Consider the following 48,452-nt stretch of genomic DNA (forward strand, 5'->3'; position numbering starts at 1 on the left):
GGTAGAGATTTCCTTTCCTGTCTCCAAATCCCACAGTTTCAGGGTGTTGTCACTACAAGCAGAAACTGCTCTTTGTCCATCTGGGGTAATGGCTACTGCATTTACCCTGTTGTTATGACCAGTCAGAGTACGCACTAAGTTTCCCCCCGGAGCGGTTAAACTGGCTGCGATCGGGTGAAATCGAGGAATTTCACTTTTACTTTGTACTGCATCTGCTAATATTTTCTGAATTTCTGGCTCAGGAAAACTCTGCAACCTTCCCCATAATTGCCCTACTAATTGATTTGGGTCTTGATTCAAAACATGGGCTGATAATTGTAAGGTACGTTGAATTAATTTGAGGGGTTTGACTTGTTCGGGGTCTAGTTTCTCTTCTTCTTCTAAGTTATCTAATATCTCTGGATCGTCAATCAAATAATAATCTCTAATCAGAGTTTCTACTCCAAATTGAGGATAGTGAATTTTCAGAGAAATAAAATCAAAGTCTGTGAGAGTTTGATAATATTTTTCCGAGTTTCCCGCTTTTAATTGTTGTTCAGGAAATTGACTCAAAAATAAATTTTTAAATTCCGCCGATTTTGAGGCTAATTTCATGGTAATTTCTCCCATTTATGCCATCTCCTTTAGCATAAAATTAGCCATAATCTTATTAATTTCTTTAAATAGTTTTCGACCTTTACCTAGTTTGTCTTGACCTTTGAGAAATTCTAGAAAGCTCTGATGATAAATACTATAGTAAGTTTTTTGTTCATCTTCATTTACTTCCGATTTTACATACTCAACCCAATCATTTAACACTGATTTCACCTCGTATTCATCCTCGTCAAGAATTTCCGCAATCATGTTTATGGATATCGGCTCACCTCTTTCTACCAATATATATAGTATCTTTACCTTTTTTTCATTGGATTCTTTGTCCATCCCCATCCGATTCCAATGAGTCGTATAATAATCATGAAGACCTTGTGGCAATCCTTTTAAAGTTAAATCATTGTACTTACCTTCAGAGATTCCGGGTAATAAATAGCGCAAATATATGAAATTATTTTCACTCTTGAGAGCTATTTCCTGAATAAAATTATCTTCAGAAATATTGCGCTCATTAATCCAACTTCTTAGTTTGCGATCGTTATTCAAAAATAATTGAATATACTCTTTTACATCTTCCTGACTCAAAGCTGTGTAATCACGCTTTGTTAAATCTAATTCATCTACAGGAGTATCTGGAGACAAAGTTAAACGTTTTGTTTCTTGATTATAAAGTCTTCTAGTCAGTAAAAAATAGACTCCATCGGGAAGGTTTTGTGGTAAATCTAAAAGATTACCATTTCCTTCTTGTTCTACTTCATCTAGTGCATCAACAACAATGACAAGTTTTTGTCCTTTTAGTGATTCACTAGCTTTTTGCAGTAAAGTTCTTAAATCAGCGTTGTCTGAATTTTGAAGAGAATGACGCTTAATTAATTGTTGACGAATACTGGCTAAAAACTTTTCTGGTTTATTGCGTCCTTCTGCGAAAACATTAAAATAACAAGGAAATTTAGTAGCTAAAATGTATTTAGCAGCAATGGAACTTTTACCCATCCCTGCATCTCCAATCACACTAAAATAACCTTTATTTTGAGTTGTAAAGAATTTTTGAACAGCCTTAAAAACAAAATCACGACCGCAAAATAAGCGAGTTTTTTCAAAGATTAAGGCTTTAAAATCTTTGGGATAAACATCTAAATTCCAATCTGGGTAAGGCTGATATTTTGAGGCTTTCGTTTGTTTCGCAACCGCAATAAAGGCTTCGCCAAATTCTTCTAATTCAGCCAAAAAGCTAATTTTGGCATTTATTATCTGCGCTTTTAGTTCGCTATTTTGATTTAGAATTTTTGTTGTATTTTCTACGAACTTAAAGGCAATATTATTACTATAAGCATCCCAAAAATAATCTTTAATTACTTTCTCTTTAAACAGATTTAAAATTGCTTCAGGCTTAAATACACCATATCTTACCAGAGCATAAACATAAACAGTATCAACATCATCAGCAATTTGGGTAGGATTGAGTTTTAATTCTTGTAAAACTTTGATAACAGCTTCGTTTTTTTGAGCTTGTTTAATGATTAGTTGACTAGCTTGAGGAGCATATTTACTAATCACTGAAGTAATGGCGGCAAATTCTATCATGGCGTATTACCGAGAATTTTACTGGTTTTAACCAAAATTATTATACTAAGTACTGCTGGGCAATATTATAGTTGCATCATGTTGTTGTATTTAAACATCTGCCAAAACTACTGCTGCTGCTAGAGCGGTGCCTACGCCAGACAAAACCTATGCACGGTATTGCAACTACAATACTGCCTGCACAAAGTGTCTAATTCAACATGGTTTTCATGATGATAACACTGCTTTATTCAAGTAAATGGGATTAGTATTATTAGATGCGCTCGCCTCTGGCTGGACGTAGCCCATCGCTACACCTGATGTATAAGTTCATCAATTTATAGCCCGCCAAATTACTCACAATAAAACAACCCCTCCCCGCAGGCGGGATGGGGTTCTTAAGGTTTAGTAAGTAATCAGCCGGACATGATATAACTTCTAACTTCTCAAGTTAACGCCGAATTTTTCCACCAAAGCTTCGCGGACTTTATTGTGGACTGGTTCAACTTCAGCCTCAGTCAAAGTGCGATCGCTAGCCCGATAAATTAAGCGGAATGCTAAACTCCGCTGTCCTTCGGGGACATTTTCGCCGCGATATTCATCAAATAATTCCACCGATTCAAGCAAATCTTTACCAGCTTTGGTAATGACTTTTTGAATATCGGCAACTGAGATTTTCACGGGTGCGAAAAAGGCGATATCGCGATCGCTAGCTGGATAGGTAGAATATGGCTGGAATGTTGGCACAAGAATTTCGTCTTGTCCTAGAGATTCTAAAAGCACATCTAGATCCAACTGGAAAACATAAACGGAATCTGGTAAGCCTTTTTCTCGTCGCAGTTGGGGATGGAGTTGTCCAAAAATACCCAGTCTGTTACCCCGAATCCATAGGGAAGCAGTGCGTCCTGGATGTAAGCGCTCGTCGCGGCGATCGGGTTGAAATTCTACCTGCAAGGCAAGTTGCCGAAATACACTTTCTAAAATGCCTTTGGCTTCAAACCAGGTGATGGGTTGTTCGCGCCCACTGTTTGACCATTTGCCAACGGTGCGATCGCCTCCCATAATCCCCGCGAGGGCTTCTGTCTCTTGCAACCCGTCTTCTCCTTGCCAGAAAATTTGCCCGATTTCAAAGCCGTTAAGGGCACCATTACCCTGCTCTAAATTGTATTGAAAGGCATCAATTAAACCGGCAATCAAATCGTTTCGTAGCGCTGAATATTCGGCAAATAAGGGATTTGACAGTACTATCTCTCTGTCTTCTCCTGGTTTGACTAAAGAATAATGGATTAATTCTGTCAACCCTTCGGCCCGCAGGAAAGCTCGTAATTTGCGAATCAGTTCCTCGTCTAAAGGCAGATAGCCAGCTTCCGCTTTTTCTGGTAAGGTATCGCAGAATTTGTTGTAACCATAGAGACGGGCAATTTCTTCAATTAAATCAATTTCTCGCTCTAAGTCGCGGTAACGATAGGGGGGAACAGAGACAGACCATCTGGGTTGATGGGTGGTATCTTCTCCTGAAGGAGTCAATTTACAGCCCAATGCAGTCAGGATGCGCTCAACATCTTGTTCTTGGAGTTCACCTGTATCCTCTCCTAAATCGATTGGCCCCAGTATTTGATTAACTCGGTCTAAACGCAATGCAATGGAACGACTCCAAGTAGAGGGGTCGGGGCGGGTGTCGGCAGCTTCCTGCTGGGCAATAATTCCACTAGCTAATTCGCTAATTAAGGATAAGGCGCGGCGATTAGCTATTTCCAACTCAGCCCGGTTAACTCCCCGTTCATATCTGCCAGAAGCCTCACTTCTTAAACCAACACTCCGGGAAGAACGGCGAATTGCCACAGAATCAAATAAAGCTGCTTCTAAAACTAGGCTTTGAGTTCCTTCATGGACTTCCGTTTCTTCTCCACCCATGACTCCCGCCAGTGCAACGGGTTTTTCGTTAGTGGTAATTAACAAATTTTGGGTTGATAGATTGCGAGTTTGTCCATCCAGGGTTTTGAGAGATTCTCCAGCATTGGCGAAGCGAACGCCGATAGTTAAATTTTCACTACTTGCAATTGATTTTAAGCGATCGCAGTCAAAGGCGTGCAGTGGTTGTCCCCATTCCAACAAAACGTAGTTAGTAATATCTACGACATTACTTATAGGACGTACCCCAGCAGCCCGTAAACGCTGTTGCAACCATTCGGGAGATGGAGCAATTTTGACCTGTTCAATTACCGTACCGATGTATGCAGGACAAGCTTGGGTATCGGCAATTTTTAAAGCTAAATTTCCGGTAGTTTTGGGAATAGAAACTTCACCAGGTTCAGGAATGCTCAACTTTCCACCAGTTAAAGCTGCTACTTCCCGTGCTACGCCTACCATACTCAAAGCATCAGCGCGATTAGCAGTTGCGGTGAGGTCTAAAATCACATCATCTAGACCCAACAACGGCCGCACATCACTACCCAATGGTAAATTTTCCTGAGCAAAAATATGAATTCCGTCTACATCGGTGGGCAAACCGAGTTCCTTTAAAGAACAAATCATGCCCTGAGATGGGACACCACGCAGTTTTGCAGGTTTAATTTTTAAATCGATGTTGGGTAAGTAAGTACCCGTAGTTGCCACAGGCACATATATATCTGCCTTCACATTGGCAGCGCCACAGACAATATTTAAAGTCTCACCTGCACCAATATCTACTTGGCAAACACTCAATTTATCGGCGTTGGGGTGGGGTTGACGCTCAAGCACTTTCCCTACAACCACGCCATTTGCCCAAGTGCGGCGGTCTTCAATATCTTCTACCTCAAACCCTGCCATTGTCAGGGTTTCGGCTAATTCTTCTGGACTAAGTTTTATCTCTACTAGTTCGCGCAGCCAATTTAGAGAAATACGCATGGAGTGTGCTTGTTTTAGGGATCGTCTTTTGTTCTAATTTTAGGGTGCCTACTAGCGATCGATGGCTACTCATCCCGCAAGGCGTACCCTTTCACTTGAACAATCCTACTACGTTAGACTGACAGAACAATCTCTTATGCCAAACAATATATCAAAATGCAATAATGACAAACCTATCAAATGAAAAACCAATTGTTCTTGTTTGTGCTGCTGATGAGAACTACTCTATGCCTATAGCATCGGCTACCCGCTCAGTTATTGCTAATTTCCAAAGTGAACACAAGTTGGTTCTATATATTATTGATGGTGGAATTAGTAAAGTTAACAAACAGAGAATTATCAAAAATCTAAAATCTGAGGAAGTCAAAATTAATTGGCTCAAGCCTAGAAAACAGCACTTCAAAAATGCACAAACTTCATCAAATATTACAATTGCTGCTTACTATCGGCTTTTAATTCCTCAACTTTTACCAAAACAATTTAATAAGGCAATTTACATTGATAGTGATGTGATTGTACAAGGAAATATAGAGAAATTATGGAATATTGATATTGGAGAATATTATCTCTTGGCAGCACAAGATATGGGAGCGCCTTATGTATCTTCGTCAAGAGGACTCATCAATTATCAAGAGCTTGGCATTTCCCCAGAATCTAAATACTTTAATTCTGGGGTTCTAGTAATGAATCTCAAAAAATGGCGGGAAGATAAGATTTTTGAAACAGTAATGGAGTATTTGAGAATAAATAAACAGTATGTACGGTGGCACGATCAAGATGCTTTGAATGCTATCCTTGCAGGAAAATGGGGCGAACTTGAACCCAGATGGAATCAAATGCCATATTTATTTCAATATGCATCTTGGCAAGATAGTCCGTTTACAGAGGATGTATTTAATCAGCTAATTAATAATCCTGACATTATTCATTTTTCAACTAGAGATAAGCCTTGGCACAGTAGTTGTAAGCATCCTTACAAAGATTTATTTTTTCAATACCTTGATAATTCAATTTGGTCTAATTGGTTTGCTGAACAAGCTGCAAAAAAAGAAAGGCAAAAGCGGATGACTTTTTTACGCAACAATTATTATATGGTTAAACAGCAAATTAAATCACTCTTGAAAGCATAAAGCGCTGTTGCTTGTAGTCATAATCATCATATTCAATCGTGCCAAATAGCTCCAGAATTTTCAGTTGCTTTCGACGTTCTACATACTCTCGTAATGCCTGTTCAACAACGGCATCCTTAGTTGGATGACCACTAAGTTCGAGAGCTTCCTTAATTAAGTTTTCGTCAATTTCTAGATTAGTAGTCATGTGTAGATTATCGCACAAAGTAATGTGTATAAAAAACTCATTGGAGTGTTTGATTCAAGTTAAATGCATAAAGATTATTTTCAGTAATTCGGCGCGAGTAAACGGTTTGGTGAGATATCCAGATGCGCCTACTAGTTTCGCTTTTACTTTATCTACAATTCCTTTACTTCCAGTGACAAAAATGATAGGAGTCTTTTGAAACATTGAATTATTTCGTATAATCCGGCACAACTCATAACCATCGATTCCTAGCATGTTTAAATCTAGCAAAATTAAGTCCGGTTTGTGCCTTATAATTGACAAAACAGCTTTTAGTGGATCGTTGATAGTCACTACAGAAAAATTTTCATTTTCTAAGAAACGGCTAATTTCTTTAAGAATTGTGGGGCTATCATCTACAGAAACAATTTTGTGGACTTTTTGTGCCGTTACAGTAGCAGGCGTTACTATTTGGGAAGCAGGATTTATGTTATTTGATATTGTTGGTTCCTGAAAGTTCTCTGTTGGAGGAAGAGAAACCTGTGGTAATCGCTGAACAGAAGCTATATTATCTTCAGACATATCTGGGAAAGAGTTGACGGTAGTACCTAGTTCTTCTTTGGTGTCAACTAACTCTGAAATGAATTTTGGCAAAAGCGACGGCTCTTCAAATATCTTTGGTAATTTATCAAATGGTGGATCAGCTTCATGCAAGATAATCGCACCCTTAAGGATGTAAGGGTATAAATTGCGAGCTAGTTCGATTTCATCTTGATTCAAAATTGTAGCCAGATGACACAGGCTAAAACCCTTCATCCAATGAGTTAAATCTGGATGAAGTTTTGGTAAATCTTTTTCCTCAATTTTGCTGTTAATCAACAGATATGGACGTTGATATGGAGAAGAAATTTGGGGGATAAAAGCTTGCCAATGTTGTAATCTTACTTGGCAACGTTCTAGAATTTTTCCTACATCTAGCCTACAAATTCTTGGCATTTTTTCAACTGGTTCTGCTAATTCATAAGTACCTTCTTTAATTAACAAAAATGATTCAATCACCTCTTTAACTAATTCTTGAATCAGCGCTGCTGCTTGTGTAGAATGTAAATATTGCTGACTAACAAGCCAGGATATAGCCTGATACTCAGGAGGGTGGTTGATAGAATTGTTGTCATTCTCAATTAACTGACTGTGTGAGTCAGGTTCAAACATGAGACGTACTTGAACCCGAACTTCGCTAGTAAGCAGTGGAATTTGATGACTGAGACGACGCAAATGACGTTCTAATCGATCAAACGGTTCCACGGAATGGGTAGCGTAGGTTATTTTCCCCTGTTCTAGGTAAATCGACCAAGAAACTGAGTTACTTAATGCTTGCAAACAAGTACTGTCGGAGCAATTGGATAACTGTCTTAACAAACTTAGAGGACGTAGTTTGGTGAATGTACCTGAATTATTCATATTTTTCAAGTTTTTTGCGGAATCAACAACCGAACATTTGTAGATTGAAAATATTAGCGATGAAGTATTCTCTTCTTTGTAATCTCTCTCTACGCACAAATTATTCCTTTTAAAATATGTATATATATTAAAAGTAATAAGTCTTAAGACTTATTTGTTACATTTGACACCTTCTACTTAATTTATCTATCTCAAAAGAAAAATAGCTGGGTATGAATAAACGTAAATGCTTATCATAGCTAAACTATCAGTAGATGTTGCTTACTTCTAGATTTTACTCACTATCGATAACTCTTAGCTGAAGACCTTAATAATGACGTTTATTTATGCCCACTCAATTGATCAGGCGAATTTGATTCCAAGTTTTTACAGTTACACTGGTATACTTCTAGAGCTAATGAACTTAATTATGGTTAATTACTTTTATGTAAAAGAACGATTTTTCTACATAAAATCTTTAAAAACTTATCTAGGAAAGTTTACGTATTTATTGTACTGTATGGTTAATGGATATAAATTTTGGGTAGATACATTACAACAGGGAATGCTGGGTTTTGATAAACTCTTTTTTGCTAAACTAAACTGTTCTCAAGTTCTTCTTAAATATATAGAGAACTTCATGAAAAAAATTTGTTTAATAAAAGTTAGAGCATCTACCACTAGATACTATATTCTGTAAGTCGCTTCAGCGACTGTAATTATATACTCTGAGAAAAGGGAAATAAAGCTTTGAACTTTAACATAACACAAAAAGTTATGGATGATACATTAAGACTTGATGAAGTAGTAGAATTTGCTGAGAACCCAGAACCACGTTGTCCTTGCGTACTCTTACTAGACACATCTGGTTCGATGCAAGGAGACCCGATTGAGGCTTTAAATCAGGGTTTACTGAGTTTAAAGGATGAATTAGTCAAAAATTCCTTAGCAGCCAGACGCGTGGAAGTGGCGATCGTAACTTTTGATAGTAACATCAATGTAGTACAAGACTTTGTAACTGCCGATCAATTCAATCCGCCGATTTTGACAGCTCAGGGATTGACTACGATGGGTGCAGGAATTCATAAAGCTTTAGATATAATTCAAGAGCGGAAATCTCAGTATCGTGCCAATGGGATTGCTTACTATCGTCCGTGGGTATTCATGATTACCGATGGAGAACCACAAGGGGAGTTAGAAAATGTGGTAGAGCAAGCATCACAGCGCCTACAGGGAGATGAGGCAAATAAGCGTGTAGCATTTTTTACAGTGGGTGTAGAAAATGCGAATATGACGCGTTTAAATCAAATAGCTGTGCGTACCCCCCTGAAGCTCAAAGGATTAAATTTTATCGAGATGTTTGTTTGGCTGTCAACTAGTATGTCGGCTGTTTCTCATTCACAGGTAGACGAACAGGTAGCACTACCGCCAATTGGTTGGGGGACTGTTTAATTAAAAATCGCAGCTTGATGTTTACACAGCTAGCTGCTGGAAAAAAAACCTATGAACATATCAAAACAGATTACTCAATGGCGGATTGTGGCTGCGTCTGTATGTGGTACAAGTCACTTAAAAAACAATCAATTATGTCAGGATGCTCATCACTGGCAGGTATTATCAGATGACGTTTTAGTGGCAGCCGCAGCAGATGGCGCGGGTTCTGCTAGCCTTGGGAAAGTGGGAGCGATGATTGCTGTGGAGACAGCAATAGAAAACATTTCCACAAAAGGACTCACCCAGAAAAGTTTGACTGATGATGCCTATGTGCGATCGCTCTTAAATGATGCCATACTAGCTGCAAAAAAAGCTGTGGAGGATGAGGCGGCTACTTGTGACAAACAGCCTCAAGATTTAGCGACTACCTTAATTATGATGGTCGCCACACCAGAAGTTGTCGCTGTGGTACAGATAGGTGATGGTTTGGCAGTGGCAAAAGATGGCATGGGCAACCTGTTGGCACTGACTATGCCTGACAGTGGCGAATACATCAACGAAACCACTTTTTTAACTTCTCCTACTGCCTTAGATACAGCGCAGATGCGAATCTGGCGCACAGACATAGTAAATGTTGGCATTATCACTGACGGACTACAAATGCTGGCTTTGAATATGGTTGTTGGCGAACCTCACAAACCCTTCTTTTTTCCGCTGTTTGAATTTGTAGCTAATACTAAGGATAAGACAGAAGCAAAAGACCAGCTGGTAAAATTTTTACGCTCAGAACGGATTACGCAACGCACTGATGATGATTTGACACTCATTATAGCTGCATTCAATAACTCATAAGCAAAAAATTTACAGGTTTCACATCTTACATAACTCCCGTTAGCGGTAATTTCATTATGCAGGTACTACGTTGTTCCCCTAGAAAAGAAATCCTCAGCCTCAATGTCAGTTTGGGGCGTGGTGGTGAGGCTTGTGTTTATGCAGTGCCATCCGATAACAGCTTGGTGGCAAAGATTTACCACAAGCCAACTACTGCCCATGCTGATAAACTCCAAGCGATGCTTGCCAACCCGCCAGAAAATCCGACGGCGAGTTTGGGGCATATCTCTATCGCTTGGCCAGAGGATTTATTACGGGCGGCAGATGGCAAAAATAGCATCCTGGGGTTTTTAATGCCACGCATTGAGGGGATGCGTCCAATTATCGACTTTTACAACCCTAGAACCCGTCGGCAACACTGCCCCTTATTTAACTATCAGTACCTGCTCCGCACGGCTCGTAACTTGGCGGCGTCTTTTGCAGCATTACACGCTAGTGGATATTGCATTGGTGATGTAAATGAGTCAAATATCCTCGTCAGTGACACAGCACTGGTGACTTTGATAGACACAGACTCTTTCCAAGTACTCGACCCAAGCAGCAATGTTGTTTATCGCTGCCCAGTAGGTAAACCAGAGTTTACTCCACCAGAACTACAGAATAAAACTTTTGCCCAACACGATCGCGAAATTTCTCATGACTTATTTGGGTTAGCGGTGCTGGTATTCCAACTCTTAATGGAAGGCACCCACCCATTTTCAGGGATTTTTCAAGGTGCTATTGAGCCACCACCCTATGAAGCCCGCATTGCATCGGGTCATTTCACTTACAGCCAAAAGCGCTACGTACCCTACCTTCCTACACCCATTGCACCCGCTTGGGAAATTCTGCATCCCAGCTTACAAGAACTATTTGTCCGTTGTTTTGAAGACGGTCACAACAACCCACTACTGCGCCCCAGTGCCCAAACTTGGCTCTCAGCAATTGCTGAAGCCGAAGATTCTTTGATTACCTGCACGACAAATCCCCAGCATCGCTACAACAACCACATGCGTAGCTGTCCCTGGTGTGAACGTACCGTGCGATTAGGCGGACGCGACCCCTTCCCATCACATCGGGCTATAGAAGCTAGAGAACATCTCCAACCGCGAATCAAAGCGAGAAAGCGCTACACCCAGACACCGCATTTTCCCCAGAGGGCAATGTCACCGCACTCAGCTAATTATTGGCAGCCAATAATTACCCCAAGCGGTACACGTTATAAACCTTCTAAGAAGTCAAAGTTGTACCCGATTATTTGTTGCTTGCTGGGTTTTGGTTTATTGGGATATGCGGATTTAATGATTAAATTTACTCAGCCGTTGGTTACCCAAAACGCTTACACTCAACAAACACTGAAGTCTCGCCAAACAAATAAGAAACTCAGCTTCGCTGATTACTATCAACAAGGTTATACTGCTTACAAAGACCGAGACTATGAAAAAGCAATTGCCAGCTTTACCGAAGCAATTGAACAAGAACCGACACATGCCAGAGCTATTGTAAATCGTGGCAATGCCCGCTATAACCTGAAAGACTACGAAGGAGCAGTTGGAGATTATAGCCAAGCTCTCAAAATCAATCCCAATCAAATCAAAGCTCTTGTGAATCGCGGTAATGCCCGCTATATGCTCGCCGAATATAGCAACGATCCTGATCTAGAATATAACCTAGCGATCGCAGACTATAATCGCGCCATTGGTCTTGATAATAATGAAATTGAAGCTTATATCAGACGGGGGATTGTCCGCACCCAAATGGCCAAATATAGCGGTGAATCTCAACAAGTTTACAAAAAAGCGATCGCAGATTTTACTCACGCGATAAAACTTAATGTATCCAAAGCAGAAGCTTACTTTCAGCGGGGTGTTGTCTATTATCAAATTGCTCAATATAGCAGCAATTATGAGCAAGAATATAATCAAGCGATCGCTGACTTTAACCAAGCATTAGCTATCAGCCCCAAACTAGCAAAAGTGTATCTCAAACGAGGTATGGTTCGCTATGAGCTAGCACAATATGGCGGTAGTGAATCTAACAAAAACCAGTCGAAAGCTGTCGAAGATATACAAGCTTCTGCCAAATTCTTCCTTGAGCAAGATGATATGGATAATTATCAACAAGCACTCAGTAACATGTGTGTAGTCATAGAAAACAAATGTGACCCTTTATTCCACAGTTCAAGTAATGTGGAAAAAACTAACTAAAAACAAGTAAGTTTTGTTACTGGTATATTATTGGTTTTGATTTCAGAAATCAAGCCTTGTTAGGGTTAGCTGACGCTAACCCTAATTATTTATTGGGTAACATTTTGATTTAGATAGAATAATTTATTTTTTCATTTTTATATATTCATAGAGCTTTTATATAGAAAAGATTTTAATTTATATTCCCTTCATAATTTTGCCGAAATTTATAGTTAGATTATTGACGGAGAAAAAGAAAACAGGAATCAGTTTTTCTCCATCTAAGTGCATCCTCTTCATCTCGAAAAATTCAAATAATTATATCCCTACAAATCTCCGAGGTAATTGCATGAAAGCGGTGATTTTGGCTGGAGGGCTTGGTACACGCCTCAGTGAAGAAACCAGTATCAGACCCAAGCCGATGGTTGAGATTGGTGGTAAGCCAATTCTTTGGCACATAATGAAAACTTACTCTGCTCACGGCATTAATGACTTCATTATTTGTTGCGGTTACAAAGGTTACATAATTAAGGAGTATTTTGCTAATTACTTCTTACACATGTCAGATGTTACCTTTGATATGCGATTTAACCAAATGAACGTGCATTCTGGTTATGCTGAACCTTGGCGTGTCACTCTCGTAAATACGGGTGATAATACAATGACAGGCGGACGCTTAAAGCGAATCAGCGAACATCTGGGTAATGAGACATTTTGCTTTACTTATGGTGATGGTGTAAGTAATATTAATATCACCGAGCTAGTTAAATTTCATAAAGAACAAAAGACCTTAGGAACCCTCACAGCCGTTCAACCAGCTGGGCGTTTTGGTGCCATTTCGTTAGGATATGAGCAAACTAAAATTACCAGCTTTCGGGAAAAACCCGAAGGTGATGGAGCTTGGATTAATGGCGGTTATTTTGTGTTAGAACCAGAAGTAATTAACTTAATTGCTGATGACTCTACCGTGTGGGAGCAAGAGCCATTAGAAAAGCTAGCTGATATGGAACAGCTATCTGCTTTTAAACATGATGGTTTTTGGCAACCGATGGATACTTTACGCGATAAAAACTATCTAGAGGGGCTATGGAAAAGCACTCAAGCCCCCTGGAAGGTATGGTAACCGCTAGGCGGAAGTCAAAAGTCAAAAGTCAAAAGTCGAAAGTTAAAATAACTTTATTTTGATATTTTATAATATGACATATTGGCTTCCGTCTTAATGTAGTAGATTGTAACTCCAAAAATCACTTATTTACTCTGGCTCTTAGCTACGATAATATTAATGTATGATTTTGCAATTATAGGTGGGGGAATAGTTGGACTCTCAACAGCGTTGGCTTTAGGAAAACGCTATCCCAATGCACGTATTTTAGTAGTAGAAAAAGAGAGTCAATGGGCATTTCACCAAACCGGCAATAATAGCGGTGTGATTCATTCTGGTATTTACTACAAGCCAGGGAGTTTCAAAGCGAAATTTTGTCGTGACGGTTCTCGCTCTATGGTCGAGTTTTGTCAAGAGCATAGAATTGAGCATGAAGTTTGTGGTAAGGTGATTGTTGCAACTGAAGAACAAGAGCTACCACGCTTAGAAAATCTCTACCAACGCGGCTTAGAAAATGGCATAGAAGTTAAGAGAATCAGCCCCGAAGAAGTCAGGGAAATTGAACCTCACGTAAAATGTGTAGGTGGAGTTCGGGTCTTCTCAACTGGTATTGTTAATTACAAGCAAGTTTGTTTGAAATATGCCGAGCTAATTCAACAGCAGGGTGGAGATTTACACCTCAATACAAAAGTTTTGAAAATCTCCTCAAGTGGTAAAAATCAGGTACTGCAAACAAACAAAGGTAGCTTTGAAACACGCTTTGTAATTAATTGTACTGGATTGCATAGCGATCGCACCGCTAAATTAGGTCAAGTTGAACCCCAAGCAAAAATTGTTCCATTCCGGGGAGAATATTACGAACTCACCCCAGAAAAACGTTATCTGGTCAAGACACTAATTTACCCAGTTCCCAATCCAGATTTCCCCTTCCTGGGTGTTCACTTTACCCGGATGATTGATGGTAGCGTCCATGCAGGGCCAAACGCAGTTTTGTCGCTCAAACGCGAAGGTTACAAAAAAACTGACTTTGACTTACGCGATTTTCTTGAAGTCATCACCTATCCTGGTTTCTGGAAATTAGCAGCCAAACACGCTGATGAAGGCATCCAAGAAATCATTCGTTCCTTTAGCAAAGCAGCCTTCACCAGAAGTTTGCAAAAACTAATTCCCGAAGTCCAAGCAGAAGATTTAGTTCCCACCCATGCAGGAGTCCGCGCTCAAGCCTTAATGAACGATGGCAAGCTTGTAGACGACTTTTTGATTGTTTCCGGTCAAAACTCCATTCATGTTTGCAATGCTCCCTCTCCTGCGGCCACATCTTCTCTAGAAATCGGTAAAGCACTTGTGGCACAGATTCCGCAACTTTCACATTTAGATAGTGCAGTAATTGCATAGATAGCATAGTTATTACTTCCGGGCTGCTGAATAAAAGGATGAATCTTGTATAGTGGGCATCTTTTCCAGCCTGGAAATATAAGAGACGGGTAAGATACCCATCCCACAAGAAAAAAGTGTAGTGCATCAATTAAGAACCGCTATAGAGTGCTTCTACCCAATGGGTTAGTTGGCAAACTGTGTAATGAATGTTAGCCGAGTTATATATAGCGCTTCTGGGTTGAGTCGAATACAGACCTAACCCCCAACCCCTTCCCTATAAGGGAATGGGAGCAAGATTCAAAGCCTCTCTCCTTTTAGGAGAGAGGTTTGGAGAGAGGTCAAGTTATTTGCATACAAACGAAAAATATAGCGGTTCCCTCTTGGATGCAATACCCTTTAGGGCGAATATTTGTGCGCCCCTACTAAACGAAAAATTTAACTCATCAATACAAAGGCATTAACCACAATGAAAATATTAGTAACTGGAACAGAAGGCTATCTTGGTTCATTATTACCGCCTCTGCTAATTGAACGGGGACATGAAGTTATCGGTCTAGACACTGGTTTCTATAAAGTTGGTTGGCTGTACAACGCTAATGGGGTGACACCCAAAACCCTCAACAAAGATATCCGTAATATCACCCCTGATGATTTGGAAGGTGTTGAAGCAATAGTTCACATGGCAGAACTCTCCAACGACCCAGCCGGACAATTAGCACCTAATATTACCTACGAAATTAATCATGTAGGTTCAGTTCGTCTAGCTAGCCTAGCTAAGGCTATGGGTGTGCGCCGTTTTGTATATATGTCTTCGTGCAGCGTCTACGGTGTTGCTACCGCAGGTGATGTTACAGAAGAATCCCCAGTTAATCCTCAAACAGCCTACGCAGAATGCAAAACTCTCGTAGAAAGAGACGTCAGACCACTCGCTGACGATGACTTCTCTCCCACCTTTATGCGGAATGCTACTGCTTTTGGTGCTTCTCCCAGGATGCGCTTTGATATTGTTTTAAACAACTTAGCAGGGCTGGCATGGACTAGCAAACAAATCAAAATGACCAGTGATGGTACACCCTGGCGGCCATTAGTTCACGCACTGGATATTTGCAAAGCAATAGTCTGCGCTTTGGAAGCACCACGGGACATTGTACATAACCAAATCTTCAATGTGGGAGATACAGCAAACAACTATCGTGTCAGAGAAATCGCGGAAATTATTGCTGATATTTTCCCAGATTGTAAATTGTCCTTTGGTGACAACGGCTCAGATAACCGCAGCTATCGGGTATCCTTCGAGAAAATCAACACAATCTTACCTGGATTTAAGTGTGATTGGAATGCCCGACTTGGTACCCAGCAACTATTTGATTTATTCAGTCAAATACACATGGCTGAAGATACGTTTTTGTTTAGAGGATTTACTCGCTTAAAACAGCTAGAGTATCTAATTCGTACTGAGCAAATTGACAAAGATTTTTTCTGGAATAAAAAATAGCCTAGCAGCAACGAACAAATAATCTAAGCTTCCGAATCAAATAGTCTTGATTCGGACTTACCTCATCTCTCAAATTATTTTCAATTAGTGAGTTGAAATTATTGCGATCGCAAACTTTTGTTTCAGTGGTCAACCTCTGCACCATATTCCGGATAGGGTTTTAATTGCGTCGTAATTACTAATTAGAAATAAAAAATTGCTTATTATTACTATTCTTATATTGTTACTGTGATAATGAGCAATATCTAAGTAATTTCCAAACAAAGAATACTCAATCATTTATTTGGAAATTGCTACAAAATACTTAAAAAATGTATTTACTATAAATTCTTGCCGCAAAACACAAAAATTTAGACTGGGAAGTAGCTTATTAATTACTAAGCTGCTGTTAGTAACTTCTTAACTACAGATTAGGGCTTAATATGAATAAACTGCTAACTATTGCTATCCCTACATTTAATCGTGCCCAACTTCTAGATAAACAACTTACTTGGTTAGCTCAAGCTATTAAAGGTTTTGAAGATGACTGTGAAATTTTAGTTTCTGATAATTGCTCAACAGACAATACTCAGGAAGTAATCCAAAAATGGCAAGAAACACTAAGCAATATCACATTTAAATCAAATAAAAATTTAAAGAATTTAGGCGTAGTCAAAAATATTATGTATTGCCTAAAATCTACAACAACAAAATATGTTTGGACAATTGGTGATGATGATCCAATTCAAGATAGAGCCATTGCTTATGTGATTAGCAAACTCAGACAACATGAAGATTTATCATTATTGTTCCTCAACTTTTCCGGTCGGAACCAAATTACTGGTGAGCCAGTTCATCCACCAAAAATTATTGGTAATCGCTGGTTTGATGTAGATAGTGAAGATGCTAATGGTGATGGTAAAGCCATATTTGAGCATTGTTTTTCAAAAAGTGTTGGTGCAGTTATTTTTCTGACTGCTACAATTTACCGCACTGACCTAGTAAAACGTGCTTTACAAAGTTGGCAAGATGCTGAAAATAACTGGATATCTTTAGCATATTTAGCCGGCTATTGTGCTGCTAATGGCAGTGTAATTGTCACGAAAGAGACTTATTTGGAATGTGTTGTTGGTGTGAGTTATTGGCAAAAAGAACCAAAATCTGCACTGTTAATGCAATACAAGCACATACCCGAAGTGATTTTGAAACTAGAAGAGAATGGATATTCTAAACAGTTTTGTAGACGGATGTTGTTGCAGAACGGTAAAGAAGTTAATTTGAAGGTTTTCTTGGGTGCTTTAAGAAGATGGCCTATGTCTGCTATTAAGATAGTAGTTCCATTTTTGGCTTTAGTTAGCTTGTGTGCTTTGGATGTAATGGTTTTTAAAGAATTTGAGTTAGCAGAAGCAAGCGAAATTTCTACTCCAGAAATACGAAGCCATAAGCCATAAAATAGTAAATTCTTAATAAAGATACTACAAAAATAGAAACAATTTACAACATGTTTAGTGCAATTAAACGCAAAATATCTACACTGTCTTCTGACTTTGAATATTACCTAGCTCGTTGGAAGCATAGCAGAAATTTGCCAGTATTGGAAGGAAGCGATGTCTACGACGGGCTACGCCTACGCAACATCCTTAATGCTCTCAAAAAAGATGGCGTTTGCGTCACAACACTGGCAGATTTAGGGTTAAATTCTACCTCAGAACTGCTCAAAGCTGCTTACTATCAATTGTCTCAGATGGAAAATCCCAACAACGACCATCTAGAGCAAAAGTTACCACAAATTTCCACAGTTACAGGTTTACCAGAATTTTATGCTTGGGGGATAGAGAAAAGACTGCTTAATATCATCGAAAATTACATCGGTCTTCCTGTTGCTTTTCATGGTGTACATCTACGCAAAGATTTCAAGAGTAAACATCAGTTTGGAACGCTGCTATGGCATAGTGATGCTGAAGACCGTCGCATTATCAAAATCTTTATTTACTTGAATGATGTCAAGGAAACAACTGGGCCTTTTGAATATATTCCCCGCTCTTTAACTCCCTTATTTAGTTGGAAATACTTTCAACTTTACTACAAACTTTATAAATCAGGCTATATGGGTATAGATGATGAAGAAGTTAAAAAAATCATCCCCAAATCAGCTTGGAAATCTTGCCCAGGCCCAGCAGGTACAGTCATTATTGTAGATACAAAAAATGCTTTGCATCACGGCACAATTCGCACAGAAGACAGGTCAACGTTATTCTTTTGTTACACCGCCAATCCCCCTGAACGTCCAGACCTTTGTACCCAATATTGGGATGATACTTATCCCAGAGTAGAGTTAAGTTCTTCATCAGATACAGCTAAGATTCCGACTTAGTATCCTTTTACAGGTTATTAAATCCACGTTTATTACTGTTATTTTTTGGTGAAAATACCAAACAGTTAGCAAGTATTTTCTGTATTAAACATTCATCTCAAAGGAAGGAATCACATGATTTTCACCGAAACTGCACTTAAAGACGCATTCATTATTGACTTAGAAGAAAAACCAGACCACCGTGGTTTTTTCGCTCGGTCTTTCTGCGCTCAAGAATTTGCAGCACACGGCTTAAAGCCAACAGTCGCTCAATGTAACCTGTCTTTTAATTATAAAAAAGGCACTATCCGAGGAATGCACTATCAAACTCTGCCAGCAGCAGAAACAAAATTAATTCGCTGTACTAAAGGCGCAATCTATGACGTAATTATTGATATGCGTCCTGAATCTCCCACTTTTCTATCATACATCGGTGTAGAACTCACTCCAGAAAACCGCCGCGCCTTGTATGTTCCAGAAATGTTTGCTCATGGCTATCAAGCACTCACAGATGAAACCGAGGTTGTATATCAAGTGGGTGAATTTTACACGCCAGGGTATGAAAGAGGTTTACGTTATGATGACCCATTCTTTGACATTAATTGGCCTCTAGATGTGACTGAAATTTCTGAGAAAGATTTAAATTGGCCTTTGCTGAGAATGATGACTGTTGGAGCAAAATAGCTGTTTCAAGCTGTAACTACTCTCTGTTTAACTCCACAACAATAAGAGGTATCAAATGCCGAATAATACCCTATCACATCTGACTACTTCTATCAATTCGTTGTTAACAAAAGTAGTAAATCGCATTAATTACATCCAAAGCTTAAAGGTTGTTTCACTCAAGCCAAAGCAGCCTTCTAGAGGGAATGTACTTTTTTCTTACCGGATTGAACCATTCCTGTTAAAGCCTGGTCAGTCCATACCCCATGACCATACATCCTACTGGGAAGTTTGGCAGATGGTGCAAACATTTTTGGATCTTGGTTATAACGTTGATGCCATCCAGTTCTACAATGATGAATTCGTTCCAGAAAAAGATTACGCATTTTTCGTTGATGTCCGTCATCGGATGCAAGAACTAGCACCAAAACTCAATAAAGATTGTGTGAAAATTTTTCACGTTGACATTGCTAATATGGTGTTTCGTAATGCGGCTGAATGCAATAGACATTTAGAATTACAACAACGACGGGGTATTACTCTTTGCCCGCAGCGATATGAAGTGCCTAACTTGGGAATTGAATATGCAGATTATGGCATAGTTTTAGGTAATGAATTTACCATCAATACTTTCAAATATGCGAATAAACCGATTTATCGTGTGCCGCTTTCTAATCCTACTGTCTATCCTTGGCCAGAACAAAAGGATTTTGAAGCCGTAAGAAAGAATTTTTTATGGTTTGCTAGCCACGGGTTTGTTCATAAGGGGCTTGATTTAGTTTTAGAAGTCTTTGCACAAATGCCAGATTTCCATTTAACAGTTTGTGGGCCGATTAGTAAAGAACCAGAATTTGAACAAGCTTTTCATCAAGAGCTTTATGAAACACCAAATATACATACTTATGGGTGGATTGATGTTATCAGCCCTGAGTTTATAGAAGTTACCAATAATTGCATTGGTACTGTGTTTGTTTCAGCAGCAGAAGGTGGAGCCGGCAGCGTTATAACTTGTATGCATACAGGGTTAATCCCAATAGTCAATTACGAAGCTAGCGTTGATGTACATGAGGATTACGGTGTGCTATTAAAGAATTCTTCGATCGCAGAAATTCAAGCAGCAGTGAGAAGAATTTCTAATTTGCCTGTAGAAGACCTCAACAGTATGTCTCGGAAGGCGTGGGAACATGTAAGAGCAAATCATACTAAAGAGAAGTTTGCTAAAGTTTACCGAAATACTATAGAGCAAATTATCGAGAAGCACAGCCAGAAAAAACAGACATCTAGCAAACAACTGGTTAGTAGCGATGCCTCCGGCGGGCTACGCCTACGCTAACACTAATTAACTATGAAAATGTACTTAATATTTAGCTGTAACAAATCATTAAGTGCAAGTTTATAGACGATTTGTATCACAACCAACAGTTCCAAAAAGGAGTTTAGTTCATGATTATTATCGATCGCGCCTTACAAGCCAGAGCAGCAGCAGGAAATCCTATTAAAGTGGGAATGATCGGTGCTGGTTTCATGGGTCGAGGAATTGCCAACCAAATTGTCAATTCAGTGCCAGGAATGGAGTTAGTTGCTATCTCCAATCGCAAGATTGATGCAGCCAAACAAGCTTATTCGGAAGCCGGAATTGAAGATATTCAAGTTGTTGCAACTGTCAGCGAATTAGAAGATGCGATCGCTAACGGTAAGTATGCAGTCACAGAAGACGCTAAGTTACTGTGTCGGGCTGAGGGCATCGATGCATTAATCGAAGTCACAGGTGCAGTGGAATTTGGCGCTCAGATCGTTATGGAAGCGATCGCCCATTGCAAACATGTGATCATGATGAATGCCGAACTCGACGGCACTATTGGCCCCATCTTGAAAGTGTATGCCGACAAAGCAGGCGTCATTCTCAGCGCTTGTGATGGCGATCAACCAGGGGTACAAATGAACCTCTACCGCTTTGTAAAAAGCATTGGTTTAACTCCGTTATTGTGCGGTAACATTAAAGGACTCCAAGACCCTTATCGCAATCCCACCACCCAGGAAGGATTTGCTAAACGTTGGGGTCAAAAGCCCCACATGGTGGCTAGCTTTGCAGACGGAACCAAAATTTCCTTCGAGCAAGCGATCGTAGCCAACGCCACAGGGATGAAAGTCGCCAAACGGGGAATGTTGGGATATGACTTCAGCGGTCATGTCGATGAAATGACCCAGTTATATGATGTTGAACAACTCAAAGAACTAGGCGGCATTGTCGATTATGTAGTTGGAGCAAAACCAGGCCCAGGCGTATATGTATTTGCCACTCACGACGACCCCAAGCAACAGCACTATCTCAACTTATACAAATTAGGCGAAGGCCCTCTTTACAGCTTCTATACTCCTTATCACCTCTGTCATTTTGAAGTTCCCTTGTCCGTAGCGCGTGCTGTCCTGTTCGGTGATGCGGTTATGTCTCCACTAGCAGGCCCGCTAGTAGATGTTGTCACCACCGCCAAAATCGACCTGAAAGCAGGAGAAACCCTGGATGGCATCGGCTACTACATGACCTACGGACAATGTGAAAATTCCAATATCGTCCAACAGCAAAATCTCCTACCAATTGGTTTAGCCGAAGGATGTCGCCTAAAACGGGATATTTCTAAGGATCAAGTCCTCACTTATGAGGATGTAGAATTACCTGAAGGTAGACTTTGCGACCAACTACGAACTGAGCAAAACAACTATTTCGCCTCAGAAAAAATCTTGGTAGCAGTTGGGTAATAGCGACAAATGAATTGGCTGTAGGGGCGTACAGCTGTACGCCCCTTACGTTTCGGAAAGATCCCCCCGCCTGCGGCGACCCCCTTAAAAAGGGGGTGAAAATTAAAAAAGCCCCCCTTTTTAAGGGGGGTTGGGGGGATCTCCAAGTCCTTTACCAACGTATTTGTCGCCAGAATTTCGTGAAGAGGATAAGAAGTTATACTGCTGAACACTAAAGTTGTTGATAATAATTTGCTGGGGAGCGTTGAAACAAACCTGATCGAAACTTTAGGTTAAATTCATGAAAATTGCTCTAGTCCACGATTATTTAACCCAGCGAGGTGGGGCAGAGCGTGTGTTTGAACTGCTTTGTAAGCGCTATCCTGAAGCAGATATTTTCACATCTCTGTACGATCCCCAAAAAACTATTGATCTAGGCGATCGCATAGTCAACACAACTTTTTTACAAAAGATTCCTGGTGCAGCAAAATATTTCAGGTCAATGGCTCCTCTATATTTTCCTGCCTTTCGTGCCTTGGATCTACAAGACTACGATCTAATTATTAGTAGTAGCACCAGCTTCGCCAAAGCCGTGCGAAAAAATCCCAATGCCCGCCACATTTGTTTTTGTCATAACGTCACCCGTTTCTTATGGGATACAGCAACTTATTTAAGAGAGTACGGAGACTATAGATATTTTGCTCCTTTAATTGAGCAAGTATTTCAAGTAATGAGAAAGGTAGACCTGAAATATGCCCAGGAGCCTGACCTTTACATTGCCAATTCTAGTGTTGTTGCCCGCCGTATTGAAAATATTTATGGCAAAAAGGCAATGATGGTAAACTATCCAATTGATACTAGTAAATTTCTTTTTTCAGATATAAAAGATGAATATTATCTGGCCTCCGCCCGGATGATCAGTTATAAGCGACTTGATATAATAGTCGAAGCTTTTAATTGGTTGGGGTGGCGGTTATTAATATCAGGTGATGGGCCAGAACAAGCACGGTTAAAATCTAAAGCCTTACAAAATATTGAATTCTTGGGACACGTAAGTGATAGAACCCGTAAAGACTTGTTTTCCAAAGCCAAGTCTATCATTGTCGCAGCCCTAGAAGATTACGGGCTAGTTCCAGTAGAGGCTAATGCTAGCGGCACACCAGTCATCGCCTATGGTGCAGGTGGAGTATTAGATACTCAAATTCCAGGTGAAACAGGAGTCTTTTTTAAAAGACAAACACCCGAATCTCTACAACTTGCATTACTAGAAGCTAATGGCATTTCTTGGGATTACGATCGCATCCGTAATCATGCAGTAGCAAACTTTTCAGAGAATGCATTCTTTAGTAAAGTTGAGCAAATTATTAACCAAGCTTGTGGGGTGCATCAATTATTCATTTCATAAAGTAGTCATTGGTCATTAGTCATTGGTCATTAGTTATTGTTTTTGGTATATACCTCACTTTAAAAGTGGGCGGAAAAACTTTCTGATATTTGACTAATTCAAACCATGTTCTTAATAATGACTCTTAGGTTGCGTTTTTCTTTCTAAATCTCTTTCCATTATAAGATTACCTATTTATTTTCTATCTCCTGCTTCTCTAACGAGACGCTATGCGAAGGCGGGTTGTTAAAAAAATAGGTATTCTTCGGGGAATCTCTTAGCGTAAGTCTTGAAGACAAGGATAATAAAAGTGGTTCAAACTAGCCTAAATCCTCAGATAAGTCCAGCTTCTGAAAGTGAACCAAGTTACGGACAATTGTTTGCCGTATTTGTACGAAGATTTCCTTGGTTCCTAGCAGTATTGATTGGTTCTATTGCTATTGCAGGTATGGTAACTTTGAAAACCAAACCAACTTATAAAAGCTCAATGCAACTGCTAGTAGAACCTAATTATCAAGGTAAGAAAGAAACTGCTGGAGTAGATAATCAGTTTACCGACTCGAATGTGGTTATAGATACTGCTACCCAGCTTAACTTGATGCAGAGTTCAGGACTTATTCAAAAAGCAGTTGATAAACTTCAGTCTGACTATCCAGATATAAGTGCAGCTGAGATTAAAGCTTCTTTGGTCTTAACTCAATTAAGGAGCAAAGAAGATAATGTTGCTACTAAAATATTTCAAGTTGAATATACTGCTGGAGATCCAGAAAAGACACAAAAAGTTCTGGATGCAATTCGACAAGTTTATGTTGAATATAACAAACAACAGCAGAGTTCACGTTTGCAAAAAGGTTTGCAAATTATCAGGGAACAGTTAAGTAAAGCCAGTGAAGAAGTAAACGCGGCTGAAACAAATTTACAAAGGTTTCGGAGAAATCAGAACTTAATTGATCCAGAGTCACAGGCCAAAGCTATTGAAACAGCTTTGAATAATATTGCCCAAGAAAGACAGACAACTCGTGCCCAATATGGGGAAGCTTTAGCACGCCAAAAATCTTTAGAAGAACAACTTAATCGTTCTCCCCAAAATGCTCTAGTTGCTTCTCGTCTAAGTCAGTCTACTCGCTACCAAAGTTTACTCAACGAAATCCAAAAAAGCGAACTAGCACTAGCACAGGAGCGCTTACGCTTTACAGATCAAACTCCAAGTGTGCAAAAACTCAAAGAACAGCTTCAGGGACAGAAGGAATTATTACAACAAGAGGTAGGAAGAACTTTAGGCGGAAAATCTGCTGGTGCATTCACTTCTAAAGACTCTCTTCTCGAACGAGGACAGCTTGGTGAAATTGATCTTAGCCTTGCTAGTCAGCTAGTGGAAACACAGACTAATATAGTTGCTTTAACTGCTCGCGATCAAACTTTGGCCCAGAAAGAAAACGAGCTGCGTTTTGAAATCAAACGCTTCCCGCCTCTGTTAGCTTATTACAATCGGATGCTACCGCAGTTGCAATTTAGTCGTGAAAGATTAGAACAACTTTTAAGAGCAGAACAGCAATTGCGGCAAGAACTTTCCAAGGGTGGATTTAATTGGGAAGTTGTAGAAGATCCCCACAAAGGCACGCAACTAGGCCCCAATCTGCAACAGAACTTGCTGTTAGGTGCTGTGGTTGGGTTTATGTTAGGAGGCATTGCTGCCTTTATTCGGGAATCGGCTGATGATGCAGTTCACACCACTGCTGAGTTAGAGAAGCAAATGGCCATGCCGTTGTTGGGAACAACTCCCAAATTACCGCCAGCCAAACCCAGAGAATCAATGATCAAGTTGCCTTTTGGTAAGCCAGAAGTTCTCGCCCCCTGGACAATTCAGGTATTGCAATCTCCACCACGTTGGGAATCGCTCGATCTGATTTACAAAAACATTGAACTTTTGAATACTGTTGCTAACTTAAAATCTTTGATGATTACCTCAGCTTTACCTGATGAGGGTAAGTCAGCTTTGGCGTTAGGTTTAGCAATGAGTGCTGCCCGTTTACACAAAAGGGTGTTACTGATTGATGCCAATTTACGCGATCCCAGTCTGCACCACCAACTGAATCTTCCTAATGAACAAGGACTTTCAACTTTATTGGCTAGTGATGCAAGTCTACCCAGCCAGATTAGTCTGCAATACGCAGGTTCCGCTTACATCGATATTTTGACCGCCGGCCCAAAACCTGCTGACCCAGCTAATCTCTTGAGTTCCCCTCGCATGATGCAATTAATGGCAGCATTTGAGGAAAACTATGATTTGGTACTCATAGATGCTCCCCCAGTTCTCGGCTTGGTGGATGCCATGCTTACCGCATCATCTTGTCGTAGCGTGGTCATGGTGGCAAGCATTGGTATTGTGACGCGAAGTCAGCTTAATCAAGCAACAGCCATGCTGAGTAGGCTAAATCTGATTGGGGTTGTAGCTAACGGAGTATCAAACTCTAGTAGTAATTACGTACCTTATGTAAAAGAACAGCAATTAGCCCTGCGACAAGCTGTAGAAAAATAGCTAGTACGGCTACAAAAGATCCCCGACTTCTTAGAGAAGTCGGGGATCTTTTCTCGTTTCTAGCCTCTGGCTGGAAATGCATTCAAAGCGGCTCTGCCGCGAGTAAGGGAGGCGGAGCCTCTAGGATGGCATTCCCAGTCGGAGACTGGGAACGAGGTACGAGGTAAAGACTGATTTAGGTAGGGGTAATTTATGAATTACCCCTACATTTTTATGAACAAAATTTAATTTTATTGCTATCAGGAAAATTTCAGTATATTTATGCTATCTTTATGGGTTATCAGAGAAATCACTGGTTCTTTAAAGAGTAAATAAAGAATTTATTTGAGCGATCGCTATTTCTACATACTCTTATATTCTAGAGATTAAAGCACCTTCATAAAGGCTAGAAGACAAGAGTGGACTGGTTTTGGTAAATCTATCGACACAAGAAACACCTCAGTACGATTAAACGTAGATATAGATTTATGGGTAATTTCCCTCTACACATTTCTACTTTCAGTAGTTACCGGAAAAATACCGATTGCCCATGAATATTGATAGTAACGTTGATTTGTAAACCTCTACACCAGCAGAATTTTGCCCGATGTGTGCTTGGCTGAGTGGCAAATAGTAACAACATATTTTTGTTTGCCCTCAATTATCTCCAACTTTTTGGATTGACAACAAGATTCGGATTTGGGTCTTTGGCATTGATAGCCTTTGATAACGCCTCAGTAATTCACTCCTGTATAAACCCAAAGACATTATGACAACTTCAATAATTCCAACTCTACAGAATTTATATGATGTAACGCAGGAACACCAAGATAATCGTGGGTACTGCACACTCCAGTGGCGACGGGGTAAGTTGTTGGTGAAGCCATCTGGACAAGTTAAACAACCATATCTGCCTGCATTAAATAGTAAGCGATCGCTAGTAGAATGCTTACAACATTCTCCTGTAAGTTTGGTAAGCATAGATCCAAAGCTGGGTGAAGCTTCACTCCGGTTTTGGGCAGATGCATGTGAAGAAGCTCAAAAACCAATATTCCTAAGCATACCCGCTGGCAATAAACAGCCTAATAAACCCTTCAGACAATTGCAGCGACTAATTGATTGGATTGCTGCTTTAGGGTTGCTGCTGTTACTGAGTCCAGTAATGCTGGGATTGATTGTGTTGATGCAGGTTTACTCGCCAGGGTCACTTTTTTGTCATGAATGGCGTGTTGGAGAACGGGGTAAACTCTTTCAAGCGATGAGTTTTTGCACGTACAACACCACACCGCTAGAGCGTTGGATGGGTAAATACAATCTCAACAATCTGCCACAGTTATTTAACGTGCTGCGGGGTGACATGAGTTTAGTCGGCTCTCGTTGTTGGACTTTAGAAGATGCAGTACAGCTAAATAAACTACCAACTTCATGGGAAGTAGAGGCGCAGTCTCACCTGTTACATCTAGATAGCCAAACACTGTAATCTATCTGTGCGGTAGATGAAACTATCAGTTACCGCACTGAGGCTAAAGCAAAAATTGCTTACATATAGGAATCCGCTTTGTTTTTTGAACTTATTTGCGTAGGCAGGCAAGAGGCAAGAGGCAAAAGGCAATAGGCAACAGTCAAGAAGGCTTTTTGATCTGTACGGAGTTTTTCACGCAATCAAATATGAGTCCTATAGCATCTATAGCGGTTTATCTACCTTGCCAAACTATTATTATAAAATCCATGCATTTCCAACTTCCTCAACAACTTCGTAGTCTGCTCAAAGCTACCAGCTTTTGGCAGGACAACTATTTGATATTGCGAGAATTTAAACACTTTCGCAAAATTGCAATTTCAGCTTTGATATTCTCGATTTTAGCGGCAACTTTTGAAGGTGTGAGTATTGGTTTCTTACTTTCCTTCTTGCAAAGCTTAACTAGCCCTAATGCTCAACCTGTGCAAACAGGAATAGAATGGTTTGATATTTGGATTTTGGGAGCCAAGACATCGGCAGTTAATCGCCTATACCGCGTCTCTTTGCTGATTTTATTGAGTACTTGGTTACGTGCCACCTTCAATTATTTTTCTCAAGTTTATACTGAATTATCTCAACTACATCTTGCCGATCGCTTACGTAAGCAAATTTTTGAACAGTTACAATCCTTATCGCTAAGTTACTTTGCCAAAACTCGTTCTGGTGAACTAATTAACACAATTACCACAGAAATTGAAAAGATCAGACAGGGTTTTAGTGGCGGAGCCTTTTTAGTAACTAGAGGATTAACAACTCTTGTCTACTTAATATCAATGTTTTTGATATCATGGCAACTAACGCTGATTTCAGCATTACTATTTACACTCTTAGGTGTGGGGTTGTCAAATCTGAACGCTAGAGTCAGAGAATCGAGTTTTGGCATGACAACTGCTAATGCTAATTTTACATCAACAGCCATAGAATTTATTAATGGCATTCGTACTGTTCACACCTGTGGTACTCAAGAATTTGAGCGTCAACGTTACTACAAAGCTAGCAATAAGGTAATAAGTACCACAACTAAAGTTGTATTCACCTGGACGCTTGTCAAGCCAATAGCTGAAGGAGTAGCAACTACAGTATTGGTCGGAATGATTATTTTAGCGTTCACTAGTCTTGTTACCAATGGAACGCTACAAGTTGCTTCTTTACTAACCTTTTTCTTTGTGCTATTTCGCTTTATCCCATTTGTTCAAGATATTAATGGCACAAGGGCATATCTCAGCACTTTACATGGTTCGGCAGATAACATTAAAAATCTATTGAAAACTGATGAAAAATATTATTTCCAAAATGGCGAAATTGAATTTAAAGGTTTAAAAAGGTCAATAGATTTAGTCTCTGTAGATTTTGGCTATGATGATGAAAATCTAGTGTTGCATAATATTACCCTTACTATTGAAAAGGGAAAAATGACAGCATTAGTCGGAGCATCGGGTGCTGGGAAAACAACTCTTGCTGATTTAATACCTCGATTTTATAATGCTACAGATGGATATCTCTACATTGATGAAGTTGATGTGCGGCAGTTTGAAATTAACTCCCTACGTCGCAAAATAGCTGTAGTCAGTCAGGATACTTTCATCTTTAATACTAATGTTTGGCAGAATATCTCTTACGGTACTCCAGATGCTACTAATGATGAAATTAAAGAAGCTGCCAAACTAGCGAATGCACTAGACTTTATTTTGGAAATGCCCGAAGGTTTTGATACCCAATTAGGAGATCGGGGTGTTAGATTATCAGGAGGAGAAAGACAGCGAATTGCTATTGCACGTGCTTTACTGCGGAACCCAGAAATTTTGATTTTGGATGAAGCAACTAGTGCCTTAGATTCGCTATCTGAGCGCTTAATTCAAGATTCATTAGAAAAGCTCTCTGTTGGAAAAACAGTAATTGCGATCGCTCACCGTCTTTCTACTATTTCTAAAGCAGATAAAGTTGTGGTATTAGAACAGGGAAGGATTGTTGAGCAAGGTAATTATAAAGAACTACTTGACCTCAAAGGTAAGCTTTGGAAATATCATCAAATGCAGTATGAAGTGAGGCAATCAGATTAGGAATAATATCCAAAATCCCCCTCATTTTAAGCTTTAGGGGTGTACAGCTATACACCTCTACTCAAATCAGGTATATAGGATTCATATTTGTTTTTGAAAAAAATCAGTATAACTCAAAGAGGCTTCTTGCCTATCCCTTCTTGCTAACGAAAAAAATGTACGACAAAAGATTTAACAAAGACCTGATTTATCAATGCTCTAATTTTGATGTAGGTGACGGCGGAGGTGTTGAAACTTATTTAGCTTCTCTATTTGAACATCGGCCGCCTGAAGTTAGCGATCGCGTGATAAAATCGCTCAATAATGTTGACCAAAGTCAATTCAAATTGCTGCACATTCACAGCCCAGACTTGCTATTGCAGCTTACAGGAGAATGCCCCGCGATTTTCAGTGTTCATAATCATTCATTCTATTGCCCTAGCGGTACAAAGTATTTAGCAGGGCAGCGAACAATCTGCGATCGCAATTTTTCTTATTTAGGATGTACCTGGGGTAAGTTAATAGATAAATGTGGGAGCCGTAGACCCTTAAGAACTCTTAGAGAACTTCAAAATACTCATCAATTATTAGATTTATTAAAAAAGGTAAAAATTACTTTTATTGCTAATAGCGAATATGTGCGCCAAGAATTAATTCAAAATGGTGTATCTCCTGAACAAACTGTAACGCTACACTGTGGTATATCTGTACCGAAAACAGCAACCACACCCCTAAGTTTAGAAGTTCATCAAAATCATAGAATTTTGTTTGCTGGACGAATTGTTTCTGATAAAGGTCTGGAATGGTTACTCAAAACATTAATACATACAAACCCAAAAATTCAACTTGATATTGCGGGTGAAGGCTGGGAACGACCCCGCTTAGAAAAATTAGCAAATACTCTCAAATTGAGTAACCGAATCACTTGGCATGGTTGGTGCGATCGCGATAAAATAAATCAACTTTATCAACAGTGTTTTGCAGTCGTTTTTCCTAGTGTTTGGCCTGAACCTGCTGGTCTCGTAACTCTCGAAGCATACTCTCGTTATCGACCTGTAATTGGTAGTGCAGTCGGAGGAATTCCAGAACATTTACGAGATGGAGAAACGGGTATTCTTGTTCCAGGTAATGATATTCAAAAACTAGCTGATGCTATCCATGAGTTGTATAGCGATCATCAAAAAAGCCGATATATGGGCATACAAGGTCATGCTTTATTGATGAAAGAATTTACAATGGCTGCTCATGTAAATAATCTGCGAGCAATTTATGCAAAAACAATAGCTGACTTTCCTTCGAGAGCGAAAAAGTTATATAGCATCTCTCAAGCTAAATAAGCTGAATTCGCTAAAAATATCAATTAGTGCAATTTTCTACTTAGAAAAAATCAAGGGAGAACAATATGTCATTGCAGCAAGAATGCGAAGCACCTTTAGTTAGTGTTATTATTCCCACCTATAATCGTTCAGAGTATCTTAAGATTGCGATCGCTAGTGCTGTAAATCAAACTTATCAAAATATTGAAATTATTATTTCTGATAATTGTAGTCCAGAAAATCCCCAGGCACTTGTCGAATCTTTTGGTGATTCACGCATCAGATTTTGGCGACATCAGCAAAATGTGGGTATGCTTGCTAATCAGCAGCATGGCTTTAAGATGGCGCGAGGTAAATATGTTGCTAGTCTCCATGATGATGATATCTGGAATGAAGATTTTTTAGCAAAGCTAGTACCACTACTAGAAGCAAACTCTGAGTTAGTTATCGCTTTTTGCGACCAATATATTATAGATGCATCTGGGAAAATTAATAAAATTGGCACTGAAGAAAATACACGCGGTTACAAACGGGACAAACTAGCAAAAGGAATTCATCAATCTTTTTATAAAATTGGATTGATAGATAAAAGCATACCCACTGCTGCATCTTGTGTAATTCGCAATAACTTTATTGATTGGGATACTATTCCTTCAGAAGTTGGCGGAATGTGGGATTTATATTTAACTTACCTCTGCTGTATATCTGGTGGTAGCGCTTATTATTATCCCGAAAGATTGACGCAATATCGTGCCCATGAGCAAACTGATACTATGCTCAGTGGTAGTCGAGATGTACAAGCAAAAATTCGCAAAGCTAAAAGCGAAATGTTTTGTTATCAAGTCTTTATGGAAGACCCTCGCTTACAGCACTTTAAGACGTACTTTCAACGTAAATGGTTAGAAGCTAATACTACTTTAGGAATTGGTTTGCTGCGAAGTGAACAAATAGCCGCAGCACGTCCTTATTTTTGGCAAGTGCTGAATCAACAAAAATTCGATGTGCGAACTATAGCGGCACTTACTCTTAGTTTCACGCCGCGAGTTGTGGCAAGTAAGTTAATCAAAATACCGAAATAATGAAGAAGGACTTAAAAGTCAGAATTCAGGAGTCAGCAATCATAAAAAGAAGATTATTTTCAACTCTTCTTTTACATATTTGTATCTTTGTGTGAGTTGATATTACTAAGGAAGATAGAGAATGAAACTTTGTATTGTTACTCATAAAATCAAAAAAGGTGATGGTCAGGGACGGGTAAACTACGAAGTTGCTCAAGAAGCAATTCGTCGTGGTCATAAACTGACATTATTAGCTAGTGAAGTTGCACCAGAACTAGAACAAAATAGCCAAGTTAATTGGATTTCAATTCCAGTCAAAAGCTACCCCACAGAATTTGTGCGTAATTTCATATTTTCCCAAAAAAGTGCAGATTGGTTACGTCAAAATCGCTCTAATATTGATTTAGTTAAAGTCAATGGAGCGATAAATCTAGCTGCGGCTGATGTGAATGCTGTACATTTTGTCCACAGTTCATGGTTGCGATCGCCTGTTCATATTTCCCGCAATCGCCGAGATTTATATGGTTTGTACCAATGGCTGTTTACGGCTTTTAATGCCCGTTGGGAAAAACAGGCTTTCCAAAAAGCGCAGGTTGTCGTAGCTGTATCAGAAAAAGTAGCCCAGGAATTAGTCAATATTGGTGTGCCGCGTTCTCGCATTCGCGTAATTGTTAATGGTGTTGATTTAGAAGAGTTTGCTCCTGGTGAAAGCGACCGCCATAAATTAGGTTTACCGGAGAATGTCACCCTAGCACTGTTCGCTGGAGATATCCGTACACCCAGAAAGAACTTAGATACGGTGCTGCACGCCTTAGTGAAAGTTCCCAATTTACATTTGGTGGTGGTGGGACACACCCAAGGTAGTCCTTTCCCAGAATTAGCAGCGTCTTTAGGCTTAAGCGATCGCGTGCATTTTGTGGGATTTCGCCGTGATATCCCCCAAATTATGCAAGCAGTAGATTTATTTATTTTTCCTTCCCGATACGAAGCTTGTAGCCTCGTATTGTTAGAAGCACTTTCTTCAGGACTACCAGTAATTACTGCCACAGCTACCGGGGGTGCAGAGTTAGTGACACCAGAATGTGGCATCGTTTTACCCAACTCAGATGATATTGATGCTTTAGCTATGGCGCTGATGTCCTTGGTGAACGATGTCCCATTGATGCAGCAAATGAGCAAAGCCGCTCGCTCTGTGGCAGAAAAACATAGCTGGACTGCTATGGCACAAACTTATGTGGATCTATTCGAGGAGTTAAGCAAGAATGCGGAACACCGTTCTCATACCGACTTATCGCCGTCCACAAGACCTATCACGCTGCCTTTTGGCGCTACAGGAGCAAACTAAATCGGTTGATCAAGTGATAGTGGTTGTCCGTGATACGGATGCAGAAACTTGGCAATTCCTGGCGGAATTAAACGCGCCCAACTTGCCACTGCATACTGTGAAAGTGACACAACCGGGAGTAGTCGCAGCCCTCAACGCCGGACTAGCAGCAGTGGAGGGTGATATTGTTTCCATTACTGATGATGATGCTGCACCTCACCCAGATTGGTTAGAGCGCATCGCCGCTTACTTTACCTGTGATAGTCGCCTCGGCGGTCTGGGTGGGCGTGATTGGATATACCACGGCAGCAAGTTAGAAGACGAATCCCGCCCAGTAGTAGGACAATTGCAGTGGTTTGGGCGAGTGATTGGCAACCATCACCTGGGAGTGGGAGAACCGCGCGAAGTCGATATTCTCAAAGGCGTAAACATGAGTTTTTGTACCCAAGCAATTGGGCAACTGCGTTTTGACGAGCGAATGCGTGGTACTGGAGCGCAAGTACATTTTGAAATGGCATTCACTCTGACATTAAAACGGGCTGGTTGGAAAATAATTTATGATCCTAACGTTGCTGTCGATCACTATCCAGCACAACGTTTTGATGAAGATCAGCGAAATAACTTCAATGAAGTTGCCTTTATTAATTTAGTCCATAACGAAACCTTAGTTTTACTAGAGCATCTGCCATTTATTCGCCGGATTGTATTTTTGTTCTGGGCAGTATTCGTGGGTACATGCGATAGTTTGGGCTTCATACAATGGTTGAGATTTTTACCTAGCCAAGGGCAGTTGGCGGGGAAAAAATTACTAGCATCCTGGCGTGGACGTTGGCAAGGATATAAACAATTCGTAATTCGTAATTCGTAATTAAAGTTGAAATTGATGGGTAAAGAAGTTCGTAGTAAGGACTGAAATCCTTATTATAACGTGAATTCGACAGACCTCTCCCTCCCAGCCTCCCTTTCCGCTTCGGAGAGGGAGGAGCAACGCAAAAATTAGGTTCTTAAGCCTCTCTCCGTTTCGGGGAGAGGTTTGGAGAGGGGTTCTTCAGAATCTATCGAACTCAGGTTTATTTTTTAAGTACTAAAGTGCTTACTACAAACCTTTGGTAAATCCAAAATCTAAAATTGAATGAATTCTAGACAGATACTTTTCAATAGTTTTTTACAAGAAAACTATTCTCCCCAAGAGCGATCGCTACAGGGTTGGATGGCGATCGCAGGTTTTCTATTACTGACTGTAGTTTGCTATTTTGCTGGGGCTACTGCTGCATTGCGCCTAATTTATCCGGTGATAGCTTTAGTAGTCGCCGTGTTTTTATACTTGCGGCATCCCATTCTCTACATCAGCTTTACTTGGTGGATCTGGTTTCTCACGCCCTTAGCTACCCGCTTAGTTGATTATCGAGTGGGCTGGGATGCTAGCCGTCAAATGCTCATAGCACCCTACTTGGTTGTGTTTGTCACCATAGCAACTTTTTTACGACACTTTCCCCGCGCCTCTCGCCAAGGGGGATTACCCTTTGTTTTGGCTTTTATTGGAGTGTTCTATGGTTTTCTGATAGGTCTGATTTATAATCCACCTATCCCTGTAGCCCGCGGTTTATTGGATTGGCTCAGTCCGATCATCTTCGCTTTTCACTTATTTACTAATTGGCGAGATTATCCCAGTTATCGCCAGAATATTCAGCGAACATTCCTCTGGTGTGTGTTGATTTTAGGGGCTTATGGTGTGTACCAATTCGTGGTAGCTCCTGAATGGGACAGATATTGGCTCATTGAATCAAAATTATTCACCAGTTCTGGAAACCCCGTACCTTTCGGGATGCGCGTCTGGAGTACATTGCACTCAGTCGGCCCCTTTGGTGCTGTTATGCAGGCTGGGTTACTGTTGTTATTTACTAGTTCAGGAAACTTAATTTTTCCTGCTTCAGCTGTTGGTTACTTATCTTTTTTGTTGACACAAGCACGTACTAATTGGGGAGGCTGGTTATTTGGAGTAATTATGATTATGGGTTCAGTCAAAACCCGAATTCAAATGCGCTTAATTGGCATAATCGTGGTGATGGCAATTTGTGTTGTGCCATTGACAACTATCGAGCCAATTGCTGGGGTTGTAGCAACACGTTTGGAAACCTTGTCCAATCTTGAAGACGACGGCAGCTTTCAAGATAGATCGGGGAGTTACGACAAAAACCTTGGTTTAGCTCTTTCTAATGGTTTAGGTAACGGGTTAGGAAATATTTGGAAAGTTAATGAAAAAACTGGTCAAATTGAAGTAGTGGTGATTGATAGTGGCATTTTAGATATGTTTTTCACCCTTGGTTGGTTTGGAGCCATCTTTTATATGGGTGGATTAATTTTGTTAATTATTAGTGTCAGCAAATATGGTGAAGGTCGTTTCGATAGTTTTATCAGTGCTGCCCGCGCCATTGGTATTAGTTCTGCTACTCAGCTAGTTATTGGTAGTGGCATGTTAAGCGTCGCAGGGATGATTCTTTGGGGATTTTTAGCTATGGCTATGGCAGGGCATAAGTACTACCAACATCAAAAGAATTATTAATTATGAATCAATACGAAAATATTTGACTGGATGCAACTTATTTTTTGTAGTTAGTTAAAAAACAAAATCTTACAACTTAAATAGGAATGATATAAATTATGAAAGCAATTATTGTAATGCCACTGGCCGAGCAACGAGGTGGCGGTGAAATGATGCTTTGGGATTTGGTGCAACAAGGACGTAATGCTGGTGTCGAGTGGCTGGTGATATTTTTAGAAGACGGCCCGATGGTCGAACAAGTAAAGTCCCTTGGCATTGATGCGCGAGTTGTGAAAAGTGGACGTTTACGCCAAATCCACCGTTTTATCGCCGCCGTTTTTCGGATAGCTGCGATCGCACGCCGCGAACGTGCAGATATAATTGTCAATTGGATGTGGATTACGCACATATCTGGAGGTCTGGCGGCAATGCTGGCGGGGTTGCCTGCTGTGTGGTATCAGCTAGAAGTGCCTAGTGATAAGACTTGGTTGGTGCGACTTGCAACTTTAATTCCAGCTCGAGCGATTATCACTCTCTCCCAAGATGGCAAGCAAGCACAAGCAGAAATTTGGCCCCACAGACCAACGCCCTTGGTTTATCCTGGTGTCGCACTAGACCGATTTGAGCCTGATGCTTTGCCGTCTCCAGAAGAAGCACGGCGGAAATTGGGCTTACCTTTACACGGGCCGTTGATTGGAATTGTTGGGCGATTGCAACGATGGAAGGGAATGCACGTACTGGTGCAAGCAATGCCCAAAATTTTACAGAAGTATCCTGATGCTCATTGTGTAGTGGTTGGCGGTAAGCACGATTTAGAACCGGATTATGAGGACTTCTTAAAAGCAGAAATTGCAGCTTTGGGCTTGAAAGAGCAAGTAATTATGGCTGGGCTACAGCGTAATATCCCAGAGTGGGTGCAGGCGATGGATGTATTCGTTCATGCATCAGATAAAGAACCGTTTGGAATTGTGATTATTGAGGCGATGGCGCTGGGTAAACCTGTGATTGCTGGTGATGCAGGCGGCCCGACGGAAATTATTACCGATGGCATGAATGGACTATTAACACCTTACGGTGATGCAGAGAAATTAGCGATCGCAATTCTCCGCTATCTTGACGAGCAAGAATTTGCTCAGAGTGCCGGAGTAGCTGCCAGACAACGCGCCCTCGATTTCTCAACGCAGAATTATGCTCAAAACTTTATTAGTGCAATTCGTTCTGCTAAGGCTTAACCTTTATAAGTTGTAAGAAAACTTAACGTATTTCTGAATCATTGCCGTTTAGCAAGCAATAAAGCATTCTGATTTTGCTATTATGCTTGTTTAATCAGTTTACTGATGAGGTAAATTCTATGGCAATGGTTCTAGATAAAGTAGTTCCTTTTGGGAGGTCAATGGATGAATATATAAAAATATTCAATTTAACAAATGCAGATTTAAATAAAAAAATTATTGGTATTGGGGATGGGCCAGCAAGCTTTAATGCAGAAATGACACATCAGGGTAAAAGTGTAGTTTCTGTTGATCCACTATACCAATTTTCCGGTGATGAAATATTGCAAAGATTTAATGAAGTGGTGGATAACATCATTAATCAAGTCAAGGCTACATCGAATGATTGGGTATGGAGCTATCATAAATCCCCAGATGATTTGCGGCACAATCGAGTGAAAGTTATTCGAGAATTTCTGTCTGATTATGAAGCTGGCAAAAAAAGCAACAGGTATACAATCGGCGAATTGCCTAAATTAGCTTATGATAATCAAGAGTTTGATCTAGCTCTTTGTTCGCATTTATTATTTTTATATTCAGATAATCTCGATTACGATTTTCACTTAAATTCAGTAGGTGAAATGCTGCGTATTGCTAAAGAAGTCAGAATATTTCCCCTGATAACTTTAATGTGGAAACATTCACAACATTTAGATGAAATAGTAAAATATTACACTTCAAAAGGTTACAAGATAGATATTGAAAAGGTTGAATACGAACTACAGCCTGGTGGAAATAAAATGTTGAAGATAACCAGAGATTCAAAATCACAATAGGTGATGTCTACGACGGGCTACGTCTACGCACTTTTCTCTTAACTAGGTTTATCAGACTCAAACGGATTCCACAATCTCACCTGTGTAATCCAACGGAAATCATCTGTATTTCTTGTTATCAAAGTTAATCCGTACACCAAAGCAGTGCCGGCAATAATTGCATCAGCTAAAGTCATTCGTTTCTGTTGTCGCAGAATTACCGCTTGATTTAACACATCTTGAGAGATTGGTAGAACCTGAGCAACTTGAAAAAACTCCTCAAAATACTGGCGTTGTTCCTCTTTAAGCAGATGATAGCCTAACACTTCCAAATAACTGAGTGCCGATACCGCAGGTACATATTCAGCAATTAACTCTCTCAATTGGGCGTTTTCTGGTTGAGCAGAATATATAATAATATTGCTATCAAGCAGCACGTTTTATCGCCCCGGAAGTGAACGGTCTTGACGAGTTTCTTGCTGCCAAATAACTGGATCAACATCAGTCAATGCTTGACTTCCAGCAAGTTTTTCTAAGATTTCAGCCATTCTTCGTCCCCGTGCTTGTTTATCTATGACTGATTCATTTTCCAGCAATGTAACATGAACTGGGATTTGTTGCTCTCCCAATGTAGGTACATCATCAATCCACTCTAAACGACTTCCTTTCAACCAAGCTCTGAATGTTTTTAACATTATTTCACTCTCTACTTTCTATCTATCTTGGCATGGCTCTCAAAACTACCAGATGCGATCGCACTCTACTCTAATAATTAAATTGACTGCAACCACCCTAAAAAGTCTTGCGTACTTGTTACATATTTTTTTATTCCTGCTGCACCCAATATTTGTTTAATCTCTTTTGTACCAAAGTCTTTAGAATTTCCACTTAACAAAACCTTATGATCATCTGAAGATGTTTTGGCATGAGCAAGAATACAATGTAGAATTAAGTTATCTGTCGGATCAGGAATAAGTTGTTGATTAAGGCTGGTAATGAGTATAGATGATTCTAAATTTATTAATTTTACATTATTAGCAGCCCATTTCAAAACTTCAAAAAGGCGATTTTCAATATCATTAGTCATTGCTTCATTATGAATTTTTGCGGTTTGAAGAGAACGCAAAATTTCCGCAGAATATTCAGAATTGATATTTCCTTTTAGTTCGTTTCTTTCTCTCTCTAACCTTTCTGTAAAACTATGTCTTCTTCTGCGTTCATCTTCTAGAACAGAAAGAGATTCCATACAACAAATTGCAGGACTCACAATTTTAATTTGCGAGATTTGCTCATTTATTTGAGGATAAATTAAAACATCAGAATCTTTATCTTGGTTTTTAGCGAAACCAATGAAGAAGTTAGTTTCAAGATAAAGTGTAGTCACTATTTTTTCTACTCTTATGCTGCATCTGCCAGTTTTTGTACAAAATCTATTTGTTTTAACTCTTGTAATTTAGGAGGATTATCTGTTTTCCATTTATATGCTAAATCTCTTAACCAACTCTCAACTAATATTTCTAGATAAGACTCAGAAATCCTCTTGTTTGCGAATTCTGAATCGTATTCAGACATAACTTCGTGAGTTGGGAAAGTGTAGAGAGTCTCTAGATTCTTGCCATCCCATTTTAAAAAAATAATGTTTTCAGGGGTAGCAGTCATAGCATAAGGAACTATGACTTTATTATGTTCATGCTCGAACTTGAGAATTTCTTCTACTTTGGATTTAATATCTTCTTGAATGTCTCTTGATCTAATTTTTGATACTAAAAGTTTTTGCCCATTTTTATTCCAACCTGTAATGTCTGATACCTCTATTGTTTTATCACTAAGTTTTTCAATGTCCATTTTCCAAATCCTCGTGACATTGACCATTTTAAACAGCTTATTAATTATAGGTTATGGACGATCGCTCTTTCCTCTATATTCTGGTGCAGTGCTTCAAACCATGATGAGACAGCTAACGGCAAAAGTTAGCGGCAGCATATAACCCAATACGGTTCACTTAAGACGAAAAGTAGGTTGGGTTAAGCGATAGCGAAACCCAACAAAGCGTTGAGGATGTTGGATTTCGTTCCTCAACCCAACCTACGCCAGTTGTAGTTTTTAGCCTTAACTGAACGGTATTGGCATATAACCTAAAACACTCAACTCATCGCTTTGGTGGAGGCAAGGAACCCCTGAAATCTCCACTATCCCAATCAGATCCATCAAGCCAGTCATCATCCTCAGCATTACACAACAACATATATGCAAGTAACAAGGTATTGGTAAATCGCTCTACAGGAATTTCCCAATGTCTAGCCATCTTGTTTAATTGCACTTTTGTTACTGGATTAGATGATGCAAAACACTGCAACATATCATCGTGGCTACAAGACCATCCAGAAATGAATTTATCAAAATAAGGTTTATATTTCTCTGTTGGATGACGTTTCTTAAAGTTAGTAAAGCGAACTTCTTTAAAGAAGTCTATTTTTAGACCAGCAACAAGCCCCTCAGAATCTTTACCATCAATATAGTAATAAAGTGAAGTACCTTGACCATTAAAACTACGAACAGCACGAATAATTCTGGGAGTGACGAAATCATCTCCCTCGAAATCTGCAAGAACATCCTTTATTGCCATATAGACTGTATTCAGTACTCAAGTATTATTCTTAGGGTTCCCAAACCAGAACAAAGCGTTACATTATGACATGAACAATATTTATAAAAAGGATACGGTTCGGTTTATTTACCTGATTATCACTTGGCAATGCCCAAGCTGCTTAGAATAGTAGTGATAAAGAGGATCATAATTATGAGCGTCGTCATTCCTAATGAAATATTAACCGCAACTCGGATGACTGAAGGCGAAATGAAGCAGGAAATTGCAGTGATGCTCTTTCAAAAAGAAAAGTTAACCTTAGCTCAAGCCAGCCGGTTTGCAGGGATAAACCGTATAGCATTTCAGCATCTACTTGCAAGCCGTCAAATTTCAGTGCATTATGGGGTCGAGGATTTTGACCAAGATATAGAAAACTTGCGGGCGATGGGTAGACTGTGATCATTGTCAGTGATACTTCACCCATTAATAATCTCGCTGCCATTAACCATCTGCATTTACTACAACAGCTTTATGGAACAGTCCTAATTCCTGAAGCTGTCTACCGAGAACTGACTGATCCCAACTTTCCAGTTGCAGGTGCAATTGAAGTCCAAACTTTTATCTGGATTCAAACTCGTCCAGTTCAAGATCGAACATTGGTTGAAGCACTCAGCAATGAACTGGATATTGGTGAAGCTGAAGCCATCGCTCTAGCGCTGGAAATGCAAGCAGATCAAGTTTTGATTGATGAACGTCGTGGTCGCTTGGTTGCAGCTAGGCTAAATCTTGGTTACACAGGAATTTTAGGGATCTTGGTTGAAGCTAAAAGTCAAAGACTGATTTCTGCTGTGAAACCTTTGTTAGATGCTCTGATTAACCAAGCAGGATTCTGGGTGGCGGAACCTTTATACAAGAGGGTTTTGCAGCTTGTTGATGAAAATTAAAATTTAATTTTTAATTTTTTGACGATGGTTAGCAGCTTGTAATAACAGAGATTCGGCAAAAGCGATCGCATCACTTGCAGATTTCCCACCAGCTAACTGCGCTAATTCTTCCCGGCGAGTGGTTAAATTATCCAAAGTAGTAACTCTGACAACGGTACGCTGTTCAGCATTTTCAGTGTTAGATTTTTTACCCTTGCCTTGATTGATAGTTTCCTTATCTACGCGGAAATGTCGATCAGCCATTGCCGCAACTAAAGGTTGGTGAGTAACACATAATACTTGGTTGCGTTGACTTAGCTGGTGTAATTTTTCAGCGATCGCTTGGGCGACTCTTCCCGAAACCCCGACATCAATTTCATCAAAAACCATTGTCCCAGCCACATCAACCTGAGAAAAACAAGCTTTCAGCGCCAGTAAAAAGCGGCTCATTTCTCCACCAGAGGCAACTTCCGTTAAAGGTTGCAGGGGTTCTCCAGGGTTAGAACTAAACGTAAAGGTAATTTTATCTGCTCCCATAGCAGTTGGGGGAGCCGGCACTATCTCAACTAGAAACTTCACCTTTTCCATCGCTAGGGGCTTGAGTTCAGCGATCAAACGTGATTCTAAATTAGCAGCCGCTTTACTCCGCAGTTGAGTTAACTGATTACATGTTTGGGTGAGTTTATCAAAACACGCCTTTTCTTGCTGTTCTAGATTTTCGATAGATTGTTCGCTGTCGTTAAGTTGGGCTAATTCCCCTTGGATACGTTGGTAATAAGCGATCGCTTCTGTAAGTGTCGGCCCATACTTGCGGCAAATTTGCTTTAATTCCTGAATCCGTTCTTCCACCTCTTCCAAACGCTGCGGATCGGCTTCTAAACCATCGCCATAGGCATTAATCTGCCTTCCCACTTCCATTACCGCAGCTTGCGCGTCCCGCACCAATTCCAATAGGGGTTGCAGTTGGCTATCGTATTCCACCATGTCATTTAATATCGCCTCACTGTCTCCCAATAAATCACCTGCGGCGGGAGTTTCATTATCGTTTTGATACAAAGCTTGATAAACCTTGTAACTCATTTGTTGCAAATCGACGACATGATTCAGGCGTTCCCGTTCTTGTCCTAACTGCTCCAATTCATTAGGTTCGCCCAGATTGGCTGCTCCCAGTTCTTGAACTTGATAAGTGAGTAAGTCGAGTTGTTGCAACCGTTCCCGTTCTGATGTTCGGCGTTTTTCTAGTGCTAAATGTGCCTGTTGGTAAGCACTAAAGCTCGTGGCCACCTTATGACGCTGCTGCATCAGAGAGTCACCGCCATATAAATCCAACCAATCGCGGACTTGGGCAGATTGTCCCACTTGCACCGTTTGACCTTGGGCTGTAATTTCCACCAAGCGATCGCGCATTCCTCCCATAATCTGCCGATTTACCAACACACCATTCACCCGCGATCGACTGCGGATATTACTAGCAGTCGCTGTGATTTCTCGGCTAATAACTACGGAATTTTCATCAAGCAAATCTATTTCTTGTTCGGTCAACCAAGCAGCTAGGGGGGCGTTTGAAGTGAAAGTCGCTTCTACCATTGCCCGACTTGTCCCTGTGCGAATGACTCGACTAGAGACTTTACCACCCAAAGCGGCATCAATAGCATCCAAGATAATCGATTTTCCAGCGCCGGTCTCACCTGTCAACACATTTAGTCCCGCGCCAAATTCCAATTCCAGTTGGTCAATTAGGGCAAAGTTTTCAATTCGCAGGCAAAGCAACATCAAGCCAAATTCTCCATGAGGGCAGATGCCAGATACTTCTAACTTAGAAGACAATGAGTATGAGCTTTCGGGCAACTAGCAATACCTACTAATATTGAACTAGTATGCCCGTTTAAGTGTAGCAAACTACTGGGGACTGGGGATTGGGTACTGGGTACTGGAAAAAATTAGTTAAGCCTAATCCTCATATAATCTAATTCCCAGTCCTTAATCCCCAGTACCCAATTCTTCAACATATTGTTACAATCCTTAATGTGATCGTTCTGACTGGTGGCCTTTTTCATGATTGTTAAGACACTTCCCCCTAGTTCCCGACCGATTCAGGAGGACAGTCGCAACGGCACAAATAGCCGAGGCGAACTGGACGTTATTGATATAGTGCCAGAAGATGGTACACCAAGCTTAGTTGTGCGATCGCCAAGACTCTTAGCAGCCCAACAGTTGAGGCCAACAGCCCAACCTGAGATTCTTTACGATCCTGTGGTAATAGCGGCGCATTACCAAAACAAACCCCTACAAGTTGTCCGGCGGATTTTCGCCGTGTTGGGGCCGGCTCTCTCCTTTGCTTTTGGGTTGTGGTCGGATAGTAAACGGGGAATTGTCGTCAAAAATGACCGCCGCCGAGCCACTCAGCTACGAGTATTGCTGACCAAATTAGGGCCTGCGTACATCAAAATTGGCCAAGCTTTATCCACTAGACCCGATCTGGTTCCTCCCGTATTCTTAGAAGAATTAACTAAGCTACAAGACCAATTACCGCCTTTTCCCAACGAAATTGCTTACCAATTTATCAAAGAAGAATTAGGCGCTCCTCCAGAAGAGGTTTACGCCGAACTCTCGGCCCAGCCAATTGCTGCGGCTTCATTGGGGCAAGTCTATAAAGGTAAACTAAAAACTGGTGAAGAAGTCGCTGTTAAAGTTCAACGCCCTGACTTAAGAGAGGGCATTACCATTGACTTGTACATTTTGCGTAACCTCGCGGCTTGGGTGCAGAAAAAGGTCAAACGGGTAAGAAGTGACTTAGTTGGGATTCTCGATGAATTAGGCGATCGCATTTTTGAAGAGATGGATTACATCCATGAAGGCGAAAATGCCGAGCGATTTTTCGAGTTATACGGTCACATAAAAGATGTATATGTACCGAAAATTTACTGGGAATACACCAATCGCCGCGTCTTGACGATGGAGTGGATTAACGGCACTAAATTGACTCAGACAGAAGAAATTAGCGCCCAAGGTATAGATGCTCGTTATCTAATTGAAGTGGGGGTGCAGTGTTCGCTGCGCCAATTGCTAGAACATGGATTTTTTCATGCAGATCCCCACCCTGGTAATTTGTTAGCAACAACAGATGGCAAGTTAGCTTATCTTGACTTTGGGATGATGAGCGAGATTAAGCCACCACAGCGTTATGGTTTAATTGAAGCGATCGTCCACGTTGTTAACCGCGACTTTGAGGGATTAGCAAAAGATTACGTTAAGTTAGATTTCTTATCACCAGAAACCGATTTAACACCAATTATCCCAGCTTTTGCGAGAGTCTTTGCTGATGCCCAAGGAGCCAGTGTTGCCGAACTTAACATTAAAAGCATTACCGATGAACTATCGGCTTTGATGTATGAGTATCCTTTCCGCGTACCGCCTTACTACGCCTTAATTATTCGCTCTCTGGTGACACTCGAAGGTATTGCAATATATATAGATCCCAACTTTAAAGTTCTCAGCGAAGCTTATCCCTACGTTTCCAAACGCCTGTTAACAGACCCAGCACCGCAATTAAGAGCATCATTGCAAGATTTGCTCTTTAAAGAAGGCAGATTTCGCTGGAATCGCTTAGAAAACTTGTTAAAGAATGCGCGTAATAGTCAAGACTACGACTTCAACTTAGTGCTGAATCAGGGGATAGAATTTCTGGCATCTGAACGCGGTGCTTTCATTCGTGACAAGCTAGTAGATGAATCTGTTAACGGACTCGATGCTTTAGGTAAAAATGTTTTGCATAACTTCACCTATTTGCTACGGGAACGTGTAGGATTGACAGCAGTTAATGAAACTCCGGCGGCGACAGTTGAGCAACAACAAACCTTAGAGCATATCAAACGTATATTAGGTATTCTCCGAGAAACAAGAGGCTTTGATCCAATAGAACTTGCGCCCAAAATTGCCCAGTTATTGGTAAATTCAGATGTACAGCGTTTGGGTCAACAAATTGCCAACCGCTTTACGCAAAAGGCTGTAGCCAGATTAATTCGGCAATTATTGGCATCGTAGTAAACAATTCAATATTTCTGGGTTAAAGGGAAAAGGGGAAAGGGGAAAGGGAAAGAAAAAACCTTTTCCCCTTCCCCTTTAACCTTTTCCCAAAACCCGATTCCGAATTAAAAATGCACAGAGCGAGAAGTATTGGATTACACCTTCTCTTTAGCTGGCGTTGCGATACCGCGCTTAACTAGACCCGCTTCAAGTTCCTTAATGAATTTTAAGTCTTCCTCCAGTAGAGGCTGGCTTTCGCTAGAAGAAAAGTCCTGACTTACAGAGGGCTTTTTCTCAAGGAAAGCAAATGCTTGCCGAAATTGACGCGGATTTGCCAAAATTAGCGAGTCAAAGTGACAGGGAATAATTTGCTGAAAATCCCAACTTGCAACTGTATCAGCCCAGTTGAGGACTTGTCTTGGTGCTTGGGGAAGAATGAGGATTTGCAGAATCGGTGCGACAAATGGTCGCCCCTGACCTCGTAGAGCATCGAATGCCTGCTTCCAGGTTTCTTGCCAGCGAAAAGGAAATAAACCCAAGTACGCTTTTAGCGATCGCTGTGGTGCTTTGAGAGCATCACGAAGCATCTGTCCCGTTGCAGTAATTTCCAGCGCACTTGGACGCAAGTAAAGCGCAAACAATGAAATGCGTTGCCATCCCTTGCGGCGGTTGTCTTCATTGTCCTCGATTGTCTCTAAGGCATTGTCTCTTGCATGAAACAGTAAAGGATAAGGATCTAATTGGACGATTTCTGGTGGGTCTTCTGGAACAGACAGTATAGAATCAGTTACAAGCAGAGTGCGCGATCGCTTGTGAAATACTGCAACTTCTGCAAAAGATCCTCGTCCTAAATTGATGTCCAATATTGCATAGTCAAACTCATCAGCAAAGGGAGCAAGACTTGAGTCTTCTGGGAGTTCTTGAGTTCGTTTTTGAGGAAAGCCTAGCCAACTAAGCGGCAGGTTGAACGGGAAACTCCACTGGTGTGGGGCAACAAAGACTTGTGCTTGAGGAAAGCGGCGAGCAAAGGGACCAACAAAGACTTTATGCTCCAGACCAGAACTGGTCGGCAGTAAGATGTACTTAACTTCACCGTGCTGTGCTACCAACTCATTAACCAAGTGGACACACTCAGTTGTTGGAGCAACGGGTGCATAGACCAGAAGTCCTCCGGCAGCCAGCTTAACGATAGTCATGCGAATCGGCACGATGGTGTAGAGAATGCCGTGAAGCTGATCGAATGTCCAAATAGTGTCTTTAACTATTTCCTTGCGAAGTGTCCGCCGCCTGCCGTAGGGGTAGAGTGGCACAGCAGCCCAGAATGGCCATGACCAATCTTTTGGCTGGCTCAAAGGATACACCCCTTGCTCTGGTAGTTCTGCCCTCGACTTAGATCCTTGTGATTTCATCGTCGTTCCATTCACTTTGTGCTTCTTTCCAATTTCTAACACTACGTGATGCTGCGATTTACAGAATGTAGCAACACACATAAGTTTTTGTTGTCCAATGGAATCCAATACGCTCGGTTTTTGGATTTTAAACTGGAATTTGGTTTGGGAGAAGGTTTTTTCTTTCCCCTTTACCTCCTAACCGATAAGTATTGCAATGGAATCTATCTACGGGCTAATAACTAAGACAAACGCTCAACACTTTCGCTATAAATAGCAGATTTTAAATTCCCTCTTTTAGCAGTCACCATCTAAATTAAAAATAGGTGTACTGGTAGTAAAGCGAAAGGAAAAATATTCCTTACAAAACTATGGAAGTTAGAAGTTCAGCTTTTTTTATCGGGAATACTATTCCCTTCAAATACACTTGCGATGGAGACAACATTTCTCCTCCTTTACGCTGGGAAGCGCCACCTCAAGGAACAAAGAGTTTTGCTTTGATTTTGGATGATCCCGATGCACCCAATGGAACTTTTGTCCATTGGGTTATTTACAATATCCCTGGTGATACTCGTGAATTGCCAGAAGGTATTAATGAAACTGCTGATGGGATATTGCAGGGAGAGAATAGTTTTGGAAATTTGGGATTTGGAGGTCCTTGCCCCCCAAAAAATCAGACTCATCGCTACTTTTTTAAAATCTATGCAATAGACCAAATGCTTAATTTGCCAGCAAGAGCAAGTAAGCAAGAGGTACTGGAAGCTATAGAAGGTCATGTGTTGGATAAAGCCGAACTTATGGGACGCTATGCTCGGGAAATTGAGTAAACACTGTTTATAACCAAAATTGTCGATAGTCCTCAATATACTGCCGTATGGTCAGGGGTGAACGATTTAGTAATTGCTCTGTATCAGGTGTAATCTTGCCTGCCAATCCTAAACGGGCGCTGGTGTAGATTGCTACCATTACTAAAATAAAGCCTATTGGCAGCCTTTTGGAGCGCATTTGTCGAACAAAGTTTAGTAAAGAAGGATTATAGCGTACCCGTTTACCTAACACTGATGTAAAGATATCTGCAACTTCATAATAGGTTAAAGCTTCTGCACCCGTCAGCGCATAGGCTTTTCCCTGATGTCCATCTTCAATTAAAGTACGAACTGCAACGGCAGCAACATCCCGCACATCAATAAAACTTGTTTTACCATTACCAGCCGGAAGAAGCAATTCACCACGAACTTTGATGTCTTCTGTGTGTATAGTATTAAGATTCTGCATAAAAAAGCTAGCCCGTAAAAAGGTAGCTCTAATTCCCAATTGGTTGATATAGCGTTCAATTTTGGAGTGGGGTAGAAAACGGTTGTGTTCGGCTCCTAGTATTGAAAGAAATACGATATGCTCAACGCCTGCAAGTTTTGCAGCATTTAGAGATGGGGCAATTTGAAGACGAATATTAGCAAGATCAGGCGGACGCACTAAAAAAAGTTTATTGACTTGAAGAAAAGCACGATCAAAGGCGTCAGGATTAGTAAAGTCAAAGGGGACGGTTTGGATATTGCTGCCTAATATCTGTTTAGCGCTGTTTGGATTTCTCACTGCGGCACAGACATTACAATCTTGGGATTGCAGTAATCGAAGAACTTCTTGACCGACATTTCCAGTCGCACCCGTTACTAAAATTTTCAGCATGATTAGCGATTCCCGTTAGAGCATACTGAATTTTAGCCATCAAGAACACTCTGAGTACAAACAACAAGCATATAAAGTGAATGGCTTATATAGGACTAGTATTTGATTTATGAAAAAATCTAAGTATATGTAGGGGAGCCAG

Annotated in this window: 41 protein-coding genes; 28 read left to right on the forward strand and 13 right to left on the reverse strand. The window is 40.5% G+C overall.

Going from position 1 to position 48,452, the window contains the following annotated elements; translation table 11 throughout:
- The 3 genes from VB740_RS21020 to pheT form a co-directional block, all read right to left on the reverse strand.
- Positions 1–594: WD40 repeat domain-containing protein (locus VB740_RS21020; RefSeq protein ID WP_416290308.1), on the reverse strand; the 594-nt coding region annotated here is incomplete at its 3' end.
- A gap of 15 nt (positions 595–609) precedes the next feature.
- The gene (locus VB740_RS21025) at positions 610–2,175 is read right to left on the reverse strand and encodes an ATP-binding protein (protein WP_323201859.1); all 1,566 of its coding nucleotides are present in this window, start codon (positions 2,173–2,175) and stop codon (positions 610–612) included.
- 417 nt (positions 2,176–2,592) lie between these two features.
- The gene (gene pheT / locus VB740_RS21030) at positions 2,593–5,043 is read right to left on the reverse strand and encodes a phenylalanine--tRNA ligase subunit beta (protein WP_323201860.1); all 2,451 of its coding nucleotides are present in this window, start codon (positions 5,041–5,043) and stop codon (positions 2,593–2,595) included.
- A gap of 164 nt (positions 5,044–5,207) precedes the next feature.
- Between pheT and VB740_RS21035 the strand changes: the two genes are divergently transcribed.
- The gene (locus tag VB740_RS21035; RefSeq protein ID WP_323201861.1) at positions 5,208–6,173 is read left to right on the forward strand and encodes a glycosyltransferase family 8 protein; all 966 of its coding nucleotides are present in this window, start codon (positions 5,208–5,210) and stop codon (positions 6,171–6,173) included.
- Here VB740_RS21035 and VB740_RS21040 read toward each other — a convergent pair.
- A complete protein-coding gene (locus tag VB740_RS21040; protein WP_323201862.1) occupies positions 6,151–6,360 on the reverse strand; it encodes a type II toxin-antitoxin system VapB family antitoxin in 210 nt (69 codons plus the stop codon). The genes VB740_RS21035 and VB740_RS21040 overlap by 23 nt on opposite strands.
- Before the next feature lie 54 nt (positions 6,361–6,414).
- A complete protein-coding gene (locus tag VB740_RS21045) occupies positions 6,415–7,800 on the reverse strand; it encodes a response regulator (RefSeq protein ID WP_323201863.1) in 1,386 nt (461 codons plus the stop codon).
- Positions 7,801–8,556: 756 nt separating this feature from the next.
- Here VB740_RS21045 and VB740_RS21050 point away from each other — a divergent pair.
- The 22 genes from VB740_RS21050 to VB740_RS21155 all read left to right on the forward strand — a co-directional run bounded on the left by VB740_RS21050 (position 8,557) and on the right by VB740_RS21155 (position 37,721).
- Positions 8,557–9,231 carry a vWA domain-containing protein gene (locus VB740_RS21050; RefSeq protein ID WP_100898244.1) on the forward strand — a complete coding sequence of 225 codons (675 nt, stop codon included), beginning with the start codon at positions 8,557–8,559 and terminating at the stop codon, positions 9,229–9,231.
- A 51-nt stretch (positions 9,232–9,282) separates the two neighbouring features.
- The gene (locus VB740_RS21055; RefSeq protein ID WP_323201864.1) at positions 9,283–10,065 is read left to right on the forward strand and encodes a PP2C family serine/threonine-protein phosphatase; all 783 of its coding nucleotides are present in this window, start codon (positions 9,283–9,285) and stop codon (positions 10,063–10,065) included.
- A gap of 56 nt (positions 10,066–10,121) precedes the next feature.
- On the forward strand, positions 10,122–12,290 hold the full coding sequence (locus VB740_RS21060; protein ID WP_323201865.1) for a tetratricopeptide repeat protein: 2,169 nt from the start codon (positions 10,122–10,124) through the stop codon (positions 12,288–12,290).
- Positions 12,291–12,618: 328 nt separating this feature from the next.
- Positions 12,619–13,392 (forward strand): glucose-1-phosphate cytidylyltransferase, encoded by a 774-nt coding sequence (gene rfbF / locus VB740_RS21065; protein ID WP_229555979.1) that lies wholly within the window; start codon positions 12,619–12,621, stop codon positions 13,390–13,392.
- Positions 13,393–13,551: 159 nt separating this feature from the next.
- A complete protein-coding gene (gene lhgO / locus VB740_RS21070; protein WP_323201866.1) occupies positions 13,552–14,766 on the forward strand; it encodes an L-2-hydroxyglutarate oxidase in 1,215 nt (404 codons plus the stop codon).
- A gap of 448 nt (positions 14,767–15,214) precedes the next feature.
- On the forward strand, positions 15,215–16,243 hold the full coding sequence (locus tag VB740_RS21075) for an SDR family oxidoreductase (protein ID WP_323201867.1): 1,029 nt from the start codon (positions 15,215–15,217) through the stop codon (positions 16,241–16,243).
- A 422-nt stretch (positions 16,244–16,665) separates the two neighbouring features.
- Entirely contained in the window at positions 16,666–17,673 is a 1,008-nt protein-coding gene (locus VB740_RS21080) for a glycosyltransferase family 2 protein (protein WP_323201868.1), read from the forward strand.
- Positions 17,674–17,723: 50 nt separating this feature from the next.
- The gene (locus VB740_RS21085) at positions 17,724–18,596 is read left to right on the forward strand and encodes a phytanoyl-CoA dioxygenase (RefSeq protein WP_323201869.1); all 873 of its coding nucleotides are present in this window, start codon (positions 17,724–17,726) and stop codon (positions 18,594–18,596) included.
- Positions 18,597–18,710: 114 nt separating this feature from the next.
- Positions 18,711–19,259, forward strand: a complete 549-nt coding sequence (gene rfbC, locus VB740_RS21090; protein WP_323201870.1) for a dTDP-4-dehydrorhamnose 3,5-epimerase — start codon at positions 18,711–18,713, stop codon at positions 19,257–19,259.
- A 55-nt stretch (positions 19,260–19,314) separates the two neighbouring features.
- Positions 19,315–20,571: a glycosyltransferase gene (locus VB740_RS21095; protein WP_323201871.1), complete on the forward strand. Its 1,257-nt coding sequence runs from the start codon at positions 19,315–19,317 to the stop codon at positions 20,569–20,571.
- A 110-nt stretch (positions 20,572–20,681) separates the two neighbouring features.
- A complete protein-coding gene (locus tag VB740_RS21100) occupies positions 20,682–21,995 on the forward strand; it encodes an NAD(P)H-dependent oxidoreductase (RefSeq protein ID WP_323201872.1) in 1,314 nt (437 codons plus the stop codon).
- Between the two features lie 280 nt (positions 21,996–22,275).
- Positions 22,276–23,379 (forward strand): glycosyltransferase, encoded by a 1,104-nt coding sequence (locus VB740_RS21105; protein ID WP_323201873.1) that lies wholly within the window; start codon positions 22,276–22,278, stop codon positions 23,377–23,379.
- A 289-nt stretch (positions 23,380–23,668) separates the two neighbouring features.
- Complete coding sequence (locus tag VB740_RS21110; protein ID WP_323201874.1) at positions 23,669–25,897, forward strand: polysaccharide biosynthesis tyrosine autokinase; 2,229 nt, start codon at positions 23,669–23,671, stop codon at positions 25,895–25,897.
- A 748-nt stretch (positions 25,898–26,645) separates the two neighbouring features.
- Positions 26,646–27,356: a heterocyst development glycosyltransferase HepC gene (gene hepC, locus VB740_RS21115; RefSeq protein ID WP_323201875.1), complete on the forward strand. Its 711-nt coding sequence runs from the start codon at positions 26,646–26,648 to the stop codon at positions 27,354–27,356.
- 248 nt (positions 27,357–27,604) lie between these two features.
- Entirely contained in the window at positions 27,605–29,455 is a 1,851-nt protein-coding gene (gene hepA, locus VB740_RS21120) for a heterocyst formation ABC transporter subunit HepA (RefSeq protein WP_323201876.1), read from the forward strand.
- A 155-nt stretch (positions 29,456–29,610) separates the two neighbouring features.
- Positions 29,611–30,771 carry a glycosyltransferase family 4 protein gene (locus VB740_RS21125; protein WP_323201877.1) on the forward strand — a complete coding sequence of 387 codons (1,161 nt, stop codon included), beginning with the start codon at positions 29,611–29,613 and terminating at the stop codon, positions 30,769–30,771.
- 65 nt (positions 30,772–30,836) lie between these two features.
- Positions 30,837–31,829, forward strand: a complete 993-nt coding sequence (locus VB740_RS21130) for a glycosyltransferase family 2 protein (RefSeq protein WP_323201878.1) — start codon at positions 30,837–30,839, stop codon at positions 31,827–31,829.
- A 121-nt stretch (positions 31,830–31,950) separates the two neighbouring features.
- Positions 31,951–33,153: a glycosyltransferase family 4 protein gene (locus tag VB740_RS21135; RefSeq protein WP_323201879.1), complete on the forward strand. Its 1,203-nt coding sequence runs from the start codon at positions 31,951–31,953 to the stop codon at positions 33,151–33,153.
- Positions 33,071–34,000: a glycosyltransferase family 2 protein gene (locus VB740_RS21140; protein WP_323201880.1), complete on the forward strand. Its 930-nt coding sequence runs from the start codon at positions 33,071–33,073 to the stop codon at positions 33,998–34,000. The genes VB740_RS21135 and VB740_RS21140 overlap by 83 nt, the downstream gene beginning before the upstream one ends.
- Positions 34,001–34,264: 264 nt before the next feature.
- Positions 34,265–35,695: an O-antigen ligase domain-containing protein gene (locus tag VB740_RS21145; RefSeq protein WP_323201881.1), complete on the forward strand. Its 1,431-nt coding sequence runs from the start codon at positions 34,265–34,267 to the stop codon at positions 35,693–35,695.
- Positions 35,696–35,793: 98 nt separating this feature from the next.
- Positions 35,794–36,906 carry a glycosyltransferase family 4 protein gene (locus VB740_RS21150; RefSeq protein ID WP_323201882.1) on the forward strand — a complete coding sequence of 371 codons (1,113 nt, stop codon included), beginning with the start codon at positions 35,794–35,796 and terminating at the stop codon, positions 36,904–36,906.
- Positions 36,907–37,025: 119 nt separating this feature from the next.
- Positions 37,026–37,721: an SAM-dependent methyltransferase gene (locus VB740_RS21155; RefSeq protein WP_323201883.1), complete on the forward strand. Its 696-nt coding sequence runs from the start codon at positions 37,026–37,028 to the stop codon at positions 37,719–37,721.
- 38 nt (positions 37,722–37,759) lie between these two features.
- On the opposite strand, the gene VB740_RS21160 is transcribed toward VB740_RS21155, so the two are convergent.
- From VB740_RS21160 to VB740_RS21175, 4 genes are all read right to left on the reverse strand, one after another.
- The gene (locus tag VB740_RS21160) at positions 37,760–38,137 is read right to left on the reverse strand and encodes a type II toxin-antitoxin system VapC family toxin (RefSeq protein ID WP_323201884.1); all 378 of its coding nucleotides are present in this window, start codon (positions 38,135–38,137) and stop codon (positions 37,760–37,762) included.
- Positions 38,138–38,140: 3 nt separating this feature from the next.
- Positions 38,141–38,395 (reverse strand): hypothetical protein, encoded by a 255-nt coding sequence (locus tag VB740_RS21165; RefSeq protein ID WP_323201885.1) that lies wholly within the window; start codon positions 38,393–38,395, stop codon positions 38,141–38,143.
- Positions 38,396–38,472: 77 nt separating this feature from the next.
- Positions 38,473–39,084 carry a PIN domain-containing protein gene (locus VB740_RS21170; protein WP_323201886.1) on the reverse strand — a complete coding sequence of 204 codons (612 nt, stop codon included), beginning with the start codon at positions 39,082–39,084 and terminating at the stop codon, positions 38,473–38,475.
- A gap of 14 nt (positions 39,085–39,098) precedes the next feature.
- The gene (locus VB740_RS21175) at positions 39,099–39,545 is read right to left on the reverse strand and encodes a hypothetical protein (RefSeq protein ID WP_323201887.1); all 447 of its coding nucleotides are present in this window, start codon (positions 39,543–39,545) and stop codon (positions 39,099–39,101) included.
- A gap of 13 nt (positions 39,546–39,558) precedes the next feature.
- On the opposite strand from VB740_RS21175, the gene VB740_RS21180 reads away from it, so the two are divergent.
- Positions 39,559–39,687, forward strand: coding sequence for a hypothetical protein (locus tag VB740_RS21180; RefSeq protein ID WP_323201888.1), 129 nt, complete (start codon positions 39,559–39,561; stop codon positions 39,685–39,687).
- A gap of 162 nt (positions 39,688–39,849) precedes the next feature.
- On the opposite strand, the gene VB740_RS21185 is transcribed toward VB740_RS21180, so the two are convergent.
- On the reverse strand, positions 39,850–40,326 hold the full coding sequence (locus VB740_RS21185) for a hypothetical protein (RefSeq protein WP_323201889.1): 477 nt from the start codon (positions 40,324–40,326) through the stop codon (positions 39,850–39,852).
- A gap of 174 nt (positions 40,327–40,500) precedes the next feature.
- On the opposite strand from VB740_RS21185, the gene VB740_RS21190 reads away from it, so the two are divergent.
- Both VB740_RS21190 and VB740_RS21195 read left to right on the forward strand, forming a co-directional pair.
- On the forward strand, positions 40,501–40,746 hold the full coding sequence (locus VB740_RS21190) for a UPF0175 family protein (protein ID WP_323201890.1): 246 nt from the start codon (positions 40,501–40,503) through the stop codon (positions 40,744–40,746).
- Positions 40,743–41,231, forward strand: coding sequence for a DUF3368 domain-containing protein (locus VB740_RS21195; protein WP_323201891.1), 489 nt, complete (start codon positions 40,743–40,745; stop codon positions 41,229–41,231). The genes VB740_RS21190 and VB740_RS21195 overlap by 4 nt, the downstream gene beginning before the upstream one ends.
- Before the next feature lie 3 nt (positions 41,232–41,234).
- Here VB740_RS21195 and recN read toward each other — a convergent pair whose 3' ends face one another.
- Positions 41,235–42,983 (reverse strand): DNA repair protein RecN, encoded by a 1,749-nt coding sequence (gene recN, locus VB740_RS21200; protein WP_323201897.1) that lies wholly within the window; start codon positions 42,981–42,983, stop codon positions 41,235–41,237.
- Between the two features lie 282 nt (positions 42,984–43,265).
- Here recN and VB740_RS21205 point away from each other — a divergent pair, with 282 nt between their 5' ends.
- Positions 43,266–45,254, forward strand: coding sequence for an AarF/ABC1/UbiB kinase family protein (locus VB740_RS21205; protein WP_323201892.1), 1,989 nt, complete (start codon positions 43,266–43,268; stop codon positions 45,252–45,254).
- A 137-nt stretch (positions 45,255–45,391) separates the two neighbouring features.
- On the opposite strand, the gene VB740_RS21210 is transcribed toward VB740_RS21205, so the two are convergent.
- Positions 45,392–46,645, reverse strand: a complete 1,254-nt coding sequence (locus tag VB740_RS21210; RefSeq protein ID WP_323201893.1) for a DUF4336 domain-containing protein — start codon at positions 46,643–46,645, stop codon at positions 45,392–45,394.
- A gap of 350 nt (positions 46,646–46,995) precedes the next feature.
- On the opposite strand from VB740_RS21210, the gene VB740_RS21215 reads away from it, so the two are divergent.
- Positions 46,996–47,451: a YbhB/YbcL family Raf kinase inhibitor-like protein gene (locus VB740_RS21215; RefSeq protein ID WP_323201894.1), complete on the forward strand. Its 456-nt coding sequence runs from the start codon at positions 46,996–46,998 to the stop codon at positions 47,449–47,451.
- Between the two features lie 7 nt (positions 47,452–47,458).
- On the opposite strand, the gene VB740_RS21220 is transcribed toward VB740_RS21215, so the two are convergent.
- Positions 47,459–48,310: an SDR family oxidoreductase gene (locus VB740_RS21220; RefSeq protein WP_323201895.1), complete on the reverse strand. Its 852-nt coding sequence runs from the start codon at positions 48,308–48,310 to the stop codon at positions 47,459–47,461.
- Between the last annotated feature and the right edge of the window lie 142 nt (positions 48,311–48,452).

This window comes from Nostoc sp. UHCC 0251, assembly GCF_034932245.1.
In the GTDB taxonomy this organism is placed as follows: Bacteria; Cyanobacteriota; Cyanobacteriia; order Cyanobacteriales; family Nostocaceae; genus Nostoc.

Coding starts and splice junctions, on each gene's coding strand:
- VB740_RS21135 (WP_323201879.1), top strand. CDS start 31,951: ATGAAACTTTGTATTGTTACTCATAAAATCAAAAAAGGTGATGGTCAG.
- VB740_RS21165 (WP_323201885.1), bottom strand. CDS start 38,395: ATGTTAAAAACATTCAGAGCTTGGTTGAAAGGAAGTCGTTTAGAGTGG.
- VB740_RS21185 (WP_323201889.1), bottom strand. CDS start 40,326: ATGGCAATAAAGGATGTTCTTGCAGATTTCGAGGGAGATGATTTCGTC.
- hepA (WP_323201876.1), top strand. CDS start 27,605: ATGCATTTCCAACTTCCTCAACAACTTCGTAGTCTGCTCAAAGCTACC.
- VB740_RS21080 (WP_323201868.1), top strand. CDS start 16,666: ATGAATAAACTGCTAACTATTGCTATCCCTACATTTAATCGTGCCCAA.
- VB740_RS21050 (WP_100898244.1), top strand. CDS start 8,557: ATGGATGATACATTAAGACTTGATGAAGTAGTAGAATTTGCTGAGAAC.
- VB740_RS21040 (WP_323201862.1), bottom strand. CDS start 6,360: ATGACTACTAATCTAGAAATTGACGAAAACTTAATTAAGGAAGCTCTC.
- recN (WP_323201897.1), bottom strand. CDS start 42,983: ATGTTGCTTTGCCTGCGAATTGAAAACTTTGCCCTAATTGACCAACTG.
- VB740_RS21190 (WP_323201890.1), top strand. CDS start 40,501: ATGAGCGTCGTCATTCCTAATGAAATATTAACCGCAACTCGGATGACT.
- VB740_RS21220 (WP_323201895.1), bottom strand. CDS start 48,310: ATGCTGAAAATTTTAGTAACGGGTGCGACTGGAAATGTCGGTCAAGAA.
- VB740_RS21105 (WP_323201873.1), top strand. CDS start 22,276: ATGAAAATTGCTCTAGTCCACGATTATTTAACCCAGCGAGGTGGGGCA.
- VB740_RS21205 (WP_323201892.1), top strand. CDS start 43,266: ATGATTGTTAAGACACTTCCCCCTAGTTCCCGACCGATTCAGGAGGAC.
- VB740_RS21125 (WP_323201877.1), top strand. CDS start 29,611: ATGTACGACAAAAGATTTAACAAAGACCTGATTTATCAATGCTCTAAT.
- lhgO (WP_323201866.1), top strand. CDS start 13,552: ATGTATGATTTTGCAATTATAGGTGGGGGAATAGTTGGACTCTCAACA.
- VB740_RS21095 (WP_323201871.1), top strand. CDS start 19,315: ATGCCGAATAATACCCTATCACATCTGACTACTTCTATCAATTCGTTG.
- VB740_RS21100 (WP_323201872.1), top strand. CDS start 20,682: ATGATTATTATCGATCGCGCCTTACAAGCCAGAGCAGCAGCAGGAAAT.
- VB740_RS21060 (WP_323201865.1), top strand. CDS start 10,122: ATGCAGGTACTACGTTGTTCCCCTAGAAAAGAAATCCTCAGCCTCAAT.
- pheT (WP_323201860.1), bottom strand. CDS start 5,043: ATGCGTATTTCTCTAAATTGGCTGCGCGAACTAGTAGAGATAAAACTT.
- VB740_RS21035 (WP_323201861.1), top strand. CDS start 5,208: ATGACAAACCTATCAAATGAAAAACCAATTGTTCTTGTTTGTGCTGCT.
- VB740_RS21175 (WP_323201887.1), bottom strand. CDS start 39,545: ATGGACATTGAAAAACTTAGTGATAAAACAATAGAGGTATCAGACATT.
- VB740_RS21150 (WP_323201882.1), top strand. CDS start 35,794: ATGAAAGCAATTATTGTAATGCCACTGGCCGAGCAACGAGGTGGCGGT.
- VB740_RS21130 (WP_323201878.1), top strand. CDS start 30,837: ATGTCATTGCAGCAAGAATGCGAAGCACCTTTAGTTAGTGTTATTATT.
- rfbC (WP_323201870.1), top strand. CDS start 18,711: ATGATTTTCACCGAAACTGCACTTAAAGACGCATTCATTATTGACTTA.
- rfbF (WP_229555979.1), top strand. CDS start 12,619: ATGAAAGCGGTGATTTTGGCTGGAGGGCTTGGTACACGCCTCAGTGAA.
- VB740_RS21085 (WP_323201869.1), top strand. CDS start 17,724: ATGTTTAGTGCAATTAAACGCAAAATATCTACACTGTCTTCTGACTTT.
- VB740_RS21055 (WP_323201864.1), top strand. CDS start 9,283: ATGAACATATCAAAACAGATTACTCAATGGCGGATTGTGGCTGCGTCT.
- VB740_RS21075 (WP_323201867.1), top strand. CDS start 15,215: ATGAAAATATTAGTAACTGGAACAGAAGGCTATCTTGGTTCATTATTA.
- VB740_RS21145 (WP_323201881.1), top strand. CDS start 34,265: ATGAATTCTAGACAGATACTTTTCAATAGTTTTTTACAAGAAAACTAT.
- VB740_RS21155 (WP_323201883.1), top strand. CDS start 37,026: ATGGCAATGGTTCTAGATAAAGTAGTTCCTTTTGGGAGGTCAATGGAT.
- VB740_RS21045 (WP_323201863.1), bottom strand. CDS start 7,800: ATGAATAATTCAGGTACATTCACCAAACTACGTCCTCTAAGTTTGTTA.
- VB740_RS21140 (WP_323201880.1), top strand. CDS start 33,071: ATGCGGAACACCGTTCTCATACCGACTTATCGCCGTCCACAAGACCTA.
- VB740_RS21025 (WP_323201859.1), bottom strand. CDS start 2,175: ATGATAGAATTTGCCGCCATTACTTCAGTGATTAGTAAATATGCTCCT.
- VB740_RS21215 (WP_323201894.1), top strand. CDS start 46,996: ATGGAAGTTAGAAGTTCAGCTTTTTTTATCGGGAATACTATTCCCTTC.
- hepC (WP_323201875.1), top strand. CDS start 26,646: ATGACAACTTCAATAATTCCAACTCTACAGAATTTATATGATGTAACG.
- VB740_RS21210 (WP_323201893.1), bottom strand. CDS start 46,645: ATGAAATCACAAGGATCTAAGTCGAGGGCAGAACTACCAGAGCAAGGG.